Source organism: Streptococcus vestibularis ATCC 49124 (genome assembly GCF_000188295.1).
Taxonomy (GTDB): Bacteria; Bacillota; Bacilli; order Lactobacillales; family Streptococcaceae; genus Streptococcus; species Streptococcus vestibularis.
Genome location: NZ_GL831112.1, coordinates 1,280,734 through 1,324,569, shown reverse-complemented (window position 1 = coordinate 1,324,569; position 43,836 = coordinate 1,280,734). Strand labels below are relative to the sequence as shown.

Below are 43,836 nucleotides of genomic sequence, written 5' to 3'. Positions count from 1 at the left end.
TTTTGACTTGTGCTTTTCTACCCTATCTCATTAAATGAGAAATCAAGATAAAGTTAACTGCAAGATGAAATTTCGTACAAATTAAGCTATAATTATGAGTATGAAAGTTCTACTTTATCTTGAAGGAAAATCGGTTCTTGAAAAATCAGGAATCGGACGGGCTCTTCACCATCAGATGCGTGCCTTAGACTTGGCGGGGATTCCCTATACAACAGACATCTTGGGTGATTATGATGTTGTTCATATCAATACTTATGGACCACGCAGTTTGATGTTGTTACATGCCGCAAAACGTCGTGGAAAGAAGGTCATCATGCATGGTCATTCGACACGTGAGGACTTTGAAAATTCATTCATTGGTTCTAACTTCATGGCACCACTTTTTGGGAAATATTTGGCCCACATGTATCAAAAGGCTGATTACGTGATTACGCCATCTGAGTATTCCAAAAAATTGATTCAGTCTTACGGAGTTACCACACCAATCATTGCTGTTTCAAACGGGATTGATCTGAAAAAATACGGCAAGGACCCACGCAAGGAAGAAGTTTTCCGAGATTACTTTGGTATCGAGAAAGGACAGCCAGTGGTTATTTGTGCAGGTCTTTACTTCCAACGCAAGGGAATTGAAGATTTTGTCAAGGTTGCTGAGAAGATGCCACATGTTCGTTTCATTTGGCTAGGCAGTATTAGTAAATGGCTAATTCCTAAAAAGATTCGAGACATTGTCAATGGTAAGCATCCTGATAATGTCAGCTTCCCAGGTTATTTCAAGGGAGCTGTCTTTCAGGGAGCTATGAGTGGTGCCAACGCCTTCTTTTTCCCATCTTATGAAGAGACAGAGGGAATTGTAGTACTTGAAGCCTTCGCTAGTCACCAACATGTGGTCTTACGTGATATTCCTGTTTATGAGGGCTGGGTTGATGAGAAATCTGCCTCATTTGGGCACAATGTGGATGAATTTGTAGTGGCCTTACAAGATATTATCGATGGTAAAGTGGACAAGCGTGAAGCAGGATACAAGGTTGCGGAAAGTCGCTCGATTGATGATGTCGCTCAAAAACTTGTTAAAGCCTACAAAGAAGTATTGGAGATTTAAATGCGTATCGGATTGTTTACAGATACTTATTTTCCACAGGTATCCGGTGTTGCGACTAGTATTCGCACACTGAAGACGCAGTTGGAAAAAATGGGGCATAATGTCTTTATCTTTACTACGACTGATAGAGATGTTGATCGCTATGAAGACTGGCAGATTATTCGTATTCCTAGTGTTCCTTTCTTTGCCTTTAAGGATCGCCGAGTGGCTTATCGTGGTTTTTCTAAGGCTCTAGAGATTGCAAAACAGTACAAGCTTGATATTATTCATACGCAGACAGAGTTCTCCTTGGGGCTTCTAGGGATTGCCATTGCGCGTGAACTTAAGATTCCTGTTGTACACACCTATCACACCCAGTATGAAGACTATGTCCGCTATATTGCCAAAGGTATGGTCATCCGTCCAAGTATGGTTAAGTACATTGTTCGTGGCTTTATGAGCGATCTGGATGGGGTTATCTGTCCGAGCGAGATTGTTTATGACCTTTTACTCAAGTACAAGATTGCTGCTGAAAAACGGGTCATTCCAACAGGCATTGAACTTGAGAAATTCCAGCGTCCAGAGATTACTGAGGAAGATGTGGCAGACTTGAGAGCCAAGCTTGGTATAGCTTCGGATGAAACCATGTTGTTGAGCTTGTCTCGTGTCTCTTATGAGAAAAATATCCAAGCAGTTCTGGCGGCTCTACCTTCGGTTTTAGGGGAAGACGATAAGGTTCGGTTAGTTGTTGCTGGCGATGGACCTTACCTACCAGACCTGAAGTCCCAAGCCAAGAAACTTGGTGTTCTGGATAAGGTGGTTTTCACAGGTATGATTGCACCTGGCGAAACAGCTCTTTACTATAAGGCTGCTGATTTCTTCATCTCGGCATCAACCAGTGAGACCCAGGGTTTGACCTATCTGGAAGCCTTGGCTAGCGGTACTCCGATTATTGCTCATGGAAATCCTTATTTGGATAATGTGATTACGGACCAGATGTTTGGAACGCTTTATTATCATGATAATGATTTAGCTGGGGCAATTTTGGAAGCGGCTATAGCAACGCCGGAAAAAGATGAGACAAAGTGGGCTGAGAAGCTCTATGAAATTTCTGCGGAAAACTTTGGAAAACGTGTCTATGAGTATTACTTGGACCTTACAATTTCTAAGGATTTCCATAATGATCTTAATGGTGAAGGTAGCACTATGAAACGCTTGACCCGTATGGTGACTTACTTGCCAACTAAGGCTATCACCTTGCCTGTTAACGGCTCTGTTCGTATCATCAAAGGCTCTGCTAAACAGGTCAAGAAAATCAGAAATATCACAAAACTTTTGGATTAGGAAAGCTATCACATTTTCCTAGTCAGATAAAATCTTAGAATTGATTAATAAAAGAGATAATTAGCTTGAAAAATTACAGTTTCATGCTATAATAACGCATAGAGACATATCAGTCATGGGAAATCTTTCAGAGAGCGTGTGTCGCTGGGAATCACGCAGAGGACATGGTTGGGACTACTCGATTGACTTTTTATGCAAACATAAAACGGTGGCCACGTTAGAGCCAATCAGAGGTGTAAGACAGACTTATTTTTTGTCGTACACGAACTAAGGTGGAACCACGTTGCGACGTCCTTTTCAGGATGTTGCAATTTTTTTATGAGGAGTCTAACTATGGACTTGCAAGAATTAGTGGAGCGTAGTTGGGCAATCCGACAAGCTTATCACGAGCTGGAAGTTAAGCATCATGATTCCAAGTGGACGGTAGAAGAAGACCTTTTGGCTTTATCTAATGATATTGGAAATTTCCAACGATTAGTGATGACCAAGCAAGGACGCTACTATGATGAAACACCCTACACACTGGAACGAAAACTTTCAGAAAATATCTGGTGGCTAGTGGAACTTTCTCAACGTTTGGATATAGACATTCAGACGGAAATGGAAAACTTCCTCTCTGATATTCAAAAGTCAATGCTTAGAAACTATGAAATAATAAAAGGAGAAAATTATGATTAACATTACTTTCCCAGATGGCGCTGTTCGTGAATTCGAATCCGGCGTTACAACTTTTGAAATTGCACAATCTATCAGCAACTCTTTGGCTAAGAAAGCTCTTGCTGGTAAATTCAACGGTAAATTGATCGATACTGCACGTGCTATCACTGAAGATGGAAGCATAGAAATCGTGACACCAGATCACGAAGATGCCCTTCCAATTTTGCGTCACTCAGCGGCTCACTTGTTTGCACAAGCAGCTCGTCGCCTTTTCCCAGATATTCATTTGGGTGTAGGTCCAGCTATCGAAGATGGTTTTTATTATGATACAGACAATCAAGCTGGTCAAATTTCTAACGAAGACCTTCCTCGTATCGAAGAAGAAATGAAGAAAATCGTTAAAGAAAACTTCCCATCAATCCGTGAAGAAGTGACTAAAGACGAGGCGCGTGAAATCTTCAAAAATGACCCATATAAATTGGAATTGATTGAAGAACACTCAGAAGACGAAGGTGGTTTGACTATCTACCGTCAAGGTGAATACGTTGACCTTTGCCGTGGCCCACACGTGCCATCAACTGGTCGTATTCAAGTCTTCCACCTTTTGAATGTTGCAGGTGCTTACTGGCGTGGAAATAGCGATAATGCTATGATGCAACGTATCTACGGTACAGCTTGGTTCGATAAAAAAGATCTCAAGGCTTACCTTAAACGTCTCGAAGAAGCTAAAGAACGTGACCACCGTAAACTTGGTAAAGAGCTTGATTTGTTCATGATTTCTCAAGAAGTTGGTCAAGGGCTTCCATTCTGGTTGCCAAACGGTGCGACAATCCGTCGTGAGTTGGAACGTTATATCGTTGATAAAGAAGTAGCAGCAGGCTACCAACACGTTTATACGCCACCAATTGCATCAGTTGAACTTTATAAAACTTCAGGTCACTGGGATCATTACCGTGAAGACATGTTCCCTCCAATGGATATGGGAGATGGGGAAGAATTTGTCCTTCGTCCAATGAACTGCCCACACCACATCGAAGTCTACAAACACCATGTCCACTCTTACCGTGAATTGCCAATCCGTATCGCTGAAATCGGTATGATGCACCGTTACGAAAAATCAGGTGCTTTGACAGGTCTTCAACGTGTTCGTGAAATGTCACTTAACGATGGACATACTTTTGTTGCTCCAGAACAAATCGAAGATGAATTCAAGAAAATCCTTCAATTAATCATTGATGTTTATGAAGACTTTAACTTGACGGATTACCGTTTCCGTTTGTCTTATCGTGACCCTGCAGATAAGCACAAATACTTTGACAATGATGAAATGTGGGAAAATGCGCAACGCATGTTGAAAGCGGCTGTTGATGATATGGGTGTTGAGTACTATGAAGCCGAAGGAGAAGCAGCCTTCTATGGACCAAAATTGGATATCCAAGTGAAAACAGCTCTTGGTAAGGAAGAAACTCTTTCAACTATCCAATTGGACTTCTTGCTTCCAGAACGCTTTGATCTTCATTACATTGGAGCAGACGGGGAAGAACACCGTCCAGTCATGATCCACCGTGGGGTTATCTCAACCATGGAACGCTTCACAGCTATTCTGATTGAAAACTACAAGGGTGCCTTCCCAACATGGCTTGCCCCTCACCAAGTAACCCTTATTCCAGTATCTAACGAAAAACACGTGGACTACGCATGGGAAGTGGCTAAGGAACTTCGTGATCGTGGTGTCCGTGCCGAAGTGGATGAACGTAATGAAAAAATGCAGTTCAAGATTCGTGCTTCTCAAACGCAAAAAATTCCTTACCAATTGATTGTTGGTGACAAGGAAATGGAAGACGGAACTGTTAACGTTCGTCGTTATGGTCAAAAACAAACACACACTGAGACTGTTTCAGAATTTGTAGAGAATATCCTTGCTGATATCGCTCGCAAATCACGCCCAGATGCCGAATAAAAAAGGGTCGGTTAGCTAAGCTAACTGGCTTTTTAGTAGGATAAACCATGCATGTTTTCTATGAAAAGACTTTTATTTCTGATGGGATTAGTTCTGTTCTTGTTACTGGCGAGCTTTACTTACCATAGATTGGGCTTGCAAAGAGAGAAGGCCTCTCTTAGCCCTTTAGGGCGGATGGTAGCTGTCAATGAACACAAAATGAGCGTTTTTGTAAGGGGGCAGGAACGGCCTCTCCCATTCTATATTTTAAAGACTTGTATGATGGGCTTTCTAAGCAGTATAAGATAGTCGTTGTAGAGAGAGCTGGCTGTGGTTATAGTGAGGACACCTCTAAGTCCAGAGATGTTTCTGAGGTTCTTTCAGAGACACGTCAAGCCCTAGCCAAGGCCCATGTATCGGGTCCTTACATTATCCTTTCTCATTCGATGGCCTCCTTAGAGACACTTCTTTGGCAGGAAAAATACCCAAGTGAAATCCAGGCAGTCATTGTCTTAGATTGGGCTCTACCAGAGAGTTACTATCAAATAAAAATGCATCCCCAGATGTTATCTATGGCTCGTTGGGAAAGTCAATTAGGTCTATTAAGGTATTTACCAAGTCGCTTATATATGCCTAATGAAAATCTAAGTAGCAGTGACCGACGCCTCTATCAACGAATAGCTTATCGTCAAATACTGTCACAAGCTATGTTAATGAGAGTCTATCTGTTAAGGGAAATGCTAAAAAGGTTGATACTAAGATAAATTCGCAAATCCCAACCTTGCTTCTAGTTTCTAATGGAGAAGGCATGGGTTTTAGCCAGGAGGAGTGGCGACATTATGCGACTAGATTTGCAAAGGACCAGGAAAATATCGAGCTGACTTTTTATGATGCCCCACACTATCTTTATCACTATCACACCAAAGAGGTAGTTGCTAAGATAGAGGACTTCATAAAGGAGACCACTGATTAAACTAACTGATGTTATTGAGGAGAGATGAGATGCTCATAGGCTCAAAAGCCTTTTCTAGCTTATGGAAGGAATGGCAAAAGGAATACCAGCCACTGCAGGTGCTGAAGTTATTGCTGGCTTATATAGAGATGCCAGAGGATCTATCTGGGGAGATAGAGGAAACTCAGCGTTTATTATCCTATTTTGACCCTGACTTGGCGCCTCATGATGCTTTCTGGAAGGATGTTGCCAGGTTAGTAGATCTGGCTTTTCCTGGTGATATCTTGTCTCAGGAAGGCCTTGTAGAGCGACAAATCCATCAGTTACGTTACTTGATTTCTAGTCAACAGGCTCAGTATGTGAGGACACATTATAAAAAAACAGGGATGACAGACAAAGAAGCTTTAGCTGTCTATCTCAGATGGAAACCTTTCACCATGTTTGATCAGGGGCGTCTGCACCAAAAGATTTCTTTCTGTGATGGCAAGGGGATTTATCCAGATGGGATTCCTAGTGTTAATCTCAAGATTCTCCTTTATAATCGTGTAGAGTTTATTTTAGATAGTCAGGGAAATTTTCTCAATGAGGTCGATGCGGAGCAGGTGACTGAGAGTGGAGTGGTTAATGGTGCTAGTTTCAACTATGGCAATTTCAAGCGCCACTGGCAACTGGATGTGGAGCCGGTTCAACCACATGATCCTGATTTTCGTAATCGGATGACCAAGGGTTTTCGTTCACCAAACAAATTGAGAAAGAAGTTGGGCCGAAAAGAGCCTGAACAATTTGATAAATCTTTCTACAATCCAAAAGGTATCTATGCCCAGTCTCATAGGTCTTTGGCAAATGATGTCAAACGCCAAGTCAGACTTTTTCTCGCCATGGTTTATGGCTTTAAACCAGTTCAGAAAAAGCAAACAAAGGAGGTTCATATGTCTAAACAACCACAAAACAATAAAGGAACAGCAGTTCTAGGATCACTAGTCTTTATGGCCTTATACGCCCTAGGTATTTGGCACAATGCTGTCCGAGGAAATATTCCTTTCCTTATTCTTTGGAGTGTTTTACTCCTTGTTAATATCAGTTATTTGATTTTCCGCTTGAAAAAATAAAAAAGAAAGTGATACAGACCTAAATGGTAAGAATTTAGATCTGTGTCACTTTTTGTATATTCAATTGTAACTTACCACTTGCTTTCTTCTGGGATAATAATCCAGCAAATGATGTAGAAAAGAAAACCTGTTCCAAATAAGAAAATCGCTGCAGCCCAGATGAGGTGAATAATGACAGGATCGATATCAAGATATTTAGCGATACCAGAACAAACACCGGCGATGATTTTGTTGTTAGGATCTCGTCTGAGTTCTTTTTTCATATGATTTACCTCCGTATGGCCTTATTATATCATAACTGTTTGAAGCCTGGTATTTGTTTTAAGGAATCATGAAATAGACAATACCCAGATATTGGAGAGCCGAAGCCAACATGATGAAGAGGTGCCAAATCATGTGGAAGTATGGCTTTTTCTTAGCATAGAAAGCTGCACCAACCGTGTATGACAATCCTCCAGCAAGCATGAGTCCCCAAAAGGCAGGTCCTGTCTTAGTGACGATAGCTGGAATAATGAAGATAACCAACCAGCCCATCATTAGATAGAGGAAGAGGGAGAATTTTTCATTGATTTTTTTAGCAAAGATTTTGTAGAGAATACCAAAAATCGTTGTTCCCCATTGAAGGATAATGATGCTGTAACCTAGCCAACCGCCAACTAGAGATAGGGCAACAGGGGTGTAGCTTCCAGCAATGGCGATATAAATCATGCTGTGGTCAATAATTCTTAGGACCATCTTGTGAGGCGAATTGTAATCCATGGCATGATAGATGGCTGAGCTCAAGAACATGAGGAAGAGGCTAATGACAAAAACAGACATCCCGACAGCAGCAGTCATGCCGTAGCCGTTGTTGGCATGAACAGCAGTAATTGGCAATAAGGCCAGCATGGCCATAGCTCCGACGGCGTGAGTCACGCTGTTAGCCACTTCCTCACCAAAGCTAAGTTTTTTACTGAGTTTGAGGTTGGGAGAAGCATTAAAAGTAGCAGTATTAGACATTGTTTCCTCCTTCAAGGTCGTTCAAAAGTTGATGGGTAGCTCGGTAACATTGAAGCGTCTGACAGGCTGAGAGTATGACTTGCGGAGCCTCTTGGGAAAACTGACCATTCATACAGGCTACAAAGTCATTGTAGTAACTCTTTTGACTTTCAGCATCTGTTCGTAGGATTTCCAAGGTTTTAGCAATCTCAGAAATCTCAAAGACGGTCTTCAGACTAGTGATGACAATAAGTCTGGCTACCTGAGCAGCATTATATTTTTTCTTGATGGGTTTTGCGACATGGCCATGTTTGACATAATTGTTGACCATAGAGGCGGTTAGCCCCTTGTCGTTTGGCCCCAAAGTACTTTGGGTGACCTGGTTGACATATAGCAAAACCTGATCCAAATAGAGTTCAATCTCTGGTAATTCTTCCCAGAGAGGGTATTGTTGTGTTGTCAAATTATAAAAACCTCTTTATCTAGTTTCCATAGCCAGATTATAACATTATAGAAATTTAAGTCAAGTCAGAACTTACGGGAAATGAAAAAGATGTTGAGATAATATGTTCAACATCTTTATTTCTTATGTGATATGGTAGAGTTATTTTTTAAAACTGCTTCAGTATCTCTTTTTATGGGGTTCTAAGTTTCTTCAAAATTGCTTGTGCAGTTTCTTGATTCATATGTTTGGCCTTGAGAAGTTCAGCCAAAACGTGAGGTATCTCTTCAGGACTAGCACCGGCTAGTAGGGCTAGAGATTTGGCCTGAAGTTTCATATGTCCTGCTTGGATACCTGTTGAAGTCAGAGCTTTGAGAGCAGCCAGATTTTGTGCTAAACCAAGAGAAACGATGATACTAGCTAGGGTTTTGGCATCTAGATGGTTAAGTAAGTCGTGGGCGATAGAAACACTAGGGTTAAGTCCGATTGAACCGCCACGGGTTGCAATTGGCATGGGGAGGGTTAATTCTCCCACCAATTCTTTAGTCTCCTGGTCATAAGTCCATGTGGACAGGCCACGGTAGCTACCATCCTTGCTAGCATAGGCATGACTACCAGCCTCAACTGCTCGCCAATCATTGCCAGTCGCAATAACTAGGGCATCGATACCGTTGAAAATACCCTTATTATGGGTGGCTGCTCGGTAGGGGTCCACCTGGGCCAGTTGGCTAGCCATCTCCATTTTCTTGGCTAGGTCATGTGCTTCGTCCTTATTGCGGCTGAGGAAGCGTGTGTTAAGACGGCAAGTCGCTGTCACAAGGCTCTCAGTGGCTAGATTTGAGAGAATAGCCATGAGGCTTTGACCTTCCGAGAGATTTTCTAATTCTGGTACCAGTGCTTCCATCATGGTGTTGACCATATTGGCTCCCATAGCTTCTTGGGTATCAACGGCTAGATAGACAATGAGGAAGTCTCCCTTAATCTTAGTCCAGAGCTTGCGAGGACCTCCCCCACGCTTAACAATAGAAGGATGGGCCTCTTTGGCAATCTCTATAAGGTCCTGACTGGCTGCTTGAATTTTACTTGAAGCAGCGGCTTTATCAGGAACGTCAAAAAGGGCAACTTGGCCAATCATTTGACGATTATGAATCGTAGTCGTGAAACCGCCAGAGCGTTTAATGAGCTTGCTAGCATAGGAAGCAGCGGCGACAACAGAAGGCTCCTCAGTAACCATGGGAACCTGATAGGTTACACCGTCTACCAATACATCTGGGCAAACGGCAAAGGGAAGTGTAAATCGACCAATGACATTTTCAGCCATTTGATTGGCTGTTTCAAGAGTAAGTTGTTGGTCCTTATCCAGAAGTTCTTGATTTTCCTGAGACAAAAGAGCATTCTTTTTCAAATGCTCTTTGCGTTCTTGCGGTGTCTTCTTGGAAAAACCAGTCCAAGAGAGTTTAGTCATTTTGATTTCCTTTATAGATACGTTGATGTTCAGAGATTTCAGTCAAACGGAAAGATCCAGTTTGATAAGTAGCGAATTGGGTTGATCCGGTGTCATCCAACTGAGCCTCTTCGTAGAAAAGTTTTTCATAGTCAGCGACGCTCAAGTTATGACGTTGGGCAAAGGTATCTAGGCGATCAGAACGAAGCATGTCTTTGTAGCCTTCCACTAAACGTCCTGAGAAAATTTCAGAGACAGCTCCAGAACCGTAAGAGAAGAAGCCAATCTTATCTCCGGCTTTAAGGTCTTGCGACTGTTCTAATAGAGAAAGGAGTCCAAGATAAAGTGATCCTGTATAGATATTTCCAATTTGTCGACTATAAGTAATGGATGCATCAAAGTGGTTAATTAATCGCTCTTTATTCTCTGCATTCAAATCTTTGGGAATAATCTTATTAAGTCCCTTAAGAGCTAACTTAGGATAGGGAAGGTGGAGGCAAAATGCTGAGAAATCAGCGAAATCGGCTTGATGACGTTCCTGATAAGCTGCCCAAGTTGTCTTCAAACTGTCAAGGTACTGCTTGGTTGAATAGATGCCTTGAACATAAGGCGTTGAACTGTAGTTTGGACGCCAGAAGTCCATGACATCACGAGTTTGCGCCACATTATCATCAGCAAGCTCCAAAATACGTGGATTCTGACTGACTAGCATAGCTACAGCACCAGCTCCCTGAGTTGACTCCCCAGAAGATCCGACACCATAGCGAGCAATATCACTAGCGATAACCAGAACTTTGCTATCTGGGTGAGTTGCCACATGCAACTTAGCATAGTTAAGTCCGGCTGTTGCAGCGTAACAAGCTTCCTTCATTTCAAAAGAACGGGCAAAAGGCTGAATACCCAAAAGACTGTGAACATAGACAGCAGCAGCCTTAGACTGGTCAATGGAAGACTCAGTAGCCACGATGACCATATCGATAGCTTTTTTGTCGTCGTCATTTAAAATATCAGCCGCTGCATCAGAGGCAAGCGTCACGATATCTTCTGTAATCGGCGTAATACTGGTTGCATCAAGCATCAGCCCCTTGCTGAATTTTTCAGGCTCCGCCCCACGGGCAAGAGCGAGATCAGCCATGTTTAGAACATATTGACTGGTTGCAAAACCAATCTTATCAATTCCAATAGACATATGATGTTTCCTTTTATTCTTCATTGTAGAGTATCCAGAAGATACTAATCTATAGTGATTTTACCATAAAAGAGTGCTTTCGCCTTGAAAAAAACTTTGATAGTTAGTAATATCTTATTTTTTGATAAGTGCTATAGGATTTCAAAAGACTCACTTTTGCTATTCCTATAGCTTTTAGTTCTCATTTGCACCAGAATAAGGTAAAATTAAAATGAAAAGCAACATTATTTACAGCTATAATTAGATAAGCAAAATTATTTCTACTTATTATGTTGCGAGTTTTTAGTGAGACTTTGTTTTCAATAGAATAAAGAGGAAAATCATGACAAAAGCAGACACTATTTTTAAAGAAAATATCACCAAAATCCTGGAAGAAGGTGTTTGGTCTGAGCAAGCACGTCCTAAATACAAGGATGGCACAACAGCCAATTCCAAATACATCACTGGAGCTTTTGCAGAATATGACTTGAGCAGGGGAGAGTTTCCAATTACTACTCTTCGTCCTATTGCTATCAAATCTGCCATCAAAGAAGTGTTTTGGATTTATCAAGACCAGACAAATAGTCTAGATGTCCTTGAAGATAAGTACAATGTTCACTATTGGAATGACTGGGAAGTTGAAGACGTACCTGCTAATAATGGGGACAAGCGTTCGATTGGTCAGCGTTATGGGGCCGTCGTTAAGAAGCACGATATTATTAACCGTTTGTTGGCTCAGTTGGAGGCTAATCCGTGGAATCGCCGTAATGTCATCTCTCTTTGGGATTACGAGGCCTTCGAGGAGACAGCAGGACTTCAGCCTTGTGCCTTCCAAACCATGTTTGATGTTCGTCGTGTGGGTGAGGATATTTATTTGGACGCCACTTTGACGCAACGCTCTAACGATATGTTGGTGGCTCATCATATTAATGCCATGCAGTATGTGGCCCTTCAGATGATGATTGCCAAGCACTTTGGTTGGAAAGTTGGTAAATTCTTTTATTTCATCAACAACCTCCATATTTATGACAATCAATTTGAGCAAGCTGAGGAACTCCTCAAGCGTCAGCCGTCTGATTGCCAACCACGCTTGATTCTCAATGTTCCTGATGGAACTAATTTCTTTGATATCAAACCAGAAGATTTTGAATTGGTTGATTATGATCCTGTCAAACCTCAACTCAAATTTGACTTAGCAATTTAATAAATGCTTATGATTTAAGCCTATAAAGAGCTGGCAAAGTTTTTCCGAGCTCTTTTTGTCTTTTTTTGTTAGAATGGATTGTAAACTTAAAAAGAAAAGGAAATACCGTGTCTAAACAACTCATTGCTATTTGGGCGGAAGCTCATAACCATGTTATTGGGAAGAATCACACTATGCCTTGGCATCTGCCTGCTGAACTGGCACATTTCAAGAAAACGACTATGGGTTCAGCAATTCTTATGGGACGTGTGACCTTTGATGGCATGAACCGTCGTTGCCTGCCAGGACGTGAAACCTTGATTTTGACACGAGACAAGGACTTCGACTGTGAGGGTGTAACGACCGTTACGAGTGTTGAGGAAGCCCTAGCTTGGTTTGAACAGCAAGATAAGGATCTCTATATTGCTGGTGGTGCTGGTGTCTACAAGGCTTTTGAGGGATATTATGATGCACTCATCAAGACAACTGTTGAGGCTGATTTAGAGGGAGACACGTATTTTCCACAACTAGATATGACGGCATTTAAAGAGGTATCATGTGATCGCGTGGCCAAGGATGATAAAAATGCCTATGACTTTAGTATAAGTCGCTATGAAAAAGAAGGAGACTAGGTTCATGCAACGTAGTGTTTTTGGGTTATTTACTGCATTATTGGGGGTGCTTTGTGTCCTCTCTGCCATTCCTGCCTTTCGCAAGAAACGTTATGGGTTAGCAGTTTTTCTCTTTTTAAATGCTTTTACCAACCTTGTCAATACTATTCACGCCTTCTATGGCACCCTATTTTAGAAAAGAGTGAGGAATAAATGGCTGGAAATCGTAATGAAGAAATGGTTTATTGTTCATTTTGTGGCAAAAACCAAGAAGAAGTAAAGAAAATTATCGCTGGGAATGGCGTCTTTATCTGTAACGAATGTGTGGCCTTGTCACAAGAAATCATTCGTGAGGAAATGGCAGAAGAAGTTTTGGCTGACTTGGCTGAAACACCAAAGCCAAAAGAACTTTTAGATATTTTAAACAACTATGTCGTGGGGCAGGACCGTGCCAAACGTGCCTTGTCGGTAGCTGTTTACAATCACTATAAACGTATCAATTTCACAGAAAGTCGTGAAGACAATGATGTGGATTTGCAAAAATCAAATATTCTCATGATTGGACCAACTGGTTCAGGGAAGACTTTCTTGGCTCAGACCTTGGCTCGTAGCTTGAATGTTCCATTTGCGATTGCGGATGCAACATCATTGACAGAGGCAGGTTATGTGGGTGAGGATGTGGAAAATATCCTCCTCAAACTGATCCAAGCGGCAGACTTCAATATTGAACGTGCGGAACGTGGGATCATCTATGTCGATGAGATTGATAAGATTGCTAAAAAGGGTGAAAACGTATCAATCACTCGTGACGTTTCAGGTGAAGGGGTTCAACAAGCTCTCTTGAAGATTATCGAAGGAACAGTAGCCAGCGTTCCCCCTCAAGGTGGTCGTAAACACCCTAACCAAGAGATGATTCAAATTGATACTAAGAATATTCTCTTTATCGTGGGTGGTGCTTTTGATGGTATCGAAGATATCGTTAAGCAACGTCTTGGTGAGAAAATCATTGGTTTTGGTCAAAATAATAAGGCAATTGATGATGACTCATCATACATGCAAGAAATTGTGGCTGAAGATATCCAAAAATTTGGTCTTATCCCTGAGTTTATCGGACGTTTGCCAGTCCTTGCGGCCCTAGAACAGTTAACGGTTGACGACTTGGTTCGTATCTTGACAGAGCCTAGAAATGCCTTGGTTAAACAGTATCAAACCCTCTTGTCTTATGATGGGGTTGAACTGGAGTTTGACCAAGATGCTCTTGAAGCTATTGCAAGTAAGGCGATTGAACGTAAGACTGGTGCTCGTGGGCTTCGCTCTATCATTGAGGAAGTCATGATGGATGTCATGTTTGAAATCCCTAGTCAGGAAGATGTGACTAAGGTTCGTATTACCAAAGAAGCCGTTGATGGTACAGCTGCTCCAGTTTTGGAAACAGCGTAAGGAGGACCTATGGCTGAAGAACAAGTCCTAAATACGCACAATGCTGAGATTTTGCTCAGTGCGGCGAATAAGAGCCACTATCCCCAAGATGACCTCCCTGAGGTTGCCCTAGCAGGACGCTCGAATGTTGGTAAATCAAGCTTTATCAATACACTTCTTGGTCGTAAAAACCTAGCACGTACTTCTGGGAAACCAGGGAAAACTCAGTTGCTCAATTTCTACAATATTGACGATAAGCTTCGTTTTGTGGATGTGCCAGGTTACGGTTATGCCCGTGTGTCTAAAAAAGAACGTGCCAAGTGGGGGAAAATGATTGAAGAGTACCTTGTGACTCGAGACAATCTTCGTGTGGTTGTTAGCTTGGTTGACCTCCGACATGAACCAACTCAAGACGATATCCAAATGTATGAATTTCTTAAGTATTATGAAATTCCAGTTATCGTTGTGGCGACTAAGGCTGACAAGATTCCTCGCGGAAAATGGAACAAGCACGAATCTATCATTAAGAAAAACTAAATTTTGATAAAAATGACCATTTCATCGTCTTTTCATCTGTCACACGTGACGGTTATGATGAAGCATGGGATACGATTTTAGCAGAATTATAAAAAGAGCTTGGAGAAATCCGAGTTTTTTTCTTGTGATAGTTTTTGTCTATCTCTTTGATAGCTTCAACCTATTATCCAAAGGGCTTTTATTGTGATAAGCTTGTTTTATCATATCTATTGGAGGAATCTATGGAAAACCATAATTATGAAAATGAAGGTCAGTTCCAACGGAAGATGTCCTCACGCCACCTCTTTATGCTATCGCTGGGTGGTGTTATCGGTACTGGTCTCTTCTTGAGTTCGGGTTATACGATTGCACAAGCAGGTCCCTTTGGTGCGATCCTCTCTTACCTTGTGGGGGCTGTTGTCGTTTACTTGGTTATGCTTTCTTTGGGGGAGTTAGCAGTAGCTATGCCAGTAACGGGATCCTTTCACACCTATGCTACTAAATTTATCAGTCCGGGAACCGGCTTTACGGTAGCTTGGCTTTATTGGATTTGTTGGACGGTAGCCTTAGGAACAGAATTTCTGGGTGCTGCCATGTTGATGCAACGTTGGTTTCCATCAGTTCCGGCTTGGATGTTTGCGGCCTTCTTTGCCTTGGTGATTTTTGGGATTAATGCTCTAAGTGTGAGGTCTTTTGCGGAAGCGGAATCTTTCTTCTCTTCTATAAAGGTTATTGCTATCCTGGTCTTCATCATACTAGGTCTAGGAGCTATGTTTGGTTTGGTGAGTTTTGAAGGTCACCATGAGGCCATTATGTTTAAGCACTTGACGGCCAATGGTCTCTTTCCAAATGGTTGTCTTGCTATTGTGTCAGTTATGTTGGCTGTTAACTATGCCTTTTCAGGAACAGAGTTAATCGGTATTGCAGCTGGTGAAACAGATAATCCTAAGGAAGCTGTTCCACGTGCTATTAAAACAACTATTGGCCGTTTGGTTATCTTCTTTGTCTTGACCATTGTGGTCTTGGCTTCGCTTCTTCCAATGAAAAAAGCAGGAGTTTCTTCAGCACCTTTCGTTGATGTCTTTGACAAGATGGGGATTCCATTTGCGGCGGACATTATGAATTTTGTTATCCTGACAGCTATTCTTTCTGCTGGAAATTCAGGTCTTTATGCGTCAAGTCGTATGCTTTGGTCTCTGGCTAATGAGGGAATGCTTAATAAACAACTAGTGAAAATTAATAAGCATGGTGTTCCAATGATAGCCCTTTTGATTTCCATGGCTGGAGCAGTTTTATCGCTCTTCTCAAGTATCTATGCCGCGGATACGGTTTATCTAGCTCTAGTATCGATTGCTGGTTTTGCAGTTGTTGTTGTCTGGCTCTCCATTCCTTTGGCACAAATCAACTTCCGTAAACAGTGGAATTTAGAACATTCTGATGATGAGTTGGATTATAAGACACCGTTTAATCCAATCCTACCTTATATTACAATCATTCTGTTGGCCATTTCTGTTCTCGGTATTGCTTGGGATAGTTCACAACGTGCGGGACTTTACTTTGGTATTCCTTTCATGATTTTCTGTTACCTTTATCACTATCTTCGCTTTAAAAAATGGTAAGGAGGCCTTTTATGGCAACATTTAAAGATTATTTGGAAAATAATTCTCCCCTTATTCTTCATGGGGCTCTAGGAACAGAGATGGAAGCCCTGGGGTATGATATTTCAGGTAAGCTCTGGTCAGCTAAGTATCTTCTTGAGAAGCCAGAAATTATCCAAGAAATTCATGAAACCTATATAGCTGCTGGGGCTGACTTGATTACCACGTCATCTTATCAGGCGACCTTACCTGGCTTGGTAGAGGCAGGACTTACCGAGAAAGCAGCGGAGCAGATTATTGCCCTAACGGTCCGGCTAGCAAAGGCTGCACGTGATAAGGTATGGGTAGTATTAGATGAGACTGAGAAAGCAAAACGACCATATCCTTTGATTTCTGGAGATGTTGGTCCGTACGCAGCTTATTTGGCTAATGGTTCTGAGTATAGTGGTGATTATGGTCAAATTACTATCGAAGAGCTTAAGGATTTTCATCGCCCTAGGATTCAAATTCTCCTAGATCAAGGTGTGGATTTGTTAGCTTTGGAAACTATTCCAAATCGTTTAGAAGCACAAGCCTTAATTGAACTTCTAGCTGAAGAGTTTCCTGAAGCAGAAGCCTATATTAGTTTTACAGTCCAAGAACCAGGCACTATCAGTGATGGGACTTCTCTAGATGAGATTGCCAAGCTTGTTTCTCAATCAAATCAAATCTTGGCTGTAGGAATCAACTGTAGCTCACCTCTTCTTTATAACCAGGCTCTAGCTATTCTTAAGAATGCTGGCAAGGTGCTCATTACTTATCCAAATTCAGGTGAAGTTTATGATGGCAACAGTCAGACTTGGAAAACCAAAGATAAGGACGCTTTAACCCTAGTTGAACATAGCAAAGATTGGCATGCTCATTTTGGCGTGAAAATTTTGGGTGGTTGCTGTCGAACACGTCCAAATGACATTAAAGCCTTATATCAAGAATTTAGAACCTAGTCAAATTTCTAATTATCTGTTATAATAAGAAATTGTAAGGCTATTAGCTCTACACACTATTAGTAGAAAATGAAGCCAGCGTTAAGCTGGTTTTTAAAATGAAGAGGAAAATATGACCTACGAACAAGAATTTCTAAAAGACTTCGAAGCCTGGGTTGTTACCCAAGTTAAAGTAAACGAAACGGCCTTGGCCGCTAGCAAGAAAATCTGGGAAGAAGATGGCGATGAGCGTGCACGTGATGCAAGTTTCCGTTATGAGGCTAAATTAGATGCCTACAATTTCCTAATTGGTAAGTTTACCAATTATCGTGCGGGTAAAGGTTTCCATGATATGCCAGATGGCCTGTTCGGGGAACGTCACTATTAATAGAGAATAAAAAAGAAAATGACAACCGTAATTTATAAGAAAAAGTCGTCTGTCAAAATAGGAGAAAACTAGACATGGCTAAAGTAAAAAATAAAAAGAAAGCTTTTAAACACCGTTTGAAAAAACAAGGACTTTTCAATAATCTTAAAGCCCCTGTTCCACCAGTAGCACCACAACCTCTTGCTGAAACTAAGACAGTTGCCAAGGAAGAAGTAGCAGCCAAAGACCTTAGTCTTGAAACTTTCGCAGAACTTCCAGAAGTTGAAGGCCTTCGTTCAAACCTTGTAGAAACTCTTTATAATGAAGGTTTGACTTCAGTAGAGGCTTTTGCTACTGTGACTGAAGAAGAAGTTCTTGCCCTCAAGGGTGTTGGACCTGCAACAGTTAAAAAATTAAAAGAAAATGGTGTTAGCTTCAAAGCTTAAGCCTTAAAAAGATCCGAGGTGTAGCCTTCGGATTTTTTATTGTTTTAGAAAGCATTGCTTGATTAGAAAAACAAGAAAACCACTAGCTTGGCTAGTGGTCAATAGTCATTAATGATTTATTTCTTTGGATTTTGTTTGGTTAAGTTAAGTCCAAAAGGTACTAAGTTTTCTTGGTGCCTACGGATTCGCCCCATATTTTCAGTGTGACGGAAAATAATCACTAAAGCCATGATGATAAGAACAGTGCTAAAGATTGGGTCATATCCATCTAGCAAGAAGTGGATAGCTGGAAACACAGCTAAGGTAATAAGTCCAACAATTGCTGCAGTGACACTTGAAAATGAAATCATGCTGGTTAGATAGAGTGTTAGGACAAAGACCAGGAGTAGGAAGACGCAGTATAGGGGAGCAAAACCAAGAAGCACCCCTGCACTTGTTGCAACAGCTTTTCCGCCTTTAAATCCCGCAAAGATTGGAAAAACATGCCCGATAATTGCAAAGAAACCAATGATTAGGGGTGATACTTCCGTGACACCCAGCCAAATAGGTAAGAGCACTGCCAAAGTCCCTTTAAGCATATCCACTAAGAAAGTGATTGTGCCAGCAGTCTTACCAAGAACACGGAAGGTATTGGTTGTTCCAGTATTTCCAGATCCATGCTCCCGAAGATTAGTATGAAAGAAAACTTTTCCAATCCAGAGACCAGTCTGGATGGAACCTAACAAGTAGGCGATTAGGATTAACAATAAGATTTTCATGAGATAATTATAGCATACAGCCTAGTAATTGACAAAGCTAGTCAGCATAAAGATATCCTTTGAGCTTTCCTGATTTCCTTTGCAAATTCTTCTGAAAACTTATAAAATAATAAGGATGAAAATTTTGGAGGTCACTCTTGGCTAAAAAAGAAATAAATGTAAATAATTATAATGATGATGCCATTCAGGTACTGGAAGGGTTAGATGCTGTTCGCAAACGCCCAGGAATGTACATTGGCTCAACAGATGGGACAGGTCTTCATCACCTGGTGTGGGAGATTGTCGACAATGCGGTCGACGAAGCTCTCTCAGGCTTTGGTGATGTCATTGCTGTCACCTTAAATAATGATGGTTCCGTTTCCGTTTCTGACTCTGGACGTGGGATGCCGACAGGGATGCATGCCATGGGTAAACCAACAGTTGAAGTTATTTTCACTGTTCTCCACGCAGGTGGTAAATTTGGACAGGGTGGTTATAAGACTTCTGGAGGTCTTCACGGTGTGGGTTCCTCAGTTGTTAATGCACTGTCTAGTTGGCTTGAGGTAGAAATTACCCGTGACGGTAGCGTTTATCGTCAGCGTTTTGAAAATGGTGGTCACCCTGTAACAGGGCTTGAAAAGATTGGTAAAGCGCCTAAGTCTAAGACAGGTACAAAAGTTACCTTTATGCCTGATGCGAGTATCTTTTCAACGACTGACTTTAAATTTAACACTATCTCAGAGCGTCTCAAAGAATCAGCCTTCCTTCTTAAGAATGTCACTATGACATTGACAGACTTGCGTGGCGAAGAAGAAGTTCGTGAAGAATTCCACTATGAAAATGGGGTTCAAGACTTTGTGTCATACCTGAATGAGGACAAGGAAACGTTGACACCAGTCATCTATATTGATGGAGATCAACAGGAATTTCATTTAGAGGTAGCCCTTCAGTACAATGATGGTTACTCTGATAATATCCTTTCCTTTGTCAATAATGTCCGTACTAAGGACGGAGGGACCCACGAAACAGGTTTCAAATCTGCCATTACCAAGGCTCTTAACGATTATGCTCGTAAAACAGGTCTTCTCAAAGAAAAGGATAAGAACCTCGAAGGGTCGGATTATCGTGAGGGTTTGTCAGCAGTTATCTCGCTCTTGGTTCCTGAGGAACACCTTCAGTTTGAAGGACAAACCAAGGACAAACTTGGATCTCCTTTAGCACGTCCCATTGTCGATAGTATCGTTTCAGAGCATCTGACTTACTTCCTTATGGAAAATGGAGATTTGGCTTCTAACCTGGTGCGTAAGGCTATCAAGGCCCGTGATGCCCGTGAAGCTGCTAGAAAAGCGCGTGATGCTAGTCGAAATGGCAAGAAAAATAAAAAAGACAAGGGGCTCTTATCAGGGAAACTGACGCCAGCTCAGTCTAAAAATGCTAAGAAAAATGAACTCTATCTAGTCGAGGGTGATTCTGCCGGTGGATCAGCCAAACAAGGCCGTGATCGTAAATTCCAGGCTATCCTGCCTCTTCGAGGTAAGGTCCTAAACACTGAGAAAGCCAAAATGGCTGACATTCTCAAAAATGAAGAAATCAATACCATGATTTACACCATTGGTGCAGGTGTTGGAGTTGATTTTAACCTTGACGATATCAACTACGACAAGATTATCATCATGACCGATGCCGATACCGATGGGGCTCACATCCAGACCTTACTTCTTACTTTCTTCTATCGTTATATGCGTCCACTGGTTGAAGCAGGACACGTTTATATCGCTTTGCCTCCTCTTTACAAGATGTCTAAAGGGAAAGGTAAGAAGGAAGTTGTCGAATATGCTTGGACGGATGGGGAACTTGAGGAACTTCGTCAAAAATTTGGTCGTGGAGCTATTCTCCAACGTTACAAAGGGCTTGGTGAGATGAATGCTGACCAGCTCTGGGAAACAACCATGGATCCTGAGACAAGAACCCTTATCCGAGTAACGATTGATGACCTAGCGCGTGCTGAACGTCGTGTCTCAGTCCTTATGGGAGATAAACCAGCACCACGCCGTCAATGGATCGAAGATAACGTTAAATTTACCTTGGAAGAAACGACAGCGTTTTAGGGAGTGTGAGTAATGGATCTATACTTAGGTTTTCCTTTATTAGTTTTTTTGTCCTCAATTTTTCTTGTAATCATCATGAATCGTCGATGAATTAGACTTTTAGTATTGTATACACCGATAGTATTTCGTCTATGCATACTTAAGGTAATTGAATCCAATATTGGAGATCCAGAAAGTTTTTTAGAGGCAAGCTTTCTCATGATGATTGTACAGGAAAGTGTGATTGTCTAAAAAGATGGGGTTTGCCTACAATCATAAAGAGGATGAGAGATGACGGCTTATGATAAGGAGAAACTCCCTAATCACTGATTCAATAATCTATTTTAAACACTTTAAACTACAGAAAGGGTCGTTTGGTTACTGAATGTAACTGAACACGGGACTAATTTCTTAGGAAAAAAGATAAATCGCCTTGGGCTTATCGAACCCTACATCGATTTCCTATTTTTCGACAGAAATTTTCGGCAAGCCGAATCGTCCCTTTGTATCTTATGTCTAATATTCAAAACATGTCCCTTGAGGACATCATGGGGGAGCGTTTTGGACGCTACTCCAAATACATTATTCAGGAGCGTGCGCTTCCTGACATTCGTGACGGTTTGAAACCCGTTCAACGTCGTATTCTTTATTCCATGAATAAGGATGGCAATACCCATGATAAGGGCTATCGTAAATCTGCCAAGTCGGTGGGGAACATTATGGGTAATTTTCACCCACATGGCGATAGTTCCATTTATGATGCCATGGTTCGTATGTCTCAGGATTGGAAGAATCGTGAAATCTTGGTTGAGATGCACGGTAACAACGGTTCTATGGACGGTGATCCACCAGCAGCCATGCGTTATACAGAGGCACGCTTGTCAGAGATTGCGGGCTACCTTCTTCAAGATATCGATAAAAACACAGTCCCATGGGCTTGGAACTTTGATGATACAGAGAAGGAACCAACAGTCTTACCTGCAGCCTTTCCAAACCTTTTGGTCAATGGTGCGACAGGGATTTCTGCTGGTTATGCCACAGACATTCCACCGCATAATCTATCAGAAGTCATCGATGCCGTTGTTTACATGATTGATCACCCATCTGCTAAACTGGATAAATTGATGGAATTCTTGCCTGGTCCAGATTTCCCAACAGGGGCTATCATTCAGGGTAAAGATGAGATTCGCAAGGCTTACGAAACTGGTAAGGGCCGCGTCGTTGTGCGTTCATGTACTGAAATTGAACAACTCAAAGGTGGTAAGGAGCAAATCATTGTTACTGAAATTCCTTACGATGTTAATAAGGCAGTTCTTGTTAAAAAAATCGATGATATTCGTGTCAATAACAAGGTTCCTGGCATTGCAGAAGTTCGTGACGAGTCTGACCGTACAGGGTTGCGTATTGCTATCGAGCTTAAGAAAGATGCTGACAGCCAAACCATTCTTAACTATCTTTTGAAATATACGGATCTTCAAGTCAACTACAATTTCAACATGGTGGCCATCGACAATTTCACCCCACGCCAAGTGGGCTTGCAAAAGATTTTGTCAAGTTATATTGCCCACCGTCGTGATATTATCGTTGCTCGTTCAAAATTCGACAAGGAAAAAGCTGAAAAACGTCTTCATATCGTTGAAGGGCTAATCCGTGTCATCTCTATTTTGGATGAGGTTATTGCCCTTATCCGAGCTTCTGAAAATAAGGCAGATGCCAAGGAAAATCTTAAAGTCAGCTATGATTTTTCAGAAGAACAGGCCGAAGCTATCGTGACCTTGCAACTTTATCGTTTGACCAATACGGATATCGTTACTCTCCAAAATGAGGAAGACGATTTACGTGAGCAGATTGCGACTTTGGCTGCCATCATTGGAGACGAGCGTACCATGTTTAATGTCATGAAGCGTGAGCTCCGTGACATTAAGAAGAAATTTGGTAATGACCGTCGTTCAGAGTTGCAAGCGGAAACCAAGACCATTGAAATTGATACTGCAAGTCTGATTGTTGAAGAAGAAACCTATGTCAGCATCACTCGTGGTGGCTATGTCAAACGTACAAGCCCACGTTCTTTCAATGCTTCAATGATTGATGAAGTCGGAAAACGTGATGATGATGATTTGATTCTGGTTCAGCAAGCTAAGACGACACAACACCTCTTGATTTTCACTAATCAGGCCAATGTGATTTATCGTCCAATTCATGAGTTACCAGACATTCGTTGGAAGGATTTGGGAGAGCATTTATCACAAACTATAACTAATTTTTCGAAAGATGAAGAAGTGCTTTATGCAGAAATCCTGGATGATTTTGAAACGGGTACTTACCTAGCAGCTACCAAGCTTGGTCAGATTAAACGTTTCGAACGCAAGGAATTTACACCATGGCGTACCTACAAGTCTAAGTCGGTTAAATACGCTAAACTCAAGGATGATAGTGATTTTATTGTTACAGTCACTCCGATTCAATTGGATGATATCATGATTATCACTCAAAAGGGTTATGCCCTTCGCTTTAATGCGGACGAAGTGCCGGTAGTTGGTGCCAAGGCAGCAGGTGTTAAGGCAATCAATCTCAAGGATGATGATACCGTCCAGGCTGTCTTTGTGGCAAATACTCAAAGTTTCTACCTTCTGACACAAAGAGCTAGTCTCAAACGTGTGGCTACAGCCGATATTCCGCAGGCTAAGCGGGCTGGTCGAGGTCTCCAAGTTCTTCGTGAGCTTAAGACGAAACCACATCGCGTCTTCACTGCGGGTCCAGTCTTTACGGAAAATGCTGGTGGCGAGATAGATCTTCTAGCGACACCAGTAGAAGAGACTCCTCAGACCTTGCTTGTAACAGCTACAACAGGTGAAACGGCGGAGGTTGACTTGTCCCTTCTAAATCTTTCAGACCGTACTAGCAACGGTAGTTTCATTGAAGGATTAGCAGACAAAGAAGTCTTTTCTGCCAAGATTATTGAAAAATAAAGATAAGAAAGCTTTGTTCTCTTACTAGAGAGCAGAGTTTTTTTCTTTGTTGGGCAAAATAAGTGTTTTAAAAAGAATTGTCAGAATTTTGCAACATAACCTTGAAATTTTCAATGAAAAGTACTATACTAGAAAGCACATAGTAACAGAAAAGAGGACATAAACATGACAGTTGATTTAGACTGGAAAAATTTAGGATTTAATTACCGTAAACTTCCATTCCGTTATATTTCATATTACAAAGACGGTAAATGGGATGATGGGCAATTGACTGAGGATGCAACCTTGCACATCTCAGAAGCATCTCCAGCCCTTCACTATGGTCAAGAAGCTTTTGAGGGTCTTAAAGCTTACAGAACTAAAGATGGTTCTATTCAATTGTTCCGTCCAGATGAAAATGCCAAACGTTTGCAACGTACTGCGGATCGTCTTTTGATGCCACAAGTTCCTGTTGACAAATTTGTAGATGCATGTAAACAAGTTGTACGTGCAAATGAAGAATATGTTCCACCATATGGTACTGGTGCAACACTTTATCTTCGTCCACTCTTGATCGGGGTTGGTGACATTATTGGTGTTCACCCAGCAGATGAGTATATCTTTACAATTTTTGCTATGCCAGTAGGGAACTACTTCAAAGGCGGATTGGCTCCAACGAATTTCCTTATCCAGGACGAATATGACCGTGCTGCACCACATGGTACAGGTGCTGCTAAGGTTGGTGGTAACTACGCGGCAAGTATGTTGCCAGGTAAGATTGCACATGACAGTAACTTCTCTGATGTTATCTACCTTGACCCAGCAACCCACACTAAGATTGAAGAAGTCGGTTCTGCAAACTTCTTTGGTATCACAGCTGATAACGAATTTATTACACCACTCAGCCCATCTATCTTACCATCAATTACGAAATTCTCATTGCTTTACTTGGCTGAAAATCGTTTTGGTATGAAAGCTATTCAAGGTGATGTTAAGATTGCCGAGTTGGATAAATTTGTCGAAGCCGGTGCCTGTGGTACAGCTGCTGTTATCTCACCAATTGGTGGTGTCCAACACGGTGATGACTTCCATGTCTTCTATTCAGAAACAGAAGTCGGACCTGTAACACGTAAACTTTATGATGAGTTGACAGGTATCCAATTTGGTGATGTTGAAGCTCCAGAAGGATGGATTGTCAAAGTTGACTAATTCTAAGTAAATAAATGGTTATTTTAAAGCTTGCTCTTGCAAGCTTTTTTCTTTTTCGGTAAAATTAAGAACATATACTAAGAAAGGATGGCTCGATTTAGGTATCGGGTATAAATCTATGAGTAAAAAAGACAAAAAAATTGAAATCCAAATCAAAGATGCCAAAGTCATTGTAAACAAAGCAACCATTGAAGGTTTTGAGCTTCTTGTTGGTAAGAAAGTCATCGGACAAATTGTAGAAATCGATGGGAAGTTTGCCGTTGTTGATAAAGAAAACGTAGCAGGTTTCCACAATAAAATGGATGATGCAATAGCTGCCATTATCGAATCCTACAATCTTAATCATTAAAATCCAAAGTAAAGGCTTGCTTTGGTCAAGAAACTGTGTTATACTATTTCTTGTTCTTAAGGAGAGATAGCGAAGAGGCTAAACGCGGCGGACTGTAAATCCGCTCCTTCGGGTTCGGGGGTTCGAATCCCTCTCTCTCCATGTCTAAGAAACTGAATCGGAATATTCGATATCAAGTGCTTAGATATTTTTTTATAGCATTTTGCTATTGGGGTATAGCCAAGCGGTAAGGCAAGGGACTTTGACTCCCTCATGCGTTGGTTCGAATCCAGCTACCCCAGTCAAAGGTATCGGGTGCATTGGCACCGTCTATGTTAATAATTGTCTTTGCGGGTACCTTGAAAAATATATTGTTATCAAGGGTCAGAATTGGCTGGCTCTTGTTGGAGGATCTTTTTAGAATGAACGAATTTGAAGAATTGCTAAACAGTGTTAGCGAAGTTAACACAGGTGACGTTGTAACAGCTGAAGTTATCTCAGTAGATAATGATCAAGCAAATGTTGTTATCGAAGGAACTGGTATCGAAGGTGTTTTGACACGTCGTGAATTGACAAACGACCGTGACGCAAACGTTGCAGACCTTGTTAAAGTTGGTGAAACACTTGAAGTGCTTGTTCTTCGTCAAGTTGTTGGTAAAGATACTGATACTGTAACTTACCTTGTATCTAAAAAACGCTTGGAAGCTCGCAAAGCTTGGGATAAACTTGTTGGTCGTGAAGAAGAAGTTGTTACTGTTAAAGGAACACGCGCTGTTAAAGGTGGACTTTCAGTTGAATTTGAAGGTCTTCGTGGATTTATTCCAGCTTCAATGATCGATACTCGTTTTGTTCGTAACACTGAACAATTTGTAGGTCAAGAATTCGACGCTAAAATCAAAGAAGTTGATCCAGCTGAAAACCGTTTCATCCTTTCACGTCGTGAAGTTGTTGAAGCCGAAGCTGCAGAAGCTCGTAAAGAAGTCTTCTCTAAACTTGAAGTTGGTTCAATCGTAACTGGTAAAGTTGCTCGTTTGACAAGCTTCGGTGCTTTCATCGACCTTGGTGGTGTTGACGGACTTGTTCACGTGACTGAATTGTCTCACGAACGTAACGTTTCACCTAAATCAGTTGTATCTGTTGGTGATGAAGTTGAAGTTAAAGTTCTTGCTATCGACGAAGAAGCAGGACGTGTATCGCTTTCACTTAAAGCAACAACACCTGGACCATGGGATGGCGTTGAACAAAAACTTGCTGCTGGTGATGTAATCGAAGGTAAAGTTAAACGTTTGACTGACTTTGGTGCTTTTGTTGAAGTATTGCCAGGAATCGATGGACTTGTTCACATCTCACAAATTTCACACAAACGTGTTGAAAATCCAAAAGATGTTCTTTCAGTAGGCCAAGACGTTACAGTTAAAGTTCTTGAAGTAAACGCTGACGCAGAACGTGTATCACTTTCTATCAAAGCTCTTGAAGAACGTCCAGCTAACGCTGAAGGCGAAAACAACGAAAAACGTCAATCACGTCCACGTCGTCCAAAACGTCAAGAAAAACGTGACTATGAGCTTCCAGAAACTCAATCTGGATTCTCAATGGCGGATCTTTTCGGAGATATCGAATTGTAAGATAATAAAGAGGCATGTAAACATGTCTTTTTTTATATTTTAGAGTATGCTATAATAGTATACTGTTAGCACCCTTAGTGTAATGGATATCACGTAAGATTCCGGTTCTTGAGATAGGGGTTCGATTCCCTTAGGGTGCAAAGAGGAAACGTTGAGAGAGTAATGCTTTCAGCGTTTTTTAGTTGTTAAATTTATCAAGAGTACTCTGTAAATTCAGGGAATGTTAGAAAAGGTAAATGAGATATAGTATCTTTAGAGTTTAGGGAGAAAGTCATTGAATAGTAATTTGTAATAATAACCGAATTATCTATTTCTGTAAATTGGGTAGAGAGCTAGATGCTAATAAATCGTACATAGTCTATACTTTTGTGTATATTTTGGTAATCTTTTGCTATTTATTAAAAATTTTGCTATAATACTCAGTATCTCATATTGGGGTCGTTACGGATTCGACAGGCATTATGAGGCATATTCTGCGACTCGTGTGGCGACGTTAACGCTCAGTTAAATATAACTGCAAAAAATACTAATTCTTACGCTGTAGCAGCCTAAACACCTGCTCGCGTGACTTCTAGCAGATTGCTTATGTTTGCTTAGAGGTTTTATTGATTTATAAGCTACGTTTGACCATTGCCTAGCTGGTCGAAAAGAGATTTATAGGCTCGCATATAGAAGGCTTGAGTTATGTGTCGTCTATCTGTTAAATGAAAGACATAACCTATGGTTGTAGACGAATATGTTGGCAGATGTTTGGACGTGGGTTCGACTCCCACCGGCTCCATAAAAAACTTGAGGCGTCAGCCTTTTATTTGTGTATAGGAACTTATTATGAAAAAACTTTTGTCTTTGACCGTTTTAGGTCTCTCACTTTTTTCCTTAGCTGCTTGCGGAAATTCTTCGTCTAAGACTGAGACGAAAGGATCTTTGGATAATGAAGCATCCAAGATTTTGACTGTTAAGCATGGAAATGTTCGTCAGAACTTTGATAAGATTACCATGGCAAATGCTTCTCAGGAGTTTTCTGGGGGATCAAATCTTGATAGTTTGAAGGGGTTGTTTGGTGAGCCAACATCAACTAGTCAGGAGCAGGCAGGAGACGCGACGCTTGATGTCTATAATTGGCAGTATGATAATGTTGTTGTTACAGCAAAACTTTTTAACAATAGTACCGTTGTTAAGTCAATTTCAACTTTTTCTTACGTTCGGGATTCTAAAATCACTTTGAAAATGTATGAAGATCTTAAAAATGGAACTAGCTATGATAATGTGGTCAAAACACTTGGGGTACCAGATGTTTATTCTATCGCTGTTTCTTCTGATGCGACAATGACACAAGCACTTTGGTCATCTAACCTTGTAACTAAGAAAGGGAAAACAGGTAGCCTTACTCTTAACTTTAAAAATGGTGCCTTGGAAAACAAGTCTCAAGAAAATTTGATTAACAAGTAATCACAGTAAAAGATGCCTTTCTAAATCAATGAAGGTATTTTTTTGTTATAATAAAAGGAGTGATTAAATTTGTGGAAATATAATGACTAAAAAGGGTGTTTTTTATAGGGATAGCAGGTTTAATTCTGGTATTCTTATGGTCTCTTTTAAATAACTTTATCCCCTAAATCAAGAAGTGGACCAATGCTAATCATGATCAAGTCTTTTTAAAAGAGGTTTTTAAGCAGGCTAAATTCCAAAACGAAATGATACTTCTTAGTCTAATGATTCTGTCATCAGCTATTCCTGGAGTTTCAAGTTCTATTTTTTGCATTTTTGTTGGGCTACTCTATGTCCCTTTGCTTGTGATTCCGATGAATATTATTGGGAATACTTTTGGAAATTTGACTAGTTTTGAAATTCTGAGAAGACTTGAGAGGTCTAAACGTATGGAGAAACTCCTAAACTATGTTGAGTCCTTTAAACATCGCTTTATTGGGATTTCACTGGCCTTTTCTACTCCTTTTATCCCATCAGCTTTGGTCAATTATGCTTGTGTTCAGATGAAATTACCCACAAGAACAAGGATTTTAGCGACACTAATTGGAGTGGCACCACTCTCTGTTGTTTATGCAGTCAGTGGGGACTTGTTGCTTAATATCCGTCCAATCCGAATACCATTAGCGTCAGTACTTGACCTCTTGCTGTTTATCTTACTCGTCATTTACTTTATCCATTTTAGGAAGGAAAAAAATGAGCTTCATTCAAGTAACTAAAGAAGAATTTAACACACATGCTCAACAAGTGTCTGAGCGTTCTTTTATGCAAACTGAGGAAATGGCTAGGCTTCTTGAAAAACGTGGGTTTAGCATTAGCTATGTCGCTTGGAAAGAAGGAGACCAGCTAGAAGTCTCAGCAATTGTCTACAGCATGCCTATGACTGGTGGGCTTCGTATGGAGGTGAATTGTGGACCGATTCACTCAAATGCAGCTCATCTGAGCGACTTTTACCAAGGTTTGAAGGATTATGCTAAGGAAAATGGTGCTCTTGAACTATTAATCAAACCTTATGATACTTATCAAACTTTTGACAGTAATGGTGACCCAACTAGTGATGAGCAGAAGCAGTTGATTAGTCAATTGACTGATTTAGGTTATAGCTTTGATGGTTTACAGACAGGCTATCCTGGTGGTGAGCCTGATTGGCATTATGTGAAGGACCTATCAGGGATTGCGGAAAAAGATCTCATCAAATCATTCAGTAAAAAAGGGAAACCTCTTGTAAAAAAAGCCAAAACATTCGGGATTAAACTGAAAAAATTGAAACGCGATGAGTTATCGATTTTTAAAGAAATCACTTCAGCGACCTCTGATCGTCGTGAGTACAGTGACAAAACTTTAGATTATTATCAAAATTTTTATGATGCTTTTGGTGATAATGCTGATTTTATGGTAGCTACCCTGAATTTTCAGGATTACTTTGATCATTTGGAGAGTGATCAGGCAAAGTTAGGAGCTAGAATTGTCAAATTGCAAGCTGATTTAGAGGCCAATCCAAAATCTGAGAAAAAGCAAAACCAATTGCGAGAGCTATCAAGTCAGTTTGCGACCTTTGATGTTCGAAAGGGCGAAGCGACTGCCTTTATTGACAAGTATGGTCAAGAAGATATTGTCCTAGCTGGAAGTCTCTTCGTCTACACACCTCAAGAGGCAGTCTATCTTTTCAGTGGCTCTTACCCTGAATTTAATAAGTTTTATGCACCAGCACTCTTGCAAGAGTATGTAATGACACAGGCTATTAAACGTGGCGTCAGCTTCTATAACTTCCTTGGTATTATGGGAATTTTTGATGGTTCTGATGGGGTTTTGCGATTTAAACAAAACTTTAATGGTTATATCGTTCGTAAGATGGGAATTTTCCGTTATTATCCACAACCGCTTAAATATAAAGCGATTCAAGGAGTTAAGAAACTGCTTGGACGTCATTAAGTCTCGGAGGGCTTCTATTGGAGTCCTCTTTCATTATAGTTCTGTTTATAGAATTATGCCGTATAGTAAGAGAGTTTAGAGGAAGAAGGAGGTAAGTTGATGAAACTTGCATTATTAGGGACAGGGATGATTGTTACAGAGGTCCTTTCTGTGTTAACGACTATCGAGGGAATTGAGCTGGAGGCTATAATGTCGACACCACGATCACTTGATAAGGCTGAAACTTTAGCCAAGCAGTATGGTCTTACTCAGGCGACAAGTGATTATGCAGCGATCTTGTCCAATCCGGATGTTGACACCATTTATATTGGAACACCTAATCATACCCACTATGACTATGCCAAGCAAGCACTTCTAGCTGGCAAGCATGTCATCTGTGAGAAACCTTTTACCCTGCATTTGGAAGAGTTTGAAGAGCTGATTAAGCTTGCTCAAGAAAAAGAGCTTCTCTTGATAGAAGCAATAACAAATCAATATCTGGAAAATTTTAAAGTTATCAAGGACTCCTTATCTGAAATTGGTGATATTAAAATTGTTAACATCAATTATTCCCAATATTCGTCACGTTACGATGCCTTTAAGCGAGGAGAGATTGCACCTGCCTTTAACCCTAAAATGGGTGGTGGAGCACTTAGAGATCTTAATATCTATAATATTCACCTTCTTGTTGGACTTTTTGGTAAGCCTAATCGTGTGGAATATCTACCTAATGTGGAGCGAGGAGTGGATACGTCAGGAATCTTAGTTTTGGACTATGGTAACTTTAAGGCTGTTGCCATTGGAGCTAAAGACTGTAGTGCGGAGATCCGTTCAACTATTCAAGGTGATAAGGGAGCCATTACTATTTTTGGTGCAACCAACACCCTTCCTGAAATTGGTCTTACTCTTAATGGTCAAGAAGAGACTGTGATTAATCTTAATAGTCCAAAACATCGTATGTATGATGAATTTGTATCTTTTGAAAAGATGGTAGCGACCAAGGATTTTGACAGTGTTGCCAAGCAGTTGGAGCATAGCCACCAGGTCATGGAAGTCTTGGATCAAGCTTCTAAAGTTTTATAAAAAAAGAAGCTGTGGCGGTGGCCACGGCTTCTTTTGAATTTATACAGTTGTTGGGAATGAAATCTCAATCAATTTGTCAGTGTGTACTGTTCTAAGTTTGTCCATCAAAACGATATCTTTGTCGATTTTTCGTTTAAGGAAGAATTCACGGATAACTTCTAATTCGTTGTCTTTAACAGCACGATGTTTATTTGAAATCAAGAGTTCATAATGTTTAGGTGCTTGTGTAAAGACAACATCAGTATTCCCAGCAGAGTAGGTCTCTACGAGAAAGGCATCCGTGTTGTCTAGTTGGTTTTGAACGAGTTCTTGGTGTGTACGGGTCGTATTAATGAGTTTCATAGTTTCCTCCTAAGATTTGCCAGGTTGTTTGCTTTCCATTGTTCGATTCCCCATTTATGACTGCCACGTTTAAGTTTAGCAATGGCTTCATCAATTGGAAACCAGGCCAGGTTATTGAAATCTTCGAGAGGTTTGCCAATTTTTGAAAAATCTACAACTTCATAAATATAGGCTGGATTGTAATAGTAAGTGTCACGGTGGCTTGAATAGAAGTATTCATCAGCCTGGCCATAGTACTGGCCTAAAGTGGCTGTAAACCCAAGTTCTTCAATTAACTCGCGTTCTAATGCGCTATAGTGATCCTCGCCTGCTTCGATTTCTCCACCTGGGAGAAACCAAGCTCCGTTAGGAGCCTGGACTAAAATAATCTTTGTCTTTTCTTGGTTAGGAATCACAGCATAAACACCGTAACGTGTTTGATAATGAGCTCCCTCAACCTTGTCACCAAATGTTGGATTCATGAGTTGCTCCTTACGTTTATTTGCCTATATTATACTAAAATTTTGCTCATTTTCCTATTGATTTAGGCAGAATTAGGGATAAATTTGAAAATAGGAAATGAAAAGATAAATAAACCAAGTCGTAATGACTTGGTTTATTTGTTTAATCAGATTCTTTTGCTGCCTCAGCTTTTTGAGTATTTTTTTCGACTTTTTTAGCAGACTTAATGGTAATGTGGCCTTTTGAAGTCATGACTGCCTTGAGATCTTTTTCGTTTGGATTTTCAAGGTAGAAGTCGGTAATGGCATCTTCAATATGGTCCTGGATGGTACGACGTAGTGGTCGAGCACCCATCTTAGGATCGTAACCAAGGTCAACCAATTTTTCCTTAACTTTCTCTGTTACACTGAGGTGGATACCGTTGTTAGCCAAGCGTTGGTTGACATTATCAAGCATGAGGTCCACGATAGTAAGGAGATTTTCTTTGCTAAGGGCAGAGAATTCGATAATACCGTCAAAGCGGTTCATGAATTCAGGACTGAAGAAATCTCCAAGTTGGTTAAGAACAGAATTGGTACGATTTTCACGAGTAGCTCCAAAGCCAACGCTAGCTTCAACTTTACCAGTACCAGCATTTGATGTCATGATGATGATGGTATCCTTGAAGCTTACAGTGCGCCCTTGACCATCAGTCAAACGACCGTCGTCGAGTACTTGGAGGAACATGTGAAGAACGTCTGGGTGAGCTTTTTCAACCTCATCTAAAAGAATAAGTGAATAAGGATTACGGCGGACTTTTTCAGTCAACTGACCAGCTTCGTCGTAACCAACATATCCTGGAGGGGCACCAACCAATTTAGCAACAGCGTGTTTTTCCATGTATTCTGACATGTCGAAACGAATCATACTGTCAGCTGAACCAAAGAGTTCAATAGCCAATTGTTTAGAGAGCTCAGTTTTACCGACTCCTGTAGGACCTACGAAGAGGAAGCTACCAATTGGGCGGTTTGGAGCACCCAATCCAACACGATTACGGCGGATAGCTTTGGCAATCTTATCAACTGCAGCATCTTGTCCGATAACATGTGATTTAAGATCATCGGCAAGACTAAGAAGTTGTGATTGTTCTTTTTCTTTCAAATCACCGACAGGAATATTGGTCTTTTGTTCCACAATAGCTTCGATATGTTTTTCGGTGATGACAGGCATATCCTGGTCTTTGATGGTTTGCTTTTGCATTTCCTTGTATTTGGCAATTTGGTCACGGAAATAAGCAGCTTTTTCAAAGTCTTCGTCACGAGTAGCCTGAGCTTTAAGATTCTCTGCTTCAATCAAACGTTTATCGATGTTCTTAGGATCGATAAAGTTGAGGGTCAAGTTCATCTTCGAACCAGCTTCATCCAGAAGGTCGATGGCCTTGTCTGGCAAGAAGCGGTCTTGAATGTAGCGGTTGGACAATTCTGCAGCTGCAGTAATCGCTTCGTCCGTATATTTGACGTGGTGGTAGTCTTGATATTTAGGCTGAATACCACGCAAAATTGTGATTGTTTCCTCAACTGTTGGCTCATCTACCTTAACGGGTTGCATACGACGTTCGAGTGCAGCATCTTTCTCAATGATACGGTATTCGTTGAGTGTTGTTGCTCCAACAAGTTGAAGCTCTCCACGGGCAAGTGCAGGTTTTAAGATATTTCCAGCATCCATATTGCCATCCCCAGCATTACCAGCTCCTACAATTTCATGGATTTCGTCAATAAAGAGGATAACATCCTGACGTTGACGAATTTCTTCCATGAGTTTTTGCATGCGTTCTTCAAATTGGCCACGGATACCAGTCCCTTGAACCAGGCTGACCACATCAAGACGGATCACTTGCTTGCCTTGGAGTTTTTGTGGCACATTACCGTCAACAATTTTTTGGGCAAGTCCTTCGACTACAGCGGTTTTACCAACACCAGGCTCACCGATGAGAACAGGATTGTTCTTGGTACGGCGGTTAAGAATTTCGATGACACGAATGATTTCCTCGTCACGACCAATGACAGGATCAATGTCTCCACGACGAGCAATATTTGTGATATTAATTCCAAATTCTTCAAGAAGGCCTTGAGGTTGTTGAGTAGCTTGTTGGCGTGGTCCTTCTGGACGGCCTGGCCCTTGTGTATTGCCACCGTTTCCTCGGTTACCACCTTCTTGTGTTGGAGGTGTATTGGGAAGATCACCGTTAGAAGAACGGAAATTATTTAGGTCGCTGAAGAAATCATCGAAGAAGTTGGAACCTCCTGTTTGATTGAATTGATTGAGGGGGTTTTTGGGGTCAGATTTCATGATTTTATAACAATTTTGACAGAGGTCAACTTGTTGCTGATTACCATTTACATTGGTATATAAATGAATACTAGCTTCATTAAGGTTACAGTTTTGACAGAGCATATCAGTACCTCTTTTCTATTTGAATTGGGAAAGACCTTTATTGAAAAAAACTTGGTCAAAAAAGGTCAAATCTATGACTCCATTATAGCATGCGGGAGGTAGATTGCAAGTAAAAAGCATCTATATTTGGCACTCTCTTGGCAAGAGTGCTAATATTGAATTTTAATTCAAAAACACTTGTATAAAATGAATAAATAATATATAATATTTATATATTATTCAGAACGGAAGAGAGATACATATGACACAAACTAAATCCTTTTTGAGAGAAATCGACTTTACTAAGCAGGAACTAGAGGAGTTGATTGATTTATCCATAAAATTTAAACAGTTAAAGAAAGATAGAATTCCGCATAAATATTTAGATGGTTTAAATATTGCCTTGATTTTTGAAAAAACATCTACAAGAACCCGCTCAGCTTTTACAGTGGCCGGTCAGGACCTAGGTATGAATGTGACCTACCTTGGTGCTGGAGACATTCAGATGGGTAAGAAGGAATCTGTTGTTGATACGGCCAAGGTGCTTGGATCTATGTTTGATGGAATCGAATACCGTGGGTTTAAGCAAGAAGATGTCGAGGATTTGGCTAAGTACTCAGGTGTTCCGGTCTGGAATGGTTTGACGGATACCTGGCATCCAACTCAAATGATTGCGGATTTCATGACTTTGAAGGAGCGTTTTGGTAGTTTGGAAGATTTGACCATTGCCTATATTGGAGATGGTAGAAATAATATGGCCAACTCACTTTTGGTCACTTCGGCTATTTTAGGCGTTAATGTTAAGATTATTGCCCCAGAGGTGCTGCAACCCGAAGATGAGATTGTAGCCCTAGCTCAGAAACATAATAATGGTGCCGATTTAACCATTACAGATGATATTTCAGAGGTCAAGGGAGTGGATATGCTTTATACGGATGTCTGGGTATCTATGGGTGAAGAGGTAGATTTTAAATCTCGTATTGATTTACTCTTGCCTTATCAAATTAATGCAGACCTACTAGCCAAGACAGAAAATCCAGATGTTACCGTTATGCATTGTCTCCCAGCCTTTCATGATCTCAATACCCAAATTGGAAAAGAAATCTATGACAAATATGGTTTGGCAGAGTTAGAAATTACAGATCAAGTCTTCCAAAAATACAGTGACATCATATTCCAAGAAGCTGAGAATCGTATGCACTCTATCAAGGCCATTATGTACAATTCCTTGAAAAATATTTAAAATTCCCCCATTTTTCCCATAAGTGTGATAAAATAAGTAAGAAATACACAATTAATAGGAGAAATAACATGGAATCACATTTGGTGAGAATCATTAACCGTCTGGAAATGATGGCGGCTGATGGTGGTAATTTGAAACGTAATTTTGAACGCGAAGGAGTAGTTGTTGCCGAAGTATCATTTAGTAACGATCCTGAAAATGGTCCAGTGTTCACATTGCGTGATGTTGAAGCTCGCGAGTCATACTCATTTGATAGCATCGACTTGATTGCAATGGAAATCTATGATTTGCTTTACTAATAATTAATTTGGATCCTCAGATAGGGGTCCAAAAATTCAAAATGCCTGAGACTCAATAGTTTCAGGTGTTTTTTTAGGGCTAGAGTTTCAGTTTATGCTTGTTTTAATTACAAAAAATTGGAGTCACTTCAAAAGTTTTCGTAGAGTTTTTGATTGCTGTGCAATCTTTTATTTTTTATACTGAAATTCCGCATTTATAAGAAAAATACTTTATTATTATACAGTTTTCTGATATAATATTGAAGAATATTAGTAAGGAGTATCTTGATGAATTTTTCATTTCTACCACAGTTTTGGTCTTACTTTAACTATGGTGTCTTAGTAACAATTATGATTTCAGTCTGCGTGGTCTTCTTCGGAACCATCCTTGGGGTTTTGGTATCCTTGGCCAAGCGTTCTGGAATCAAACCTTTGGAGTGGTTGGTAAGCCTTTATGTTTGGGTTTTCCGTGGGACTCCTATGGTTGTGCAGATTATGATTGCTTTTAACCTCATCCACATGAATCTTCCAACTGTTCAGTTTGGGATTTTAAACCTTGATTTGTCACGTATCGTTCCAGGTATTATTGTCCTTTCTTTGAACAGTGGGGCTTATATTTCTGAGAGCGTGCGTGCAGGTATCGAGTCTATCCCTAAAGGTCAGGTTGAAGCTGCCTACTCACTTGGTATCCGTCCATGGAATACCATGCGTTATGTGGTCTTGCCTCAAGCTATTAAAAATATCTTGCCTGCCTTGGGTAACGAGTTCGTCACTATTATCAAGGATAGTTCACTTTTGCAAACTATCGGGGTTATGGAATTGTGGAATGGTGCACAAACTGTTGCAACTACAACCTACCTGACTTTGACACCGCTCTTGTTCGCAGCCTTCTATTATTTGATTGTGACAACGGCTATGACTGCACTCTTGAAACAAATGGAAAAACGACTTGGGGAGGGACGTAAATAATGGCAGAAACAATTATTGAGATTAAAAATCTCCACAAGTATTTTGGTAAAAACGAAGTTCTCAAAGGGATTGATTTAGATATTAAAAAAGGTGAAGTAGTGGTTATCATTGGTCCTTCAGGATCTGGTAAATCAACTTTCCTACGCTCAATGAACTTACTTGAAACGCCTACAAAAGGGGTAATTTCCTTTGAAGGTGTGGATATTACAGACAAGAGCAACGATATTTTTAAAATGCGTGAAAAGATGGGAATGGTTTTCCAACAGTTCAACCTCTTCCCTAATATGACAGTTAAAGAAAATATCACCTTGTCACCAATTAAGACTAAGGGTGTTTCTAAAGCTGATGCAGAAGCAAAGGCTATGGAACTTTTAGAAAAGGTTGGCTTGAAAGATAAGGCAGATGCCTACCCAACGAGTCTATCAGGTGGTCAGCAACAACGTATTGCGATTGCACGTGGTTTAGCTATGGATCCGGACGTTCTCTTGTTTGACGAACCTACATCAGCCCTTGATCCAGAAATGGTTGGTGAAGTTCTTGCAGTTATGCAAGACCTCGCTAAATCAGGGATGACAATGGCGATCGTTACCCACGAAATGGGCTTTGCCTACGAGGTAGCTGACCGTGTCATCTTTATGGATGGCGGTGTCATTGTCGAAGAAGGTACACCACAAGAGATCTTCGACAATACTAAGGAAGATCGTACCAAGGATTTCTTGAGTAAAGTTTTGTAATATATTCATTAAGTATGTATACATTGTTTGTGAAGGTTGGAACTTTTCCAGCCTTTTCTTTTTTGTGTTCTGCTTTTCTAGAATCATTCTTGTTTAGGATAATATTGCGGAAAAGATGGATAAATATGCTATAATGATGCCATATCAAAAATAATAAAGTAGGTCAAGAAATATGCTCATATATGATGCGGCCTTAAAAACGCCTTACCGGATTCTTGGCATTAACCTCCCTAAGGATAGTCTTTTACACTTATCTAACTTAGGGTTGGCTGCCGGTGAAACGATTGAGGTGGTAACTAAGACCAAGAACAGTGCTATTATTATCGTTAAGGGGAGTCGCTTAGCCTTTGATGCTTCGATTCTGGATAAGATTGATTTGGCACCTGCGGAGGAAGATCAGGAAAAGATACCTCTTTCTGAATTACCAGTTGGACGTTCGGCTATTGTTACTGATATTTTTTCAGCAAATGAAACCAAACGACGTCTTATGGATATGGGAATCACAAAGCGTACTCGAGTCTTATTGCGTAAGGTAGCACCTTTGGGAGATCCTCTAGAAATTAGCTTGAGAGGGTATGAATTAACTCTACGCAAGTCGGAAGCGCAAATGATTAGTGTGGTCATGCTGGAAGAGGGAGAGGAAAAATGACAGAAATTGCATTAATAGGTAATCCTAATAGTGGTAAAACCAGTTTATTCAACCTGATAACAGGGAATAATCAGCGTGTTGGTAACTGGCCGGGTGTTACTGTAGAACGAAAAAGTGGTCTGGTCAAAAAGAATAAGGATTTAGAAATTCAGGATTTACCAGGGATTTACTCAATGTCACCCTATAGCCCTGAAGAAAAGGTGGCGCGTGACTATTTGTTGAGCCAAAGGGCTGACAGTATTTTAAATGTAGTCGATGCGACAAATTTGGAGCGTAACCTTTATCTGACAACGCAGTTGATTGAGACAGGTATTCCAGTCACTTTAGCGCTTAACATGAGTGATGTTTTAGAGGCTCAGGGAAAACAGATTAATGTTGAAAAATTATCTTATCATCTAGGCGTGCCAGTAGTAGCTACTAGTGCTCTCAAGCAAACTGGTGTGGATCAGGTAGTGAAAAAGGCGTCCCATACGACGACTTCTACAGTCGGTGATATTGCCTTTCCAATTTATGATGATAAATTAGAAGCTGCCATCTCACAAATTTTGGAAGTTTTGGGAAATTCGGTGCCACAAAGGTCTGCGCGTTTTTATGCCATTAAACTCTTTGAACATGATGCTTTAGTTGAGGCTGATCTAGACTTGTCCCCATTTCAACGAAAAGAAATCAAAGATATCATTCGCATCACTGAGGAAATTTTCACAGAAGATGCGGAGTCAATTGTCATTAATGAGCGTTATGCCTTTATTGAACGTGTTTGCCAGATGGCTCAAAGTTATACAGAAGATTTTGACCTGACCTTGTCAGATAAGATTGATAGAATTGTCACCAACCGTATTTTGGCCTTGCCAATTTTCGCAGCAGTTATGTATTTGGTTTATTTCTTATCTATTCAGACTGTTGGAACCATGTGGACAGACTGGGCTAACGATGTGCTTTTTGGTAAGTATGTTCCAGATTTGGTAACTTCTGGTCTTGACTATCTTCAAGTTCAGGACTGGCTTAAGTCTTTGATTGTTGATGGGATTGTCGCTGGGATTGGGACAGTGCTAGGCTTCCTTCCTCAAATTTTTGTGCTCTTTATCTGTTTGGGTGTGCTTGAGGACATTGGATATATGAGTCGTATTGCCTTTGTTATGGACCGTATTTTCCGTCGTTTTGGACTTTCTGGAAAATCCTTTATTCCCATGTTGATTTCGACAGGTTGTGGGGTTCCAGCGGTTATGTCTAGTCGAACCATTGAAAATGAAAGGGACCGTCGCATTACTATTATGACGGCGACCTTCATGCCGTGTTCGGCCAAGTTGGAAATTATTGCCTTGATTGCTGGAGCTTTCTTTCCTAGTAATTCTTTTGTGGCACCAAGTACCTATTTTATTGGGGTGGCTGCTATTATCCTATCAGGTATTGCCCTCAAAAAGACGAGTTTTTTGGGTGGCTTAACCAGTCCGTTTATTATGGAATTGCCTGCCTACCACTGGCCTAAAGCCATATCGGTCTTACGTTATGCCTTTGGTAAGGCTATGAGTTTTGTCAAACGTGCGGGAACAATTATTTTCAGTTTGACTGTCCTGATTTGGTTCATGTCCAACTACAACTTTATGTTACAGACCGTTGATACGGAAATGAGTATCTTAGCGACTTTGGGTAAAGGATTGTCTTGGATTTTTGCACCTCTTGGTTTTGGAAATTGGAAGTCAACAGTTGCTGCTCTCACAGGTTTAGCAGCCAAGGAGACAGTTGTTGCCACCTTCGGAATTCTCTATCATAACAGTAGTGAGGCTGGTTTGGCTACGGCTCTACAAGCAGATTATTCTTCCTTAGCTGCCTATTCCTTCTTGATTTTTAACTTGCTTTGTGCACCCTGTTTTGCGGCTATTGGAGCTATTAAGCGTGAAATGGCCAGTCTTAAATGGACGGTTGGTGCTATCGGTTTCCAAACAGGTTTGGCTTATTGTGTGAGTTTAATTCTTTACCAGTTTGGCCAAGTTATCCTGTACGGCAAGTCAATGACAATTTGGACTTTTGTTGCTTTCTTACTTTTAGTTACTATGATTTACTTTGTTGTTCGTAAACCGCGTCAGATTAAGGATCAAATCATTAGCTTGGATAATCTTCAAGAAGCCCATATTTAGGTTTAGGAGGAATTGTTATGTCTACGTTTATTATTGCCTTCATTATTTTTGCTTTGGCTGGTCTTGGTATCCGTCACTATATTAAAGGAAAAGGTTCTTGTGGCGATTGCGAGTGCTCTTGTCCAGTCAAAGAAGAAATGCATAAAGCTAATCACTAATGGAATATAAGAAAATGAGCTTTTATTTGGATAAGGGGTCATTTTTTCTTACAATTGTGAGGAATGTATAAAGGTTTCCTAAGAGAAAGTATGATATGATGACATGGAAAGAATCTAGCGTGACTTAATAAAGGCGAAATGAAAGAAATGGGTTTGAACAGAGAGAGAGTGCCCTAATTCATGAGACCTGGTGTACTGATAATATTTGGGGAGAATTTGCGATAGGTCTCCGTCAGATGGAGTATACGGTGCATACACCTAGCTTTCGTTACCGTGACTTACCATATCAAGACTGTCTGACTAAAGTTGGTACCGTAACTTTGCAGGATTATCGAGATGATTTGGTGGCTTTGATCGAAAGTTAAAATCAGCCACCGCTTATTTTGGGACACTCTTTAGGTTGTCTGGTGGCATGATGGTTGCTGAAAAGACAGAAATTGCTGGTAGGGTTCTCATGTGACCTGCTCTGATAGCTGATATTTTTGCCTTTTATTCAACTATGCTAGCTTGTTTCGGCGAACACTTTTTACGTTGGGGTTTTTGGAAAAAAGCCATTCCACCTTATAAAAAAGAATTTTTTCAAGTATTGTATGAATGAGCAGGAGGGAGCTTTAAAAGAAGAAGTCTTTGCTATACTAGTGCTTGAGTCGGATATTACACTCAGATGGCCCTTCATTGATTTGATAAGACCAAGGCGGTTTACGTGAATTTTAGTAACATTTCGTGCCCTGTTCTTGTAAGAATAAGATGACTCATCCTAATATTGCTAGAAGAACAGCTAGGAACTACCGTGATTCAGTTCTTGTTTCACTAACGGGTGCAGATCACATGTATGAAAGTGGTAAATTTCAGTAAAAGACCTTAAGAGTTATTGAGGGATGGCGTCAGCAAAATTTTTGTAGATTAATGACGAAGAATAATCAGACGAAGTTGGGACAAATTCCCAGCTTTTTGTGTTTCATTTTAAATGTCTTTTTGAAAATTTTGAAAATTGAGTCACAAAGAGGCCTCCCTATGGTATAATTGAAAAAAAGTATGTATTGGAGAACACCCATGGCGATTATGATGGATGGTAAGGCCCTAGCTGTTAAAATGCAGGATCAATTGCAAGAAAAGGTAGCACGTCTAAAAGAAAAGGAATGGATTGTTCCAGGACTCGTGGTGATTATGGTTGGAGACAACCCTGCTAGTCAAGTTTATGTGCGTAATAAGGAACGTGCTGCTAAAAAGGCTGGTTTCCACAGTAAGACGGTCAATCTTTCTGAGAGTATCAGCGAGGAAGAATTGATTGAGGTTATTGAGAAGTACAATCAAGATCCGCTTTTCCATGGAATTTTGGTTCAATTGCCATTGCCAAATCATATTAATGAAATGCGTATCCTTTTGGCTATTGATCCTAAAAAGGATGTGGATGGTTTCCATCCTATGAATACTGGGAACCTCTGGAATGGTCGTCCTCAAATGGTACCTTGTACACCAGCGGGAATTATGGAAATCCTTCGTGAGTACAATGTTGAATTGGAAGGTAAGACAGCAGTTATCATTGGACGCAGTAATATTGTAGGTAAGCCTATGGCACAGCTTCTCTTGGAGAAAAATGCCACAGTTACTTTGACCCACTCACGTACGCCACATTTGGCTAAAGTTTGTAACAAGGCTGACGTTTTGATTGTGGCTATTGGCCGTGCAAAATTTGTAACGGAAGAATTTGTCAAAGAGGGTGCGGTTGTCATTGATGTAGGAATCAACCGCGATGAAGAAGGTAAACTCTGTGGCGATGTTGATTTTGATCAAGTGAAAGAGAAGGTTGGCATGATCACTCCTGTCCCAGGTGGTGTAGGTCCTATGACTATTACCATGCTGATGGAACAGACCTATCAAGCTGCTCTTCGTAGTTCGAAAGGATAGCTTATGAAAGTTGATGACGATTTAGTTAGGCAAGTGATAAGGCCTAGATTGAGAGAGTCTCACAAGGGCTCTTATGGTCGAGTGCTTTTGGTTGGTGGACTTTATCCTTATGGTGGTGCCATCATTATGGCTGCTATTGCCTGTGTCAACAGTGGTTCAGGTTTGGTTACAGTTGCTACAGATCGTGACAATATCACAGCCCTTCATGCTCACCTTCCTGAAGCTATGGCCTTTGACCTAAGGGAGACTGAAAGATTTCTTGATAATCTTAGGGCAGCTGATGTGGTATTAATCGGTTCTGGCCTAGGTGAGGAGGAGACGGCTGGTCGGGCTTTGGATTTGGTCTTGGCAAATATTAGGTCAAACCAGAACTTGGTTGTTGATGGTTCAGCTCTTAATCTGTTGGCACACAAAAAAAAGAGCAGTTTGCCAGAGTGTCACCTTATACTTACTCCCCATCAAAAGGAATGGGAAAGACTGTCTGGTTTAGCTATTTCAGAGCAGTCGGTTTCCAATACTCAAAGAGCCTTAGAGGAGTTTCAAAGTGGGACAATTCTAGTTGCCAAGAGTCATAAGACAGCTGTTTATCAGGGAGCAGAAGTAGCCCATTTAGAGGTCGGTGGGCCCTATCAGGCGACTGGAGGAATGGGAGATACCTTGGCTGGTATGGTTACTGGTTTTCTTGCCCAATTTGCCTCAACTGACTCTTACAAGGCAGTCATAATTGCGACTTGGCTTCACTCAGCTATTGCGGATAATATCGCTGAAAATGCTTATGTGGTTTTGCCAACTCGCATCAGCAAGGCTATTCCTAGCTGGATGAAAAAATTGTCATTATAAATCTGAAAACATGTCTCAAATTGAGGCAAGTTTTTTAAAATTTCGATATTTTTTTAAGTTTGCTGAAGATAATTTGTGATAAAATATAAGAAAATTCTTAT

40 protein-coding genes, 3 tRNA genes, 1 other RNA gene and 3 pseudogenes are annotated in these 43,836 nt (G+C 40.7%); 38 read left to right on the top strand and 9 right to left on the bottom strand.

The genetic code is table 11. The annotated features are described in order from the left end of the window. Window positions 1-100: 100 nt before the first annotated feature. From HMPREF9425_RS06505 to HMPREF9425_RS06480, 6 genes and pseudogenes are all read left to right on the top strand, one after another. Window positions 101-1,099, top strand: a complete 999-nt coding sequence (locus HMPREF9425_RS06505; RefSeq protein ID WP_152901309.1) for an LTA glycolipid anchor biosynthesis glycosyltransferase, IagA/BgsA family — start codon at window positions 101-103, stop codon at window positions 1,097-1,099. Continuing rightward, a complete protein-coding gene (locus HMPREF9425_RS06500; RefSeq protein ID WP_003097641.1) occupies window positions 1,100-2,422 on the top strand; it encodes a glycosyltransferase family 4 protein in 1,323 nt (440 codons plus the stop codon). 333 nt (window positions 2,423-2,755) lie between these two features. After that, window positions 2,756-3,100: a MazG-like protein gene (locus HMPREF9425_RS06495; RefSeq protein ID WP_037621542.1), complete on the top strand. Its 345-nt coding sequence runs from the start codon at window positions 2,756-2,758 to the stop codon at window positions 3,098-3,100. Continuing rightward, a complete protein-coding gene (gene thrS, locus HMPREF9425_RS06490; protein WP_003097637.1) occupies window positions 3,093-5,039 on the top strand; it encodes a threonine--tRNA ligase in 1,947 nt (648 codons plus the stop codon). The genes HMPREF9425_RS06495 and thrS overlap by 8 nt, the downstream gene beginning before the upstream one ends. A 47-nt stretch (window positions 5,040-5,086) precedes the next feature. Continuing rightward, window positions 5,087-5,991, top strand: a pseudogene (locus HMPREF9425_RS10390) (alpha/beta fold hydrolase). 29 nt (window positions 5,992-6,020) lie between these two features. After that, window positions 6,021-7,079, top strand: a complete 1,059-nt coding sequence (locus tag HMPREF9425_RS06480) for a DUF3114 domain-containing protein (RefSeq protein ID WP_003094658.1) — start codon at window positions 6,021-6,023, stop codon at window positions 7,077-7,079. A 71-nt stretch (window positions 7,080-7,150) separates the two neighbouring features. Here HMPREF9425_RS06480 and HMPREF9425_RS06475 read toward each other — a convergent pair whose 3' ends face one another. The 5 genes from HMPREF9425_RS06475 to HMPREF9425_RS06455 form a co-directional block, all read right to left on the bottom strand. Beyond that, a complete protein-coding gene (locus HMPREF9425_RS06475) occupies window positions 7,151-7,342 on the bottom strand; it encodes a PspC domain-containing protein (protein WP_003097634.1) in 192 nt (63 codons plus the stop codon). 58 nt (window positions 7,343-7,400) lie between these two features. Next, the gene (gene trhA / locus HMPREF9425_RS06470; protein WP_003097633.1) at window positions 7,401-8,078 is read right to left on the bottom strand and encodes a PAQR family membrane homeostasis protein TrhA; all 678 of its coding nucleotides are present in this window, start codon (window positions 8,076-8,078) and stop codon (window positions 7,401-7,403) included. Continuing rightward, complete coding sequence (locus HMPREF9425_RS06465; protein WP_003097629.1) at window positions 8,071-8,520, bottom strand: DUF1836 domain-containing protein; 450 nt, start codon at window positions 8,518-8,520, stop codon at window positions 8,071-8,073. The genes trhA and HMPREF9425_RS06465 overlap by 8 nt, the downstream gene beginning before the upstream one ends. A gap of 172 nt (window positions 8,521-8,692) precedes the next feature. Continuing rightward, window positions 8,693-9,964, bottom strand: coding sequence for a hydroxymethylglutaryl-CoA reductase, degradative (locus tag HMPREF9425_RS06460; protein WP_003097627.1), 1,272 nt, complete (start codon window positions 9,962-9,964; stop codon window positions 8,693-8,695). After that, window positions 9,957-11,132: a hydroxymethylglutaryl-CoA synthase gene (locus HMPREF9425_RS06455; RefSeq protein ID WP_037621539.1), complete on the bottom strand. Its 1,176-nt coding sequence runs from the start codon at window positions 11,130-11,132 to the stop codon at window positions 9,957-9,959. The genes HMPREF9425_RS06460 and HMPREF9425_RS06455 overlap by 8 nt, the downstream gene beginning before the upstream one ends. A gap of 322 nt (window positions 11,133-11,454) precedes the next feature. Between HMPREF9425_RS06455 and HMPREF9425_RS06450 the strand changes: the two genes are divergently transcribed. The 9 genes and pseudogenes from HMPREF9425_RS06450 (at window position 11,455) to HMPREF9425_RS06410 (ending at window position 18,213) form a co-directional block, all read left to right on the top strand. Next, window positions 11,455-12,315 (top strand): thymidylate synthase, encoded by an 861-nt coding sequence (locus HMPREF9425_RS06450; RefSeq protein ID WP_003093490.1) that lies wholly within the window; start codon window positions 11,455-11,457, stop codon window positions 12,313-12,315. Window positions 12,316-12,422: 107 nt separating this feature from the next. Further along, window positions 12,423-12,926, top strand: a complete 504-nt coding sequence (locus HMPREF9425_RS06445) for a dihydrofolate reductase (protein WP_003093756.1) — start codon at window positions 12,423-12,425, stop codon at window positions 12,924-12,926. Between the two features lie 4 nt (window positions 12,927-12,930). Continuing rightward, window positions 12,931-13,101: a hypothetical protein gene (locus HMPREF9425_RS09810; protein WP_002886174.1), complete on the top strand. Its 171-nt coding sequence runs from the start codon at window positions 12,931-12,933 to the stop codon at window positions 13,099-13,101. 17 nt (window positions 13,102-13,118) lie between these two features. After that, the gene (gene clpX / locus HMPREF9425_RS06435; RefSeq protein ID WP_003097621.1) at window positions 13,119-14,345 is read left to right on the top strand and encodes an ATP-dependent Clp protease ATP-binding subunit ClpX; all 1,227 of its coding nucleotides are present in this window, start codon (window positions 13,119-13,121) and stop codon (window positions 14,343-14,345) included. A 9-nt stretch (window positions 14,346-14,354) separates the two neighbouring features. Beyond that, a pseudogene (gene yihA, locus HMPREF9425_RS06430) lies at window positions 14,355-14,953 on the top strand (ribosome biogenesis GTP-binding protein YihA/YsxC). Window positions 14,954-15,082: 129 nt separating this feature from the next. Continuing rightward, complete coding sequence (locus HMPREF9425_RS06425; protein ID WP_003097618.1) at window positions 15,083-16,459, top strand: amino acid permease; 1,377 nt, start codon at window positions 15,083-15,085, stop codon at window positions 16,457-16,459. Between the two features lie 11 nt (window positions 16,460-16,470). After that, the gene (gene mmuM, locus HMPREF9425_RS06420) at window positions 16,471-17,421 is read left to right on the top strand and encodes a homocysteine S-methyltransferase (RefSeq protein ID WP_003094879.1); all 951 of its coding nucleotides are present in this window, start codon (window positions 16,471-16,473) and stop codon (window positions 17,419-17,421) included. A 112-nt stretch (window positions 17,422-17,533) separates the two neighbouring features. After that, window positions 17,534-17,788: a DUF1912 family protein gene (locus tag HMPREF9425_RS06415; RefSeq protein WP_003094650.1), complete on the top strand. Its 255-nt coding sequence runs from the start codon at window positions 17,534-17,536 to the stop codon at window positions 17,786-17,788. A 74-nt stretch (window positions 17,789-17,862) separates the two neighbouring features. Then, window positions 17,863-18,213: a helix-hairpin-helix domain-containing protein gene (locus HMPREF9425_RS06410; protein WP_003093314.1), complete on the top strand. Its 351-nt coding sequence runs from the start codon at window positions 17,863-17,865 to the stop codon at window positions 18,211-18,213. A gap of 116 nt (window positions 18,214-18,329) precedes the next feature. Here HMPREF9425_RS06410 and plsY read toward each other — a convergent pair whose 3' ends face one another. Next, on the bottom strand, window positions 18,330-18,971 hold the full coding sequence (gene plsY, locus HMPREF9425_RS06405) for a glycerol-3-phosphate 1-O-acyltransferase PlsY (protein WP_003093288.1): 642 nt from the start codon (window positions 18,969-18,971) through the stop codon (window positions 18,330-18,332). A 137-nt stretch (window positions 18,972-19,108) separates the two neighbouring features. Here plsY and parE point away from each other — a divergent pair, with 137 nt between their 5' ends. The 13 genes and pseudogenes from parE (at window position 19,109) to HMPREF9425_RS06345 (ending at window position 31,626) form a co-directional block, all read left to right on the top strand. Beyond that, on the top strand, window positions 19,109-21,058 hold the full coding sequence (gene parE, locus HMPREF9425_RS06400) for a DNA topoisomerase IV subunit B (protein ID WP_003097612.1): 1,950 nt from the start codon (window positions 19,109-19,111) through the stop codon (window positions 21,056-21,058). 491 nt (window positions 21,059-21,549) lie between these two features. Beyond that, entirely contained in the window at window positions 21,550-24,006 is a 2,457-nt protein-coding gene (parC, locus tag HMPREF9425_RS06395) for a DNA topoisomerase IV subunit A (RefSeq protein WP_003097608.1), read from the top strand. Window positions 24,007-24,162: 156 nt separating this feature from the next. Continuing rightward, window positions 24,163-25,194, top strand: a pseudogene (locus HMPREF9425_RS06390) (branched-chain amino acid aminotransferase); the annotation flags it as partial. Between the two features lie 118 nt (window positions 25,195-25,312). Further along, window positions 25,313-25,543 carry a DUF2969 domain-containing protein gene (locus tag HMPREF9425_RS06385; RefSeq protein ID WP_003097605.1) on the top strand — a complete coding sequence of 77 codons (231 nt, stop codon included), beginning with the start codon at window positions 25,313-25,315 and terminating at the stop codon, window positions 25,541-25,543. Between the two features lie 60 nt (window positions 25,544-25,603). Beyond that, window positions 25,604-25,684, top strand: a tRNA-Tyr gene (locus HMPREF9425_RS06380). 68 nt (window positions 25,685-25,752) lie between these two features. Beyond that, window positions 25,753-25,824 (top strand) — tRNA-Gln (locus tag HMPREF9425_RS06375). A gap of 120 nt (window positions 25,825-25,944) precedes the next feature. Continuing rightward, window positions 25,945-27,147 carry a 30S ribosomal protein S1 gene (gene rpsA, locus HMPREF9425_RS06370; RefSeq protein ID WP_003094841.1) on the top strand — a complete coding sequence of 401 codons (1,203 nt, stop codon included), beginning with the start codon at window positions 25,945-25,947 and terminating at the stop codon, window positions 27,145-27,147. A gap of 68 nt (window positions 27,148-27,215) precedes the next feature. After that, a tRNA-Arg gene (locus tag HMPREF9425_RS06365) sits at window positions 27,216-27,287 on the top strand. A 294-nt stretch (window positions 27,288-27,581) separates the two neighbouring features. Beyond that, window positions 27,582-27,931: a transfer-messenger RNA gene (ssrA, locus tag HMPREF9425_RS09500) on the top strand. Between the two features lie 44 nt (window positions 27,932-27,975). Beyond that, window positions 27,976-28,596 carry a DUF3862 domain-containing protein gene (locus HMPREF9425_RS06360; RefSeq protein ID WP_003097599.1) on the top strand — a complete coding sequence of 207 codons (621 nt, stop codon included), beginning with the start codon at window positions 27,976-27,978 and terminating at the stop codon, window positions 28,594-28,596. Window positions 28,597-28,841: 245 nt separating this feature from the next. Then, window positions 28,842-29,351 (top strand): TVP38/TMEM64 family protein, encoded by a 510-nt coding sequence (locus HMPREF9425_RS06355; protein ID WP_003093909.1) that lies wholly within the window; start codon window positions 28,842-28,844, stop codon window positions 29,349-29,351. Then, window positions 29,329-30,564 carry an aminoacyltransferase gene (locus HMPREF9425_RS06350; protein WP_003097596.1) on the top strand — a complete coding sequence of 412 codons (1,236 nt, stop codon included), beginning with the start codon at window positions 29,329-29,331 and terminating at the stop codon, window positions 30,562-30,564. The genes HMPREF9425_RS06355 and HMPREF9425_RS06350 overlap by 23 nt, the downstream gene beginning before the upstream one ends. A 99-nt stretch (window positions 30,565-30,663) precedes the next feature. After that, on the top strand, window positions 30,664-31,626 hold the full coding sequence (locus tag HMPREF9425_RS06345) for a Gfo/Idh/MocA family protein (RefSeq protein WP_003097594.1): 963 nt from the start codon (window positions 30,664-30,666) through the stop codon (window positions 31,624-31,626). A 39-nt stretch (window positions 31,627-31,665) separates the two neighbouring features. Here the strand turns inward: HMPREF9425_RS06345 and HMPREF9425_RS06340 are convergent, their stop codons facing one another. The 3 genes from HMPREF9425_RS06340 to HMPREF9425_RS06330 form a co-directional block, all read right to left on the bottom strand. Continuing rightward, window positions 31,666-31,968 (bottom strand): DUF1827 family protein, encoded by a 303-nt coding sequence (locus HMPREF9425_RS06340; protein WP_002885967.1) that lies wholly within the window; start codon window positions 31,966-31,968, stop codon window positions 31,666-31,668. Then, the gene (locus HMPREF9425_RS06335; protein WP_003094661.1) at window positions 31,965-32,429 is read right to left on the bottom strand and encodes an NUDIX hydrolase; all 465 of its coding nucleotides are present in this window, start codon (window positions 32,427-32,429) and stop codon (window positions 31,965-31,967) included. Before HMPREF9425_RS06335 ends, HMPREF9425_RS06340 begins: the two co-directional genes overlap by 4 nt. A 142-nt stretch (window positions 32,430-32,571) precedes the next feature. Next, entirely contained in the window at window positions 32,572-34,842 is a 2,271-nt protein-coding gene (locus tag HMPREF9425_RS06330) for an ATP-dependent Clp protease ATP-binding subunit (protein ID WP_003094803.1), read from the bottom strand. A 241-nt stretch (window positions 34,843-35,083) separates the two neighbouring features. On the opposite strand from HMPREF9425_RS06330, the gene argF reads away from it, so the two are divergent. The 10 genes from argF to HMPREF9425_RS06280 all read left to right on the top strand — a co-directional run bounded on the left by argF (window position 35,084) and on the right by HMPREF9425_RS06280 (window position 43,735). Continuing rightward, window positions 35,084-36,064, top strand: coding sequence for an ornithine carbamoyltransferase (gene argF / locus HMPREF9425_RS06325; RefSeq protein ID WP_003097591.1), 981 nt, complete (start codon window positions 35,084-35,086; stop codon window positions 36,062-36,064). A 68-nt stretch (window positions 36,065-36,132) separates the two neighbouring features. Beyond that, entirely contained in the window at window positions 36,133-36,363 is a 231-nt protein-coding gene (locus tag HMPREF9425_RS06320; RefSeq protein WP_002885970.1) for a DUF1797 family protein, read from the top strand. A gap of 267 nt (window positions 36,364-36,630) precedes the next feature. After that, window positions 36,631-37,311 (top strand): amino acid ABC transporter permease, encoded by a 681-nt coding sequence (locus HMPREF9425_RS06315; RefSeq protein WP_002886081.1) that lies wholly within the window; start codon window positions 36,631-36,633, stop codon window positions 37,309-37,311. Further along, window positions 37,311-38,045: an amino acid ABC transporter ATP-binding protein gene (locus HMPREF9425_RS06310; RefSeq protein WP_003094046.1), complete on the top strand. Its 735-nt coding sequence runs from the start codon at window positions 37,311-37,313 to the stop codon at window positions 38,043-38,045. Before HMPREF9425_RS06315 ends, HMPREF9425_RS06310 begins: the two co-directional genes overlap by 1 nt. Window positions 38,046-38,217: 172 nt before the next feature. Beyond that, window positions 38,218-38,694: a ferrous iron transport protein A gene (locus tag HMPREF9425_RS06305; RefSeq protein ID WP_003094204.1), complete on the top strand. Its 477-nt coding sequence runs from the start codon at window positions 38,218-38,220 to the stop codon at window positions 38,692-38,694. Next, complete coding sequence (feoB, locus tag HMPREF9425_RS06300) at window positions 38,691-40,829, top strand: ferrous iron transport protein B (protein ID WP_003094165.1); 2,139 nt, start codon at window positions 38,691-38,693, stop codon at window positions 40,827-40,829. The genes HMPREF9425_RS06305 and feoB overlap by 4 nt, the downstream gene beginning before the upstream one ends. A 17-nt stretch (window positions 40,830-40,846) precedes the next feature. Next, window positions 40,847-40,987, top strand: coding sequence for a FeoB-associated Cys-rich membrane protein (locus HMPREF9425_RS09495; RefSeq protein WP_003094518.1), 141 nt, complete (start codon window positions 40,847-40,849; stop codon window positions 40,985-40,987). Between the two features lie 236 nt (window positions 40,988-41,223). Beyond that, on the top strand, window positions 41,224-41,352 hold the full coding sequence (locus HMPREF9425_RS10530) for a hypothetical protein (protein WP_282645294.1): 129 nt from the start codon (window positions 41,224-41,226) through the stop codon (window positions 41,350-41,352). Between the two features lie 688 nt (window positions 41,353-42,040). Then, the gene (locus tag HMPREF9425_RS06285) at window positions 42,041-42,895 is read left to right on the top strand and encodes a bifunctional methylenetetrahydrofolate dehydrogenase/methenyltetrahydrofolate cyclohydrolase (protein ID WP_003097586.1); all 855 of its coding nucleotides are present in this window, start codon (window positions 42,041-42,043) and stop codon (window positions 42,893-42,895) included. A gap of 3 nt (window positions 42,896-42,898) precedes the next feature. Further along, entirely contained in the window at window positions 42,899-43,735 is an 837-nt protein-coding gene (locus HMPREF9425_RS06280; RefSeq protein ID WP_003097583.1) for an NAD(P)H-hydrate dehydratase, read from the top strand. Window positions 43,736-43,836: the final 101 nt, after the last annotated feature.

Excerpts from the sequence above, each read along its gene's own strand:
- HMPREF9425_RS06505 (WP_152901309.1), top strand. The coding sequence starts at position 101 with ATGAAAGTTCTACTTTATCTTGAAGGAAAATCGGTTCTTGAAAAATCA.
- HMPREF9425_RS06500 (WP_003097641.1), top strand. The coding sequence starts at position 1,100 with ATGCGTATCGGATTGTTTACAGATACTTATTTTCCACAGGTATCCGGT.
- HMPREF9425_RS06495 (WP_037621542.1), top strand. The coding sequence starts at position 2,756 with ATGGACTTGCAAGAATTAGTGGAGCGTAGTTGGGCAATCCGACAAGCT.
- thrS (WP_003097637.1), top strand. The coding sequence starts at position 3,093 with ATGATTAACATTACTTTCCCAGATGGCGCTGTTCGTGAATTCGAATCC.
- HMPREF9425_RS06480 (WP_003094658.1), top strand. The coding sequence starts at position 6,021 with ATGCTCATAGGCTCAAAAGCCTTTTCTAGCTTATGGAAGGAATGGCAA.
- HMPREF9425_RS06475 (WP_003097634.1), bottom strand. The coding sequence starts at position 7,342 with ATGAAAAAAGAACTCAGACGAGATCCTAACAACAAAATCATCGCCGGT.
- trhA (WP_003097633.1), bottom strand. The coding sequence starts at position 8,078 with ATGTCTAATACTGCTACTTTTAATGCTTCTCCCAACCTCAAACTCAGT.
- HMPREF9425_RS06460 (WP_003097627.1), bottom strand. The coding sequence starts at position 9,964 with ATGACTAAACTCTCTTGGACTGGTTTTTCCAAGAAGACACCGCAAGAA.
- HMPREF9425_RS06455 (WP_037621539.1), bottom strand. The coding sequence starts at position 11,132 with ATGTCTATTGGAATTGATAAGATTGGTTTTGCAACCAGTCAATATGTT.
- HMPREF9425_RS06450 (WP_003093490.1), top strand. The coding sequence starts at position 11,455 with ATGACAAAAGCAGACACTATTTTTAAAGAAAATATCACCAAAATCCTG.
- HMPREF9425_RS09810 (WP_002886174.1), top strand. The coding sequence starts at position 12,931 with ATGCAACGTAGTGTTTTTGGGTTATTTACTGCATTATTGGGGGTGCTT.
- clpX (WP_003097621.1), top strand. The coding sequence starts at position 13,119 with ATGGCTGGAAATCGTAATGAAGAAATGGTTTATTGTTCATTTTGTGGC.
- HMPREF9425_RS06425 (WP_003097618.1), top strand. The coding sequence starts at position 15,083 with ATGGAAAACCATAATTATGAAAATGAAGGTCAGTTCCAACGGAAGATG.
- mmuM (WP_003094879.1), top strand. The coding sequence starts at position 16,471 with ATGGCAACATTTAAAGATTATTTGGAAAATAATTCTCCCCTTATTCTT.
- HMPREF9425_RS06415 (WP_003094650.1), top strand. The coding sequence starts at position 17,534 with ATGACCTACGAACAAGAATTTCTAAAAGACTTCGAAGCCTGGGTTGTT.
- HMPREF9425_RS06410 (WP_003093314.1), top strand. The coding sequence starts at position 17,863 with ATGGCTAAAGTAAAAAATAAAAAGAAAGCTTTTAAACACCGTTTGAAA.
- plsY (WP_003093288.1), bottom strand. The coding sequence starts at position 18,971 with ATGAAAATCTTATTGTTAATCCTAATCGCCTACTTGTTAGGTTCCATC.
- parC (WP_003097608.1), top strand. The coding sequence starts at position 21,550 with ATGTCTAATATTCAAAACATGTCCCTTGAGGACATCATGGGGGAGCGT.
- HMPREF9425_RS06385 (WP_003097605.1), top strand. The coding sequence starts at position 25,313 with ATGAGTAAAAAAGACAAAAAAATTGAAATCCAAATCAAAGATGCCAAA.
- rpsA (WP_003094841.1), top strand. The coding sequence starts at position 25,945 with ATGAACGAATTTGAAGAATTGCTAAACAGTGTTAGCGAAGTTAACACA.
- HMPREF9425_RS06360 (WP_003097599.1), top strand. The coding sequence starts at position 27,976 with ATGAAAAAACTTTTGTCTTTGACCGTTTTAGGTCTCTCACTTTTTTCC.
- HMPREF9425_RS06355 (WP_003093909.1), top strand. The coding sequence starts at position 28,842 with ATGATACTTCTTAGTCTAATGATTCTGTCATCAGCTATTCCTGGAGTT.
- HMPREF9425_RS06350 (WP_003097596.1), top strand. The coding sequence starts at position 29,329 with ATGAGCTTCATTCAAGTAACTAAAGAAGAATTTAACACACATGCTCAA.
- HMPREF9425_RS06345 (WP_003097594.1), top strand. The coding sequence starts at position 30,664 with ATGAAACTTGCATTATTAGGGACAGGGATGATTGTTACAGAGGTCCTT.
- HMPREF9425_RS06340 (WP_002885967.1), bottom strand. The coding sequence starts at position 31,968 with ATGAAACTCATTAATACGACCCGTACACACCAAGAACTCGTTCAAAAC.
- HMPREF9425_RS06335 (WP_003094661.1), bottom strand. The coding sequence starts at position 32,429 with ATGAATCCAACATTTGGTGACAAGGTTGAGGGAGCTCATTATCAAACA.
- HMPREF9425_RS06330 (WP_003094803.1), bottom strand. The coding sequence starts at position 34,842 with ATGCTCTGTCAAAACTGTAACCTTAATGAAGCTAGTATTCATTTATAT.
- argF (WP_003097591.1), top strand. The coding sequence starts at position 35,084 with ATGACACAAACTAAATCCTTTTTGAGAGAAATCGACTTTACTAAGCAG.
- HMPREF9425_RS06320 (WP_002885970.1), top strand. The coding sequence starts at position 36,133 with ATGGAATCACATTTGGTGAGAATCATTAACCGTCTGGAAATGATGGCG.
- HMPREF9425_RS06315 (WP_002886081.1), top strand. The coding sequence starts at position 36,631 with ATGAATTTTTCATTTCTACCACAGTTTTGGTCTTACTTTAACTATGGT.
- HMPREF9425_RS06310 (WP_003094046.1), top strand. The coding sequence starts at position 37,311 with ATGGCAGAAACAATTATTGAGATTAAAAATCTCCACAAGTATTTTGGT.
- HMPREF9425_RS06305 (WP_003094204.1), top strand. The coding sequence starts at position 38,218 with ATGCTCATATATGATGCGGCCTTAAAAACGCCTTACCGGATTCTTGGC.
- feoB (WP_003094165.1), top strand. The coding sequence starts at position 38,691 with ATGACAGAAATTGCATTAATAGGTAATCCTAATAGTGGTAAAACCAGT.
- HMPREF9425_RS09495 (WP_003094518.1), top strand. The coding sequence starts at position 40,847 with ATGTCTACGTTTATTATTGCCTTCATTATTTTTGCTTTGGCTGGTCTT.
- HMPREF9425_RS10530 (WP_282645294.1), top strand. The coding sequence starts at position 41,224 with ATGGAGTATACGGTGCATACACCTAGCTTTCGTTACCGTGACTTACCA.
- HMPREF9425_RS06285 (WP_003097586.1), top strand. The coding sequence starts at position 42,041 with ATGGCGATTATGATGGATGGTAAGGCCCTAGCTGTTAAAATGCAGGAT.
- HMPREF9425_RS06280 (WP_003097583.1), top strand. The coding sequence starts at position 42,899 with ATGAAAGTTGATGACGATTTAGTTAGGCAAGTGATAAGGCCTAGATTG.